General features: G+C 63.4%; 43 protein-coding genes and 1 pseudogene. 20 read left to right on the forward strand and 24 right to left on the reverse strand.

The features are described from left to right. Window positions 1–173 precede the first annotated feature (173 nt). The 11 genes from YY7_RS0135800 to YY7_RS0135850 form a co-directional block, all read right to left on the reverse strand. On the reverse strand, window positions 174–1142 hold the full coding sequence (locus YY7_RS0135800) for a zinc-binding dehydrogenase (protein ID WP_028167395.1): 969 nt from the start codon (window positions 1140–1142) through the stop codon (window positions 174–176). A 122-nt stretch (window positions 1143–1264) separates the two neighbouring features. Beyond that, window positions 1265–2260, reverse strand: a complete 996-nt coding sequence (locus YY7_RS0135805) for an NAD(P)H-dependent flavin oxidoreductase (RefSeq protein ID WP_028167396.1) — start codon at window positions 2258–2260, stop codon at window positions 1265–1267. A 327-nt stretch (window positions 2261–2587) separates the two neighbouring features. Then, window positions 2588–3376: a fumarylacetoacetate hydrolase family protein gene (locus tag YY7_RS0135810; RefSeq protein ID WP_028167397.1), complete on the reverse strand. Its 789-nt coding sequence runs from the start codon at window positions 3374–3376 to the stop codon at window positions 2588–2590. Continuing rightward, window positions 3376–4398: a 2-dehydropantoate 2-reductase gene (locus YY7_RS0135815; protein ID WP_028167398.1), complete on the reverse strand. Its 1023-nt coding sequence runs from the start codon at window positions 4396–4398 to the stop codon at window positions 3376–3378. Before YY7_RS0135815 ends, YY7_RS0135810 begins: the two co-directional genes overlap by 1 nt. A gap of 97 nt (window positions 4399–4495) precedes the next feature. Further along, window positions 4496–4927, reverse strand: a complete 432-nt coding sequence (locus tag YY7_RS0135820) for a CBS domain-containing protein (protein ID WP_028167399.1) — start codon at window positions 4925–4927, stop codon at window positions 4496–4498. Window positions 4928–5165: 238 nt separating this feature from the next. Then, window positions 5166–6482 (reverse strand): oxalate/formate MFS antiporter, encoded by a 1317-nt coding sequence (gene oxlT, locus YY7_RS0135825; protein ID WP_028167400.1) that lies wholly within the window; start codon window positions 6480–6482, stop codon window positions 5166–5168. 240 nt (window positions 6483–6722) lie between these two features. Continuing rightward, on the reverse strand, window positions 6723–8012 hold the full coding sequence (gene oxlT / locus YY7_RS0135830) for an oxalate/formate MFS antiporter (RefSeq protein WP_028167401.1): 1290 nt from the start codon (window positions 8010–8012) through the stop codon (window positions 6723–6725). 255 nt (window positions 8013–8267) lie between these two features. After that, entirely contained in the window at window positions 8268–8405 is a 138-nt protein-coding gene (locus tag YY7_RS62220) for a hypothetical protein (protein WP_196237378.1), read from the reverse strand. Window positions 8406–8610: 205 nt separating this feature from the next. Beyond that, window positions 8611–9888, reverse strand: coding sequence for a formyl-CoA transferase (frc, locus tag YY7_RS0135840; protein WP_028167402.1), 1278 nt, complete (start codon window positions 9886–9888; stop codon window positions 8611–8613). Window positions 9889–10046: 158 nt separating this feature from the next. Further along, entirely contained in the window at window positions 10047–11780 is a 1734-nt protein-coding gene (oxc, locus tag YY7_RS0135845; RefSeq protein ID WP_028167403.1) for an oxalyl-CoA decarboxylase, read from the reverse strand. 61 nt (window positions 11781–11841) lie between these two features. Beyond that, the gene (locus tag YY7_RS0135850) at window positions 11842–12537 is read right to left on the reverse strand and encodes a GntR family transcriptional regulator (RefSeq protein ID WP_210384870.1); all 696 of its coding nucleotides are present in this window, start codon (window positions 12535–12537) and stop codon (window positions 11842–11844) included. Between the two features lie 217 nt (window positions 12538–12754). On the opposite strand from YY7_RS0135850, the gene YY7_RS0135855 reads away from it, so the two are divergent. The 11 genes from YY7_RS0135855 (at window position 12755) to YY7_RS0135905 (ending at window position 26045) form a co-directional block, all read left to right on the forward strand. Further along, window positions 12755–14884 carry an acetate--CoA ligase family protein gene (locus YY7_RS0135855; protein ID WP_028167405.1) on the forward strand — a complete coding sequence of 710 codons (2130 nt, stop codon included), beginning with the start codon at window positions 12755–12757 and terminating at the stop codon, window positions 14882–14884. Window positions 14885–14999: 115 nt separating this feature from the next. Next, window positions 15000–15845: an IclR family transcriptional regulator gene (locus tag YY7_RS0135860; RefSeq protein ID WP_028167406.1), complete on the forward strand. Its 846-nt coding sequence runs from the start codon at window positions 15000–15002 to the stop codon at window positions 15843–15845. A gap of 141 nt (window positions 15846–15986) precedes the next feature. Beyond that, window positions 15987–17048, forward strand: coding sequence for a ketopantoate reductase family protein (locus tag YY7_RS0135865; RefSeq protein WP_028167407.1), 1062 nt, complete (start codon window positions 15987–15989; stop codon window positions 17046–17048). Window positions 17049–17368: 320 nt separating this feature from the next. Next, window positions 17369–18151 carry an ABC transporter ATP-binding protein gene (locus YY7_RS0135870; RefSeq protein ID WP_028167408.1) on the forward strand — a complete coding sequence of 261 codons (783 nt, stop codon included), beginning with the start codon at window positions 17369–17371 and terminating at the stop codon, window positions 18149–18151. After that, a complete protein-coding gene (locus YY7_RS0135875; protein ID WP_028167409.1) occupies window positions 18148–19002 on the forward strand; it encodes an ABC transporter permease in 855 nt (284 codons plus the stop codon). The genes YY7_RS0135870 and YY7_RS0135875 overlap by 4 nt, the downstream gene beginning before the upstream one ends. A 23-nt stretch (window positions 19003–19025) precedes the next feature. Next, a complete protein-coding gene (locus tag YY7_RS0135880; protein WP_028167410.1) occupies window positions 19026–20009 on the forward strand; it encodes an ABC transporter substrate-binding protein in 984 nt (327 codons plus the stop codon). Window positions 20010–20101: 92 nt separating this feature from the next. Beyond that, window positions 20102–21418: an amidase gene (locus YY7_RS0135885; RefSeq protein ID WP_028167411.1), complete on the forward strand. Its 1317-nt coding sequence runs from the start codon at window positions 20102–20104 to the stop codon at window positions 21416–21418. Between the two features lie 613 nt (window positions 21419–22031). Further along, the gene (gene gcl, locus YY7_RS0135890; protein ID WP_028167412.1) at window positions 22032–23834 is read left to right on the forward strand and encodes a glyoxylate carboligase; all 1803 of its coding nucleotides are present in this window, start codon (window positions 22032–22034) and stop codon (window positions 23832–23834) included. A gap of 11 nt (window positions 23835–23845) precedes the next feature. Then, on the forward strand, window positions 23846–24631 hold the full coding sequence (gene hyi / locus YY7_RS0135895; protein WP_028167413.1) for a hydroxypyruvate isomerase: 786 nt from the start codon (window positions 23846–23848) through the stop codon (window positions 24629–24631). Between the two features lie 20 nt (window positions 24632–24651). Further along, the gene (locus YY7_RS0135900; RefSeq protein WP_028167414.1) at window positions 24652–25539 is read left to right on the forward strand and encodes a 2-hydroxy-3-oxopropionate reductase; all 888 of its coding nucleotides are present in this window, start codon (window positions 24652–24654) and stop codon (window positions 25537–25539) included. A 119-nt stretch (window positions 25540–25658) separates the two neighbouring features. Beyond that, a complete protein-coding gene (locus tag YY7_RS0135905) occupies window positions 25659–26045 on the forward strand; it encodes a DUF1236 domain-containing protein (RefSeq protein WP_028167415.1) in 387 nt (128 codons plus the stop codon). A gap of 66 nt (window positions 26046–26111) precedes the next feature. On the opposite strand, the gene YY7_RS0135910 is transcribed toward YY7_RS0135905, so the two are convergent. After that, the gene (locus YY7_RS0135910) at window positions 26112–26726 is read right to left on the reverse strand and encodes a thiamine pyrophosphate-dependent enzyme (protein ID WP_028167416.1); all 615 of its coding nucleotides are present in this window, start codon (window positions 26724–26726) and stop codon (window positions 26112–26114) included. An 8-nt stretch (window positions 26727–26734) separates the two neighbouring features. Continuing rightward, the gene (locus YY7_RS0135915; protein ID WP_028167417.1) at window positions 26735–27292 is read right to left on the reverse strand and encodes a thiamine pyrophosphate-binding protein; all 558 of its coding nucleotides are present in this window, start codon (window positions 27290–27292) and stop codon (window positions 26735–26737) included. Window positions 27293–27587: 295 nt separating this feature from the next. Between YY7_RS0135915 and YY7_RS0135920 the strand changes: the two genes are divergently transcribed. Together YY7_RS0135920 and YY7_RS0135925 are read left to right on the forward strand one after the other, a co-directional pair. Continuing rightward, complete coding sequence (locus tag YY7_RS0135920) at window positions 27588–28637, forward strand: hydroxyacid dehydrogenase (RefSeq protein ID WP_028167418.1); 1050 nt, start codon at window positions 27588–27590, stop codon at window positions 28635–28637. A 187-nt stretch (window positions 28638–28824) separates the two neighbouring features. After that, window positions 28825–29037, forward strand: coding sequence for a hypothetical protein (locus YY7_RS0135925; RefSeq protein ID WP_028167419.1), 213 nt, complete (start codon window positions 28825–28827; stop codon window positions 29035–29037). An 18-nt stretch (window positions 29038–29055) separates the two neighbouring features. On the opposite strand, the gene YY7_RS0135930 is transcribed toward YY7_RS0135925, so the two are convergent. Then, on the reverse strand, window positions 29056–30060 hold the full coding sequence (locus YY7_RS0135930) for an AraC family transcriptional regulator (RefSeq protein ID WP_028167420.1): 1005 nt from the start codon (window positions 30058–30060) through the stop codon (window positions 29056–29058). 254 nt (window positions 30061–30314) lie between these two features. Here YY7_RS0135930 and YY7_RS0135935 point away from each other — a divergent pair, with 254 nt between their 5' ends. Both YY7_RS0135935 and YY7_RS0135940 read left to right on the forward strand, forming a co-directional pair. After that, window positions 30315–30764: a cupin domain-containing protein gene (locus YY7_RS0135935; protein WP_028167421.1), complete on the forward strand. Its 450-nt coding sequence runs from the start codon at window positions 30315–30317 to the stop codon at window positions 30762–30764. A gap of 116 nt (window positions 30765–30880) precedes the next feature. Beyond that, window positions 30881–32374 (forward strand): flavin-containing monooxygenase, encoded by a 1494-nt coding sequence (locus YY7_RS0135940; RefSeq protein WP_028167422.1) that lies wholly within the window; start codon window positions 30881–30883, stop codon window positions 32372–32374. On the opposite strand, the gene YY7_RS0135945 is transcribed toward YY7_RS0135940, so the two are convergent. The 3 genes from YY7_RS0135945 to YY7_RS0135955 are packed head-to-tail and all read right to left on the reverse strand — an operon-like array spanning window position 32359 to window position 35813. Beyond that, window positions 32359–34002 (reverse strand): ABC transporter ATP-binding protein, encoded by a 1644-nt coding sequence (locus YY7_RS0135945; protein ID WP_028167423.1) that lies wholly within the window; start codon window positions 34000–34002, stop codon window positions 32359–32361. The two genes, YY7_RS0135940 and YY7_RS0135945, sit on opposite strands and share 16 nt — an antisense overlap. Before the next feature lie 3 nt (window positions 34003–34005). Then, the gene (locus YY7_RS0135950) at window positions 34006–34845 is read right to left on the reverse strand and encodes an ABC transporter permease (protein ID WP_028167424.1); all 840 of its coding nucleotides are present in this window, start codon (window positions 34843–34845) and stop codon (window positions 34006–34008) included. After that, window positions 34842–35813 carry an ABC transporter permease gene (locus YY7_RS0135955; RefSeq protein ID WP_028167425.1) on the reverse strand — a complete coding sequence of 324 codons (972 nt, stop codon included), beginning with the start codon at window positions 35811–35813 and terminating at the stop codon, window positions 34842–34844. Before YY7_RS0135955 ends, YY7_RS0135950 begins: the two co-directional genes overlap by 4 nt. 225 nt (window positions 35814–36038) lie before the next feature. Between YY7_RS0135955 and YY7_RS0135960 the strand changes: the two genes are divergently transcribed. Then, the gene (locus YY7_RS0135960; RefSeq protein WP_028167426.1) at window positions 36039–37064 is read left to right on the forward strand and encodes a histone deacetylase family protein; all 1026 of its coding nucleotides are present in this window, start codon (window positions 36039–36041) and stop codon (window positions 37062–37064) included. A 363-nt stretch (window positions 37065–37427) separates the two neighbouring features. On the opposite strand, the gene YY7_RS0135965 is transcribed toward YY7_RS0135960, so the two are convergent. After that, window positions 37428–38063, reverse strand: a complete 636-nt coding sequence (locus YY7_RS0135965; protein WP_028167427.1) for a TetR/AcrR family transcriptional regulator — start codon at window positions 38061–38063, stop codon at window positions 37428–37430. Window positions 38064–38236: 173 nt separating this feature from the next. On the opposite strand from YY7_RS0135965, the gene YY7_RS0135970 reads away from it, so the two are divergent. Together YY7_RS0135970 and YY7_RS0135975 are read left to right on the forward strand one after the other, a co-directional pair. Beyond that, window positions 38237–38446, forward strand: a complete 210-nt coding sequence (locus YY7_RS0135970; protein ID WP_028167428.1) for a ferredoxin — start codon at window positions 38237–38239, stop codon at window positions 38444–38446. A gap of 68 nt (window positions 38447–38514) precedes the next feature. Continuing rightward, window positions 38515–39732 (forward strand): cytochrome P450, encoded by a 1218-nt coding sequence (locus tag YY7_RS0135975; protein WP_028167429.1) that lies wholly within the window; start codon window positions 38515–38517, stop codon window positions 39730–39732. Between the two features lie 111 nt (window positions 39733–39843). Here the strand turns inward: YY7_RS0135975 and YY7_RS0135980 are convergent, their stop codons facing one another. From YY7_RS0135980 to fixL, 4 genes are all read right to left on the reverse strand, one after another. Next, on the reverse strand, window positions 39844–40542 hold the full coding sequence (locus tag YY7_RS0135980; RefSeq protein ID WP_028167430.1) for a helix-turn-helix domain-containing protein: 699 nt from the start codon (window positions 40540–40542) through the stop codon (window positions 39844–39846). 212 nt (window positions 40543–40754) lie between these two features. Further along, a complete protein-coding gene (locus YY7_RS0135985; protein ID WP_028167431.1) occupies window positions 40755–41156 on the reverse strand; it encodes a response regulator in 402 nt (133 codons plus the stop codon). 87 nt (window positions 41157–41243) lie between these two features. Continuing rightward, window positions 41244–41861 carry a response regulator FixJ gene (gene fixJ / locus YY7_RS0135990; RefSeq protein ID WP_028167432.1) on the reverse strand — a complete coding sequence of 206 codons (618 nt, stop codon included), beginning with the start codon at window positions 41859–41861 and terminating at the stop codon, window positions 41244–41246. Continuing rightward, window positions 41851–43380, reverse strand: a complete 1530-nt coding sequence (gene fixL, locus YY7_RS0135995) for a sensor protein FixL (protein ID WP_028167433.1) — start codon at window positions 43378–43380, stop codon at window positions 41851–41853. The genes fixJ and fixL overlap by 11 nt, the downstream gene beginning before the upstream one ends. 200 nt (window positions 43381–43580) lie before the next feature. Between fixL and YY7_RS0136000 the strand changes: the two genes are divergently transcribed. Continuing rightward, entirely contained in the window at window positions 43581–44000 is a 420-nt protein-coding gene (locus tag YY7_RS0136000; protein ID WP_028167434.1) for a CBS domain-containing protein, read from the forward strand. Window positions 44001–44075: 75 nt separating this feature from the next. On the opposite strand, the gene YY7_RS0136005 is transcribed toward YY7_RS0136000, so the two are convergent. Next, window positions 44076–44801 carry a CBS domain-containing protein gene (locus tag YY7_RS0136005; protein ID WP_028167435.1) on the reverse strand — a complete coding sequence of 242 codons (726 nt, stop codon included), beginning with the start codon at window positions 44799–44801 and terminating at the stop codon, window positions 44076–44078. Window positions 44802–45037: 236 nt separating this feature from the next. Between YY7_RS0136005 and YY7_RS0136010 the strand changes: the two genes are divergently transcribed. Continuing rightward, window positions 45038–47746 (forward strand): bifunctional acetate--CoA ligase family protein/GNAT family N-acetyltransferase, encoded by a 2709-nt coding sequence (locus YY7_RS0136010; protein ID WP_028167436.1) that lies wholly within the window; start codon window positions 45038–45040, stop codon window positions 47744–47746. A gap of 59 nt (window positions 47747–47805) precedes the next feature. On the opposite strand, the pseudogene YY7_RS62225 reads toward YY7_RS0136010, so the two are convergent. Further along, window positions 47806–48050, reverse strand: a pseudogene (locus tag YY7_RS62225) (IS4 family transposase); the annotation flags it as partial.

The following is a 48050-nucleotide window of genomic DNA, read 5'->3' on the forward strand; positions in this document are numbered from 1 at the left end:
TGATGCTTGGTGCGAGGTCCATCCTCGACTCCGTCACACCATCAATGTGAGGGACGACCGCCCGCCCTCCAAGCAAGCCGCGCGCAGCGCGCCACCCATAGCGCCGTAGCAAGCGCGGCTTGCTTGGAGGGCAGACCGCGGCCCGTTACCCCATCTACGATCTACGACCGCACTTACAGCGTCACCACGATCTTGCCGAGGTGCTTGTTGGCTTCCATGTGCTCGAACGCCTTGCCGATTTCGTCGAACTTGTAGACGCGGTCGATCGGCAGTTGCAGCTTGCGGGATTCCACGGCGCCCCAGATGTCCTTGCGGACTTCGTCGAAGATCTCGCGGATCTCCTCGATGGTGCGGGTGCGGAAGGTGACGCCGATATAGTGGATGCGGCGCGCCGCGTGCAGGTCGAAGTTGAAATCGGCATGGGTGCCGCCGAGCCGGCCGACATTGACGATGCGGCCCTTGATCTTGGTCGCAGCGAGGTTCTGGTTGGCGACCTTGCCGGAGACCTGGTCGACGATGAGGTCGACGCCTTCGCCGCCGGTTGCCTTCAGCACCTGCTCGACCCAGGTGGGGTCGCTGGAATCGATCGCGAGATCGGCGCCGAAATCCTTCAGCCGGCCGCGCCGCATCGCGTCGGTCGATGAGCCGATCACGAGCTTCGCGCCCTTGAGCTTGGCGATCTGCATCGCCATCAACCCGACGCCGGAACTGGCACCCTGGATCAGCACAGTCTGTCCCGCCTGGAGCGCGCCATTGGTGACGACGGCGTTGTGCATGGTCGCGAGTGCGACGGGGAGGGTGGCGGCGTCCTCGAAATTCATGTTCGAGGGCGCGCGGAACAGCCGGCCGTGATCGGCAAGCGTGTATTCAGCAAAGGCGGCGCTGCCGGAACCCATGATCTTGTCCCCGACCTTGACGCCTTTGGCGTCAGGTCCGAGCTCGGCAACCTCGCCGGCCCACTCCATGCCGAGCACGGTGCCGACGCCGCCCGCGCTGCCATGGGCATGGCCCTTGGTCATACCGAGATCGGCGCGGTTGAGGCCGCAGGCGTGAACCTTGACCAGCACCTGCGTACCCTTCGGCATTGGCTTGGCGACGTCGGTGATCTCAGCGCCATTGGCGCCATAGACATAGGCTTTCATCGGCTCTTCTCTTTGGTTGGGCAGCAAGACCGCTCTAGATTCTTGTTTTGACGCGTTTTCTTCACGCGAACCGGTCTCCACCCTCGGATCAAGTCCGAGGGCATGCTTCGCTCGAAAACGCTCTATTCGGCGGCCTGGCGCTGCGCCCCCGAAATCATGCTCTCGAGACGGCCGCGGATGATCGCCTCCGCATCGCGTACGATGCGCGATACCAGTTCGGCGCAGCTCGGGATGTCGTGGATCAGGCCCTGCACCTGGCCGGCCGACCAGATGCCTTCGTCGGCATCGCCGCTAGCGTAGACCATCTTGCCGCGGGCGCCGGCGACGAGTTCGCGCACGTCCTCGAATTTCGCGCCTTCCTTCTCCATCGCGACCACCTTGGTCGAGATCGCGTTCCTGGCGACGCGGGAGGTGTTGCGCATGGTGCGGAAGATCAGCTCGGTCTCGCGCTCGTCATTGGCGACGATGCGCTCCTTGACGAGCTGATGGATCGGGCTCTCCTTGGTGCACATGAAGCGTGTGCCCATGTTGATGCCGTCGGCGCCGAGCGCCAGCGCAGCCGCCAAGCCGCGGCCGTCGCCGAAGCCGCCGGAGGCGATCATCGGGATCTTCACCTTGTCGGCCGCGCAGGGGATCAGGATCAGGCCGGGGGTGTCGTCCTCGCCGGGATGACCGGCGCATTCGAAGCCGTCGATCGAGATCGCGTCCACGCCCATGCGCTCCGCCGACAGCGCGTGGCGGACGCTGGTGCATTTGTGCACGACCTTGACGCCGTGCTTCCTGAACTCGTCGACATGTTCCTGTGGCTTGTTGCCCGCGGTCTCGACGATCTTGATGCCGCTCTCGATGATGACCTGGCGGTATTCTGCGTAAGGCGGCGGCTTGATCGCAGGCAGGATGGTCAGGTTCACGCCAAACGGCTTGTCGGTCATCTCGCGACAGCGCGCGATTTCCTTGCGGAGATCATCCGGTGTCGGCTGGGTCAGCGCCGTGATCATGCCGAGCGCGCCGGCATTGGCGACGGCAGCGACGAGTTCCGCGCGTCCGACCCATTGCATCCCGCCCTGCACGATCGGGTGCTCGACGCCGAAAAGCTCGGTGAAGCGTGTCTTGATCATTACTGCCCTCTGTTTCCCCGGCGCGGATCGCCGCGCGTTGTTTATCGAGAATTCATTCGGGCAGCAGGATGCCGTCGCCCCCTGCAAAAGTCCACGGCGGCGGGTGATGGTCAGGGCAATGCCATCATGCAAAAGCGCCCGCGTTGTTTCCGCAAGGCGGAACTAGAGCTTCGGTTCTGATTGAATCAGAACCGAAGCTCTAGATTCTTGTTTTGACGCGTTTTCTTCACGCGAACCGGTATCCACTTCGCTCGAAAACGCTCTAGCCGGATCGACCCAAAGTCCTCGAATGAAGGGGTTCACGCCATTGGCTTCAGGTGACGTTGCCTACTGCCTGAATTCGTTCGTGAGCTCGCCGATGCCGTCGATTGCCACCGTTACGGTGTTGACCGGCTCCTTCATGGCGCCGACGCCGACCGATGTGCCGCAGGCGATGAGATCGCCGGGCAAGAGCGTCATGTCGTGCGAGATCTTGCTGACGAGCTCCTGCGTGCTGAAGATCATGTCTGATATCGGGTAGTTCTGGCGCTCGGCGCCGTTGAGGATGGTGCGCACGACGAGGCTTGCCGGATCGATCCCTGCGGTGATGACGGGGCCAAACGGGCCGTAGCCGTCAAAGCCCTTGGCGCGGGCCCATTGCGCAAACGTTTTGTCGCGGTTGAGGATGTCGTTGGCGGTGACGTCGTTGACGCAGGTGTAGCCGAAGATGAAGTCGTCGGCCTCATCAGGAGAGACGTTGGTGCAGGGCTTTCCGATCACGATGCCGAGCTCGCCCTCATAGGTGGTCTTGCCGTCATAGGAGAGGGGGCGCTCGATCACGGCACCCGGCGCGGTGACGCTGGTGGTTGCTTTCAGCAGATAGAGCGGCTCGGCCGGCTCAGGTTGCCGCAGCTTGGCGGCGAGCGCGTGGAAATTATTCCAGAGCGCGACGATCTTGCTTGGCTCGGAGGGGGCGAGCAGCTCGACGTCCTCCAGCGCGAGTATTCGTCCGTTCGGCTTGGAGGTGCCGAACATCTCGCCGTCATGTACAGCGATGCCGGATGGCGTCAGCACGCCGAAGCCGGTCTCACCGTGGCGGCGGAAGCGAAGCCAATGGGTCACGTTACGCTGCAACATCACGTGACCGCCGCAACTTTTGCTTCCGGCGATGGAAGCACCCTTCCGTCGTAGAGCCCGGCGATCCGGGCGCGCTGGGCAGCGAGCGCCAGCATCGCATCCAGCGACGGCGTCGGAATGCCCGTCAGGCGTCCCATTTCCTGAACCACGGTGACCAGCGGATCGATCTCCATCGGGCGGCTGCGCTCGAGGTCCTGCAGCATCGAGGTCTTGTGGGCGCCGACCTTGCGCGCGCCTTCGATGCGGCGTTCGACGTCGACACGGAACTTGACGCCGAAGGTTTCGGCGATCGCCTGCGTCTCCAGCATGATCGCTTTCGATAGCGCGCGGGTCGGCGGATCGGAGCAGATCACGTCCAGGGTCGCATGGGTGAGGGCGCTGATCGGGTTGAAGCAGACATTGCCCCACAGCTTGAGCCAGATCTCGTCGCGGATGCGCTCGAGCACGGGCGCCTGCATGCCCGCCTTGGTGAAGACATCAGACAGACGCTGCACGTCCTCGGTGATTTCGCCGGAGGGCTCGCCGAGCGGAAAGCGGTCGCCATAGACGTGGCGGATGACACCGGGCGCCTCGATCTCGGTGGCGGGATAGACGATGCAGCCGATCGCGCGCTCGGGGCCAAGCTCGCGCCACTGCCGGCCACCGGGATCGATGCTCTCCAGCGTCGAGCCCTGATGATCGCCGCCGTGCTTGTGGAAGTACCAATAGGGGATGCCGTTGACTGCGGTGACGACGCGCGTGTGCGGCCCGAGCAGCGGCTGCATCCGTTCGAGCACGCCGGTGATCGAATGCGCCTTCAGGCAGATGATGACGAAATCCTGCGTGCCGAGTTCGGCCGGATCGTCGGTGCAGCGGGGATGCACGATGCGCTCTTCATCGCCGATCAGGAGCTTCAGCCCGTTCGCCTTCATGGCCGCGAGATGGGCGCCGCGTGCGACCAGGCTCACCTCCACGCCCGCGCGCGCAAGCTGCACGCCGAGATAGCCGCCGATCGCGCCGGCGCCGTAAATGCAAATCTTCATGGGATGTTTCGCAAAAGAGGCGGGGTTGATGTTTCAGCGCTGGTCGTGCGCCGGTGCCGAGGACGTCTCAGACCGGCGCGCTGACGCTGGGGTGCTTTCAAGCCGGAATGGCTTCCCGCGCGGCGATCGCCTGCTCGTCGAATGCGGCTGCGATGTCGCGGATGCTGATGACGCCGATCAGGCTGTAATCGTCGATGACCGGCACGTGGCGGATGTTGTGCCTGTTCATGAGGTGACGGATATGCTCGAGCGAGTCGCGCGAGGTGCAGGACACGAGCTGCTGCACCGAGATGAAGTGCGACACGCGCATGTTGGCTCCCGCTGCGCCATGCTCGGCGATGGCGCGCACCACGTCGTGCTCGGTGAACATGCCCACTGCCGTGTTGCCCTCGGTGCGGACGACATCCTTGACCACCAGCGCGCTGATATTGCCCGAACGCATCAGTTGGGCGGCGATCGCCACAGTCTCGTTCATGCGAACCGTCGCGACACGGGCGGCTTTCTTGCGCAGAATATCTCCGACTTGCATGGCAACCTCCTTGGGTTCGTTAATAGCTGCAAGTCTGGTATACAAAATGCCAATTGTCAACGCAGCTGAAGTAGATGCCTTCAGAAAAATATAGCAAAAACAGTAAGTAACGCTGACGCTTTCCGTCCGATGGACGCCGGTATCTCGCTGATCTATATCGTTGTATTTTGTATTCCTTTGACTTTTGGCAAAAGAAAAGGCGCACCGGAGTGCGCCTTCGCTGTCGCAGCGGCTGCGATCATGCTGTCGTGACACTGCGCGCGGTCGCCTCTGCCGCCGCCGTCTCGTTGCCCAGGATGAAGGCGCGTCGCATCGGCCTGATCACGAACAGCGCCATCAGCGCCGCCGTCGCGTTGAGCGCTACGCCCATCACGAACACGGCGTGCCAGCCAAAATTCTTGGCAACGATGCTGGCGAGCGGCACCAGCAGCGAGGCGGTGCCTTTCGCCGTGTACAGCATGCCGTTGTTGGTGGCGGCGTACTTCACACCGAAGGTGTCGCCGCTGGTGGCCGGAAACAGGCTGTAGATCTCGCCGAACACGCCGAAATAGACCGCGGTCGCGAGCACGAACACGATCGGATGAGCGCCATAGGTCGAGAGCGTCAGCAGCATCAGCGCGCCGGTGCCGAACGCGATGAACATCGTGTACTCGCGGCCGATATTGTCGGAGATCCAGCCGAACAGCGGCCGGCCGAATCCGTCGAAGACGCGATCGAGCGAGATCGCAAACGTCAGTGCCGCCATCTGGATGCCGGCGAGCGAGACCGGCGTCTTGGCAATCTGGAAGTCGTCGGCGATCGGCGCGATCTGTGCGGCGGTCATCAGGCCGCCAGAGGCGACCATCACGAACACCAGGTACATCACCCAGAAGATCGGGCTGCGCAGCACCTGCGGCGGGGTAAAATCAATCTTGGTCTGCGGCAGGTTGAGCTGCTTCTTTTTCGGAGGGATCGCGACAGATGGCGGCCGAATGAAGAAGGCGAGCACGCACACGATCAGGCCTTGCCCGATGCCGAAGTCGAAGAAGGCGGTCTGGTAGCCGCTGGCGGCGATCATGCTTGCGATCGGCACCACGGTGAGTGCGGCACCCGCGCCGAAGCCGGCGGCGGTCGCGCCGGCAGCGAGGCCCCGACGGTCCGGAAACCATTTCAGCGCATTGCCGACGCAGGTGCCGTAGACGGCACCGGCGCCCATGCCGCCGATCACGGCGGCGGTATAAAGCAGCGCCAGCGAATCCGCGTAGGAATTGAGGACCCAGGACAGCGCGATCATCACGCCGCCGAACATGATCACCATGCTCGGCCCGTATTTGTCGACGAACCAGGCTTCGACGGGGACGAGCCAGGTCTCGGTCACCACGAAGATCGTGAAGGCGAGCTGGATGCCCGCACGGCCCCAATGATGCTTCGCGTCGATCGGATCGACGAACAGCGTCCAGCCGTATTGCAGGTTGGCGATCATCGCCATGCAGACGATGCCCATGGCGAGCTGAAACCAGCGGAAGCCGCTGGACGCAGGTGCTGAAGGTGCGGCGGCGGCGTTGCTTAAAACCATCAAGTCCTCCCGAGCGCGTGCCTGCGGTTGCGGCCTTCTGTCGCGAGTTTGTGACTTATCGTCGCAAGCACTGGGCGGATGTTGGTATACTATATCCCACAATGCAAGCCGAACTTGTGCTGCAGTGCGGTATAGGGCATGCCGCAGCTCGGCGGTCACGGCGAATTCGGAAAATCGGAAGCGCAGCAAAAAAGCGCCCGGCTGTGGGCCGGGCGCTTCATACCAACTCTGTTGCGCGATCTACGATGCGCCCGATTTTTCCACCACGACCTTGCGCCATGGCTTCAGCACGAGGATGGCGAGCAGCGATGCCAGGATGTTGGCGCCCGCGGCGATGAGAAAGACATTGTCCCAATTGCCAGCGGACTGCTGCACGTAGTTCGCAAGCGGCACCAGCAGCGCGGCCGTGCCCTTGGCGGTGTAGAGCAGGCCGGCATTGGTGGTCGCGAATTTCGAGCCGAAGGTGTCGGTGCAGGTGGAGGGGAACAGCGAGTAGATCTCACCCCAGGCGAAGAACACGAAGCCCGACAGGATCACGAACCAGATCGGATCATGACCCCACATGTAGAGCGCCCAGATGCCGATGCCCTCCATGCCGAAGGCGATGAACATCGTGTTCTCGCGGCCGATCATGTCGGAGATCCAGCCGAAGAACGGACGTGTCAGGCCGTTGAGGACGCGATCGATGGTCGCGGCGAAGGTCACGGCGGTCATCGTCATGCCAATCAGGGTCACCGGGACACTGTCGATCTTCCAGTCCACAGCGATCGGCTTCAGGTTCGCCGTTACCATCAGGCCGCCGGCGCCGACGATCACGAACATGAAGTACATCAGCCAGAAGATCGGCTGCCGCAGCACTTCCGTCGGCTGATAGTTGCGCCGGCTCTGAACCAGATTGGCGTTCTGCGCGACCATCGGCACCTGTCCGGACTTCGGCGCGAGCAGGAAGAAGGAGAGCAGCACGATGATGATGCCCTGGCCGAGACCGAAATAGAGGAAGGTGGTCTGGAAGCCGGAGTCCTTGATCATCGCCTGGATCGGCGCGACCGTCAGCGCCGAGCCTGCACCGAAGCCGGCTGCGGTGATGCCGGCCGCCAGACCGCGCTTGTCGGGAAACCATTTCAGCGCGTTGCCGACGCAGGTGCCGTACACGCCGCCGGCGCCGATGCCCGCGATGATCATGCCGAGATAGTAGCCATTGAGCGAGGTCGCCTGGGCATTGATGGCCCAGCCGATGGCGCAGAGGATGCCGCCGACGAGAACCACGATGCGCGGGCCGTATTTGTCGACGAACCAGCCTTCGACCGGCACCAGCCATGTCTCAAATAAAACGAACAGGGTGAAGGCCCACTGGATCGAGGCGCGATCCCAACCGAATTTTTTCTGAATGTCGGGGACGAAGAATGTCCACCCGTATTGATAATTGGCGATCATCACCATCGCCGCGACGCCGATCGCAAGTTGTGTCCAGCGAAAGGTATCGCTGACACGGGCGGTTGGCGGCGCCGTAGCCTGTACCATCTCTGTCATAGGTCCTCCCAAGGCGCGTCTCTGTTTTGTTTTGTCCCAAACGTGCCGCGGCCATCTTGGTATTCCATATGCCAACATTCAAGCGGCAGCACACGGCCGCGTGAAAATGCCGCAGGATTGTCCGGCAGCAGAGCGCGCGGTTGCATGCCTGGGGTCGTTTAACGCGCAAGAAAAATGGCCCCGGAGACGGGGCCATTGGGGATGCAGGAAATCTGATTTCGCGGCGCCGGCGGGGCGTACCGGTGCGCTGCGAAATTACAGGCCGAAGCTCGGCACGTCGCCGTTGCGGATCGAGATCTCGGCGCTCTTCATCAGCAGCCGATCGATCGTGGCCAGCAAACGTCCCCACAGCGAAGTCGGGGCCGAAATTGCGATGGAAGCAGTCTTGGACATGATGTCCCCTTCTGAAGTTGCAGCGGAACTACCGCTTCGTGATCTGGGCACAATCTATGTATACCAGATGCCAGCAACAACGCATTTGTTTGCATAGCAGCATTCGTCTTTTGCAATGCAGCATAGATCAGTTATCAGGCATCCCAAATGGCAAAAAGACCGCCGGGGGTCCCCGGCGGCCTATGTTTCCAGCTTGATGGCCTTCTTACTCGGCCGCCTGCTTCTGCGGCGGGTCGAGTGCGCCGGAGTCGTGGATCTCGGCGACCTGGTGATCGCTGAAGCCCAGCACCTGGCGCAGAACCTCGTCGGTGTGCTCGCCGAGCAGCGGCGAGCGGAGCACCTCGCTCGGGCTGTCCGAGAGCTTGATCGGGTTGCCGACCGACAGATACTTGCCGCGGGTGGGGTGGTCGACCTCGACCACGGTGCCGGTCGCGCGCAGCGACTGGTCCTCGGCGAGTTCCTTCATCGACAGGATCGGGCCGCAGGGGATGTCGTATTGGTTGAGGATCTCCATCGCCTCGAACTTGGTCTTGGTCGTGGTCCACTGCTCGATGCGGGCGAAGATCTCGTTCAGCCGCGGCAGACGGGCCGGCGGCTTGGCATAGTTCGGATCGGTCTTCCAGGTGGGCTCGCCGATCACGTCGCAGATCTTCTCCCAGACCGGCGCCTGCGTGATGAAGTAGATGTAGGCGTTGGGATCGGTCTCCCAGCCCTTGCACTTCAGGATGCGCCCGGGCTGGCCGCCGCCGGAATCATTGCCGGCGCGCGGCACGGCGTCGCCGAACGGAATGCCTTCACCGAACTGGCTGTATTCCTTGAGCGGGCCATGGGCGAGGCGCTGCTGGTCGCGCAGCTTGACGCGGCAGAGGTTGAGCACGCCGTCCTGCATCGCCGCGGTGACGCGCTGGCCCTTGCCGCTCTTGGTGCGGTGGAACAGCGCGGTGACGATGCCGAGCGCAAGATGCAGCCCGGTGCCGCTGTCGCCGATCTGCGCGCCGGTGACGAGCGGCACGTCGTCGCGGAAGCCGGTGGTCGAGGCCGCGCCGCCGGTGCACTGCGCGACGTTCTCATAGACCTTGCAGTCCTCATACGGACCGGGGCCAAAGCCCTTGATCGAGGCCACGATCATCTGCGGGTTGATCTGCTGGATCTTCTCCCAGGGAAAGCCCATGCGGTCGAGCACGCCGGGGCCGAAATTCTCCACCAGCACGTCGCACTTCTTGATCAGCGCGGTCAGGACTTCCTTGCCCTTCGGGTTCTTGGTGTCGAGCGTGATCGAGCGCTTGTTGTGGTTGAGCATGGTGAAATACAGGCTGTCCACGTTCGGGACGTCCTGCAACTGGCCACGCGTGATGTCGCCGACGCCGGGGCGCTCGACCTTGATCACGTCGGCGCCGAACCAGGCCAGGAGCTGGGTGCAGGTCGGCCCCGACTGGACATGGGTGAAATCGAGAATGCGAACGCCCGTGAGCGCCTTAGTCATCTGTCCTCTCCTTGTTACTACCTGTTGCTGTCATGCCCGAGAAGGCGGGCATCCAGTAATCACCGTCGATTCAGTCGGGCTCAGTGTTCGCCTCACGATAGCTCGGCGGCTACTGGATTCCCCGCTTTAGCGGGGAATGACGCCGTTCAGTTGATCCGTTACTTCTTCTTCAGAACGCTCTGCGGATTGAGATTGCCGATGCGGCCGCTCTCCGAACCCGCCGCCGGATCGATCACCGCGTTGATCAGCGTCGGCTTGCCGGAGTCCATCGCCGCATTGACGGCACGCTTCAATTCATCCGGCGAGGTCGCGTTGACGCCGACGCCGCCGAAGGCCTCGATCATCTTGTCGTAACGCGCGCCCTTCACGAACACCGTGGTGGCGGGATCGGCGCCGGCCGAGTTGGTGTCGGTGCCGCGATAGATGCCGTCATTGTTGAAGACCACGACGCAGACCGGCAGGTTGTAGCGGCAGATGGTCTCGATCTCCATGCCCGAAAAACCAAACGCGCTGTCGCCTTCCACCGCGAGCACCGGCTTGCCGGTCTCGATGGCGGCTGCGATCGCATAGCCCATGCCGATGCCCATCACGCCCCAGGTGCCGACATCGAGCCGCTTGCGCGGCTGGTACATGTCGATGACGCCACGGGCGAGGTCGAGCGTGTTGGCGCCTTCGTTGACGAGGATGGCGTCGGGCCGCTCCTTGATGACGGTGCGGAGCACGCCGAGCGCGCCGTGATAATCCATCGGCGAGGCATTGCTCATCAGCTTCGGCGCCATTTTGGCGACGTTCTCGTCGCGCTTGGCGTTGACTTTTGTAGTCCAGTCGGCGGGCGCCACCGGCCAGTTGCCGCCCATGCCCTCGAGCAAAGCAGTGACGCAGGAGCCGACATCGCCGACCAGGGGAGCTGCGATCTCGACGTTGGAATCCATCTCCTTCGGCTCGATATCGACCTGGATGAATTTCTTCGGCGCGTCGCCCCAGGTCTTGCCCTTGCCATGCGAGAGCAGCCAGTTGAGGCGGGCGCCGATCAGCATCACCACGTCGGCATCCTTCAGCACTGTCGAGCGGGCGGCGCCGGCGGATTGCGGATGCGTGTCGGGCAGCAGGCCCTTGGCCATGCTCATCTGCAGGAACGGCGCGCCGCTCTTCTCGACGAAGCTGCGGATCGCGTCATCGGCCTGCGCGTAGGCTGCGCCCTTGCCGAGAATGATCAGCGGACGCTTGGCGCCCTTGAGCACGTCGAGCGCGCGCTTGACCGCCGACGGGGCAGGGATCTGCGCCGGCGCCGCATCAATCACCTTCACCAGCGACTTCTGGCCGGCTTCGGCGTTGATCACCTGCGAGAACAGTTTTGCCGGCAGGTCGAGATAGACGCCGCCGGGACGACCGGACACCGCGGCGCGGATCGCACGGGCAAAGCCGATGCCGATATCCTGCGCGTGCAGCACGCGGAACGCCGCCTTGCAGAGCGGCTTGGCGATCGCGAGCTGGTCCATTTCCTCATAGTCGCCCTGCTGCAGGTCGACTATCTCGCGCTCCGAGGAACCGGAGACCAGGATCATCGGGAAGCAGTTGGTGGTGGCGTGCGCGAGCGCGGTGAGGCCGTTGAGGAAGCCGGGCGCCGACACCGTCAGGCAGACGCCGGGCTTCTTGGTCAGGAAGCCCGCTATCGCCGCCGCGTAGCCCGCGTTCTGCTCATGGCGGAACGACAACACGCGAATGCCCGACGCCTGCGCCATGCGGCCGAGATCCGTGATCGGAATGCCCGGCACGCCGTAGACGGTGTCGATGCCATTCAGCTTCAGCGCGTCGATGACGAGATGGAATCCGTCCGTCAGCTCTTGTTCCGTGCCCGGTGCTTCAGTCGTCTTGGTGGCAGTATTTAGCATGGGCCTGGTCTCCCTCTGGCTTTTCTGGTTCGGACGAGTTCGTCGTCTTCTGAGTGACGCTTTAAGTGAAAAGTTCCTGGCCGTGCGCTTCGACGTAAGCAGCAAGGCCAAGCGTGTGGTCGCGCGCGCGCTTTTCCGCGAGCTCGGTGTCGCGCGCCTCGAGCGCCTCGATGATGCCGAGATGCTCGGGTAGCGATGTCGCGGTGCGATCCTTCCGCCCGATCGTGAGCTGCCGGTAGCCGCGCACATGCAACAGGATGTCGTTGGTCATATCGACCAGGACCTGATTCTCGGACAGCGAGATCAGGGCCTGATGGAAGGCGATGTTGGCCTTGGAATATTCCTCGATGTGATCTTCCGGCCGGCGGTCGCTGTTGAAATCCTTGAAGAAGTCGCGCAGCGCCGTGATGTCCTTCTTGCGCGCGGTGGTCGTGATCAACCGTGCGGCCATGCTCTCGAGCGCGGCCCAGGCGCGGATCATGTCGACGATCTCGGTCTTGGTGCGGCGGACCACGACGATGCCGCGGCGCGGCACGGTTTTGACGAAACCGTCCTGCTCGAGCATGGCGATCGCTTCGCGGATCGGGGTGCGGCTGACGCCGAGGCGCTCGGACAACGCGCGCTCGTCGAGCATCACCGGCTCGGGCGTCGTATAGATGTCCATCTTGAGAATAGCTTCCTTCAAGGCCTCATAAGCCTTGTTCTTGAAGCTCGTCTCTGGCGCGATCCTGACGATCGCAATATCTGCCTCAGCCATAGCAGGCGGTGCCTTGGTTTCCTTAGGTGTTGCCACGACTCGTCTCCTCCGTTTCGGAGACGTCTTCTTAGCAGAAGAAATACCATCAGGTTTTTGGCATGCCAAATACCAGAATGTCAAGTTGCCATTGTTTTCTGCATCAGGCGAGAGAAGACCGGCTTGACTTTTTGGCTTCTGGCATACCAAATGCCATCAAATTTGTCCTGGGAGGAAGCCGATGTCAAATTCAAAGGATGCAGTCCGCAAGGTTCTCGATGCGGTCAAAGCGGACAAGCGCACGAGCCTGACGGCGCCGGAGGGCAAATTGGTCTGCGATGCCTACGGGATCCCGGTCCCGAAGGAGGACGTCGCCAAGTCGGCGTCCGAGGCGGCGCGGATCGCGTCCGGGATGGGCTTCCCGGTGGTGATGAAGATCGTCTCGCCGGACATTCTCCACAAGACCGAGGCTGGCGGCGTGGTGGTCGGCGTCAAGACCGCGGCTGACGCCGAGAAAACCTTTGAGACGATTCTCGCCAACGCCAAGAAGTACAAGGCCGACGCCAAGATCGAGGGTGTGCAGGTCCAGCAGATGCTGGGCGGCGGCACCGAGGTGATCATCGGCTCGATCACCGATGGGTCGTTCGGCAAGCTGGTCGCCTTCGGCCTCGGCGGTGTGCTGGTCGAAGTGCTGAAGGACATCACCTTCCGCCTCGCGCCCGCGACCAAGGAAGACGCGCTGTCGATGCTCGACGGCATCCAGGCGCATGAGATGCTCAAGGGCGTGCGCGGCGGGGATCCCGTCAACCGCGAGGCGCTTGCTGACGTCATCGTCAAGGTGTCGCGGCTGGTGAGCGATTTCCCCGAAATCGTCGAGCTCGATCTCAATCCCGTATTCGCCACCAAGAAGGACGCGATCGCCGCCGACGTGCGCATCGTGGTCGATTTCGACTACAAGCCGCGCCCGGCGCCGCGACCCACCGAGGAAATCGTCGCCGCGATGAACCGCATCATGCAGCCGAAGGCGGTCGCCGTGATCGGCGCCTCCGCCGAGGACGGCAAGATCGGCAACTCCGTGATGAAGAACCTCATCAACGGCGGCTACAAGGGCGAGATCTATCCGATCCACCCGAAGGCGCCTGAGATCCTCGGCTACAAGGCCTACAAGAGCGTCAAGGATGTGCCCGGGGTGATCGATGTCGCCGTGTTCGCGATCCCCGCGAAATTCGTCGCCGGTGCGCTCGCCGAATGCGGCGAGAAGAAAATTCCCGGCGCCGTACTGATCCCGTCCGGCTTTGCCGAAGCCGGCGCGCCTGAATTGCAGGCCGAGATCGTCGAGGTCGGCAAGAAGTACGATATCCGCCTGATGGGGCCGAACATCTACGGCTTCTATTATACGCCGGCCAATCTGTGCGCGACCTTCTGCACGGCCTACGACGTCAAGGGCCATGCAGCATTGTCATCGCAGTCCGGCGGGATCGGCATGGCGATCATCGGCTTCTCGCGCTCGGCGAAGATGGGCGTCTCCGCGATCGTCGGCCTCGGCAACAAGTCCGATATCGACGAGGACGATCTGCTCGCCTTCTTCGAGCAGGACCCGAACACCAATCTGATCGCGCAGCACTGTGAAGACCTGAAGGACGGCCGCGCCTTTGCCGAAGCGGCCAAGCGGGTCTCAAAGAAGAAGCCGGTGATCGTGCTGAAGGCCGGCCGTACCTCGGCGGGCGCCAAGGCTGCGTCGTCGCACACCGGTGCGCTCGCCGGCAACGACAAGATCTATGAGGACGTGTTCAAGCAGTCCGGCGTGATCCGCGCCCGCAGCTTGAGACAACTGCTCGAATTCGCCCGTGGCGTGCCGGTGCTGCCGACGCCCAAGGGCGAGAACGTGCTGATCATCACCGGCGCCGGCGGCTCCGGCGTGCTGCTGTCCGACTCCGTGGTCGACAACGGCCTGTCGCTGATGCAGATGCCGCCGGACCTCGACGCTGCCTTCCGCAAGTTCATCCCGCCGTTCGGCGCCGCCGGCAATCCCGTCGACATCACCGGTGGCGAGCCGCCGATCACCTATGTCAACACGGTGAAGCTCGGTCTGTCCGATGATCGCATCCACGCGCTGATCCTCGGCTACTGGCACACTATCGTGACGCCGCCAATGGTGTTCGCGCGCAACATGGTCGAAGTGAAGAAGGAGATGGAGGCCAAGGGCTTCGTGAAGCCGATGGTGGCCTCGCTCGCCGGCGACGTCGAGGTCGAGGAGGCCGCCGAATATCTCTACCAGCACGGCATTCCGGCCTATGCCTATTCGACCGAGCTGCCGGTCGAGGTGTTAGGGGCCAAGTACAAATGGGCGCGTGGCGCGGGCCTGCTGTAACGAATGTGAAAATGCCGCTTTGGAGAAATCCGGAGCGGCATTTCGGTCCAGGGACCGAACAAACTGGCCAATCCGATAGCGAACGCGTCTTCCGCAACGGCTGAAGCAGGTCGCGATGAAGAGGGACGTGATCCGGCGCAAGGCGCTTGCGCCGAAATCCACCACCGACGATTACGAAAGCCGCGACGGCGGCGTACAATCCGTCGACCGCGCGCTCTCGATCATCGAGACGCTCGCCGAAGACGACGAGGGCTACCGCCTGAGCGATCTTGCGATCCGCACCGGGCTGTCGACCTCGACCGTGCACCGTCTGCTGGCAACGCTCGAAAGCCGCCGCTTCGTGCAATTCGACCGCACCGAATCGAAATGGCATGTCGGCGCCCGCAGCTTCACCGTCGGCGCCACCTTTGCGAGGCGCCGCAACTTCACCGCCCAGGCAGTTCCCTATTTGCGCAAACTGCGCGACCTCACGCGTGAGACCGCCAACCTCGCCGTAGTCGACGACGAGTTCATCGTCGTGCTCACCCGCATGGAGAGCCGCGAGATCATGCGTTCGCTGACCAAGGTCGGCGGTCGCGTGGCGATGGTGGCCTCCGGCGTCGGCAAGGCGGTGCTGGCGACATATTCGGATGAGGACGTCAGCGCGATCATCCGCCATCATGGCATGCCGCGCCTGACCGAGAAGACGATCACGCGGCCGAGCGACCTGTTCAGGGAACTCGAACGTGTCCGCCGCCAAGGCTACGCCGTCGACGACGAGGAGGCCTGCATGGGGCTGCGCTGCATCGCCGCCGTCGTCTACAACGATTGCAGCGAGCCGCTCGCGGCGATCTCGGTATCAGGCATGACCAGCCGCCTGACCGACGACAGGCTGGCCGCACTCGGCCAGACCGTGCGCGAGGTGGCCGCCGAGCTGACAGTTGCGCTCGGTGGCGTGATGCCTGCGACGAAGCCTGACTGATCGTTCAGCCGTCATGACGCCGACGCCGCCCTGCGGCGCGACGCGTGCATTTGGCGGAAGGCCCAAATCCATTAGAGTGGGCGGCAACGGGCCAGTGGATCGGCTGCTTCCCTGGTCGCGAGAAAATGCCGGGGAGAAAGCATGGGTCGGAAGATCGCGATCGTCGGGGCTGGTGCCGTCGGCGGGTATGTGGGTGCCCATATGGTGCAGGCGGGCGAGGACGTCACGTTCATCGATCCCTGGCCCGAGCATATCGATCACATGAGGAAGCACGGACTACGTGTCACCCATGCACGAGACGTCGCGGAATTCTCGGTGCCCGTGCGTGCGCTGCACATCACGGACGCGCAGCAGCTCGCCAAGGAGAAGCCGGTCGACATCGCCTTCGTCTGCATGAAATCCTACGACACGGCATGGGCGACCATGCTGATCCAGCAGTATCTGGCGCCGGACGGCTATGTCGTGTCGCTGCAGAACTGCATGAATGAAGAGACGATCGCCGGCATCGTCGGCTGGGGCAAGACGCTCGGATGCATTGCCAGCAGCATCACGGTCAACCTGCCTGAGCCCGGCCATATCCACCGAGGCGCCGGCAAGGGCGGGGCGGCGCACACCGTATTTCGCGCCGGTGAAGTGCACGGCCGTATCACGGTGCGGGCGGAAGAGATCTGCCGACTGGTGGGCTACTCCGACAGCGCCAAAGTCACCGGCAATCTGTGGGGCGAACGCTGGTCGAAACTGGTCGCCAATGTCATGGGCAATGGGCTCTCGGCCTGCACGGGTCTGCCGGGCGGAGACATGTTGCAGAGCGAACCGATCCGCCGTTTCTCCACCCGGCTCGGCAGCGAAGCGATCCGCGTCGGTCAGGCGCTCGGCTATCAATTGGAGGAGATCCTGCACCTGCCGCCCGAGACGATCGCGCGTGCCGGAGAAGGCGACGAGACGGCGATGCGCGCGTGTGACGAGCAGCGCTTCAAGGACGGCAAGCGCACTTCATCCGAGCAGCGTCCCTCGATGGGCCAGGACATGCAGAAAGGCCGGCGCACCGAGATCGAATTCCTCAACGGTTTTGTGGTGCGCGAGGGCGAGAAGATCGGAATTTCTTGTGCGGCTAATGCCGTGTTGACAGACCTCGTCAAGCGCGTGGAACGTAACGAGCTAAGCCCGGATCCGCGGCATATCACGGAGCTGCGATTGAACTGAGCCGATTTGTTCACCTAGATGTGCTCGTAAGAGCAGAACAGCGTTGACGTCTGAACTGGCGGGTGGAGCGGACAAACTCCGTTCCGCTGAATCGCACAATGGCTGTCTGGAGACACTGAGATACGGAATCTCAGCATCCGTGCGCGATAGCCTCAGAGAGAAAAATGCGCTGGCTGCAAAAAGGCAGCACGTGCTCGAATCGAAGGCAGCAAGAAGCTCATCCTGATGGAACGCACGCTCAACAGCGCAATTTCTTGCGCACTTATGCCGTCGCGTTTGGCACGGTGGTTGCTTGAAGTGCATGGTGGACAGGAGACACCATGTCATCGCCCAAAGTGCAACTTCGTTTGAACGGCGTCCGTAAGAGCTTTCCTGGAAAGGAAGCAGCGACGCAGGTTCTCGACGGCTTAACCTTCGATATCCATGAGCGTGATTTCGTCAGCATCATTGGCCCGAGCGGCTGTGGCAAGACGACGGTGTTCAATATTATCGCCGGCCTCGTGGATCCCGATGATGGCGTCATGCTCTATCGCGGCCAGGAAGTGGAAAGCTTGCGCGGTCGCGTGGGCTATATGATGCAAAAGGACTTGCTTTTTCCTTGGCGTACGGTGCTGGACAACGTTCTGCTCGGCCTTGAGACCAAGGGCGTCGATCCAAAACGGGCTCTGGATACCGCGAGAGAATATCTCAGCACGTTCGGTCTTTCCGGCTTTGAGAACTCATATCCCAAGATGCTGTCCGGCGGAATGCGTCAGCGCGTGGCCTTGATCCGCACTCTCGTGCTCGATCCCGACATCCTGCTCCTCGATGAGCCGTTCTCGGCGCTCGACTATCAGACGAGGCTGTATCTCGAAGGCATTCTGATGGAGGCGGTGGAAACCTTTCACAAGACCGTGATCCTCGTGACCCACGACATCGATGAGGCAGTGGCGCTTTCCAAACGCGTGGTGGTGCTCAGTCAACGTCCGGCGCGCGTGAAGGCCGTTCACGACATCGCGCTGAACGAACATTCGCCGATCGCGGCGCGAAGCGATCCGCGCTTCTCCGGTTATTTCCACACGCTCTGCGCGGAGCTCGATATCCAGACCAGGAAGAGTGCATGACGGAAACGGCTCAACTTGTAAAAACCGCGGCGCCCGCTCGCCGACGCGAGAAAAAGCGCCGCAACGTGTTCGATTCCCTTATCGGACGAAGCGCGCTTCAGATCCTTGCCGTCGTCGGTTTCTTCCTGCTGTGGGAAGCGGCGGTGCGATGGGGATGGTTGTCGGGCTTCCTCGTTGGTCAGCCGAGCGGCGTTCTGCGCAACCTCATCGGCTCCATCGCGAACGGCTCTCTTTTCACTGACACCGGTTACACAATATTCGAGGCAATCCTGGGATTTGCCTTCGGTACCGTGATCGGTTCGGTTATCGGCCTTGCGCTGTGGTACTCGGTGTTCGTGGCGCGGCTGGTGGAACCGTTCATCGCGGCCATCAACTCGGTGCCGAAAATCGCGCTGGCGCCGATCATCATCCTGTGGTTCGGCACCGGCTTGCTATCGAAGGTCGCGCTCGCGATCTCGCTCACCTCCATCGTCGCTCTCATCACCGCCTACCAGGCGGCAAAGGACGCGGACAAGGATCTCCAGGCGCTGCTTTTCTCTATGGGCGCGTCCAAGCAGCAGATCTTCAAGCGGGTGATCGCGCCCTCTACCTTGCCTGCGATCATCGCCACCTTCCGCATCAATATCGGCTTCGCCCTGGTGGGCGCGGTCGTGGGGGAATTCATCTCCTCCCAGCATGGTCTCGGCCACGTCATCTACGTGGCCTCGAGTCTTTACGATCTCAATACGGTGTGGGCTGGCCTGTTCACGCTGATGCTCGTTGGCTTTCTTTTCTACCACTTGGTCGAGGTCATCGAGAATTGGCTGCTTCCCTGGAAGCAACAGCAGGGCGGCACGCAGATCAACGTTTGATCTTCTTTCAGGAGACTTCTAAAATGAGACGGCGAATTTCGAAATTGAGCACTCTTTCCGTTGCCCTTGCTCTTGCGCTCGGCATAGCCGCAGCAGGGCCGGCTTCCGCCGAGATGAAGAAGGCGACCATTTCTCAGGCGTTTCAATCGCTGCTATACCTGCCGCTCTACGTCGGCATGAACGAGGGCTTTTTCGAGAAGCAGGGGCTTGATCTCAACAAGGAGAGCGCCGGCTCCGGAAGCGTTGCTCTCTCGGCCGTGATCTCCAAGAGTGCGCAATTCTCGCTGCATGGACCCGAATGGACAGCTATCGCTGCGTCCAAGGGCGCCCCGGTGAACACGATCGCCAACGTCGTGAATGGCGCCGCGGTATGGATCGCCGCCACGCCCGACTTCAAGTTCGACAGTGTGAAAGATCTCAAGGGACAGAAGATCGTGACTGGCCTGATGCCGACCACCAGCACCTCGCTGTTCATCAAGCTGCTGAAGGAAAACGGCATGGATGCCAGCAAGGACGTGGAGATGATCCAGGTTCCGCTCGGCACCGAGCCCGGCCCCTTCGTTGCCGGCCAGGCCAAAGTAGCGGTCATGTACGAGCCCGGCCTCGACCAGGTGGTAGCCAAGGGCATGAAGGTGGTGGTCGGCTTCCCGAAACTGTACGGCGCCTATGCCTTCTCTACCATCACCGCGCGCAACGATGTCGATCCGGACCTTGCCCAGCGGCTGACCAATGGCCTCGAAATGGCGGTGCGTTTCATGCACAAGAACGAGGCGCGCACGGTGGAAATCGCTCAGAAGGAATTCCCGAATCTTGAGCCTGCCGTGGTGGAAGCGGCGGTGAAGCGCATGCTTGCCGACAACGTTTACCCCACCAGTGTCGATATCACGCCCGACGCGCTGAAGCTTGCGCTCGAGACGCAGATCGCGCTCGGCAATCTCGCCGCCCAGCCTGACTACAAGACCTTCGTTCCAAGAACCTATATCGAAAAGGCGATATCCACGAACTGAGCTTTGCCGATCTTCGTCACCGCGGCTTCGGGCTGAACCCGGAGCCGTTTGCCTTTAGACCTTTCTCACCTCGGTTACAGGTCCATCCGGAAATGAACTTCGCGCAAGACCACTCTGGGGTCCTCGAAATCGTCCGCATGATCGCGGGGGGCTCGGCACAAGCGCAGAACCTGATTGCGGCCAGCCGCGCGCGCGCCGCGGCTGTCGAACCCGATCTTCGCGCCTTCGCTTATTTGCCGTCCAAACCGCCGATCGTTTCAGCGGGAAATGGACCACTTGCAGGCGTGGCAATAGGCGTGAAAGATCTCATAGACACGGCCGATATGCCGACCACCTATGGCTCGCCGGTGTATGCGGATCACCAGCCGAATGAGGATGCCTGGGTGGTCAGCCGCCTGAAAGATCTCTCGGCAACAGTTCTCGGCAAGACGGTCACCACCGAATTCGCGTGGCGCGAACCCGGCCCCACCCGCAACCCGTGGAATCCAAGGCATACGCCCGGCGGTTCATCGTCCGGCTCTGCGGCAGCCGTTGCAAGCGGCTCGGTGCAAGCGGCGCTGGGCACGCAGACGCTGGGTTCGATCCTGCGACCTGCCGCCTATTGTGGTGTGGTGGGATTAAAACCCAGCTTTGGCACCATCAGCCTGCAGGGCGTCCATCCGCTCTCTCAGTCCCTGGACCACCTCGGCCTGTTCGCCCGCAGTGTGGATGACGCCGCGTATCTGCTGGCGCTGCTGGCGGGCGGCCCCGGTGCGTCTCCGCAGGCGCCGTTCCAGATTTCTCCTGAAGGCGTCGATCCTTTTCCCGCGCCACGGATAGCGTGGCTTCGTCCGGCGGCAACGCCGCCCTTGGACGAAAGCCAAAGCACGTTGCTCGCGCAAGTCGCCATTCTCTTCGGAGATGCCGGGGCGATCGTCGAGCCGTTTGCGTTGCCTGCGGAGTTCGAGCAACTGCCGGCGCTCTCCGCTACGCTCTGCGGCGCGGACGGGGCGGCGAATTTCGGTGATCTGGTTACACGCTTCCCGGACAAGACCAGCGCCCGGCTTCACGCCCTTGTCGAACGCGGCGCGCCGATTTCCGCGACCGAGTATATTTCCGCCCGCGCCAAGCAGCTTGCGCTGCGCGCCGACTTTACCCGCGCGCTCGCAGGTTTTGACGCTGTTCTCACGACCGCAGCAACTGGCGAAGCGCCGGAAGGATTGTCTGATACCGGCGACCCTGGCCTGTGCGTGCCTTGGACAACTCTCGGGGTTCCGGCGATCGCATTGCCCGCTGGGATCGGGTCGAACGGCCTGCCCATGGGCATCCAGCTTGTCGCGCCATTCGGCGAAAACCTGAAGCTGCTGCGCATCGCCAAATGGTGCGAAGCCTCGCTCGCTATCAAGAACGGGGGCCAGCGAAGCGAATAGATGCGGTGGTTGGAAGGCGGTATTCGCTTTTGAGTTTGACTTCAGCGCTCTTAAATCACCGTCGTCGAACGAACGAGCTTCCGGCCGGGAGCAAGTAATCTGATGCTGGTCGGTTGCTACTTTTGCTGAATACGGCTCAGATAATCGATAACAGCGAGGATGCGTGTGCGCACGACGACATCCGGGCTTTGCTCCGGCCCGGCCATCTTCCAGTAAGATGGATCAACATAGTGAGGCAAGTTGACAATGGGATTGAATCGTTCCCCCAAATTGGCATTTCGCGAGTGCCGTGAGCGGGAACTGTTTTCGATCCATATATGGTTTCAACTGATGATCATATCATGCCCCCGCCTGCGGTCTTCGGGTAAATCTTACCAGCCTACTTGGGTTTGGTTGGGTTTGATCCAGCTCAAGTTTGGCTATCGTCATTGCGAGTGAAACGATCCGTCTTTCCGCTGCTGTCGCATGCTTTCATTCCATCGGCGATCCAATCGTTTGATCTGGCGCGGTTTTTCGCCGTTCATTCCGTATCGTGGGAAACAAAATCAGCGTCGTTGAGATCGTCGAGCGCTCCCGCGATCATCGCGCCGATGCAACATCAGCGAGGCGCGAGATGGCGAAGATGCGGGCGGTCGATGCGGCGGTGCGTATTCTGGAGAAGGAAGGGGTCAATTGCGCGTTCGGCGTTCCCGGCGCGGCGATCAATCCGCTCTATTCGGCGCTGAAGAAGCGCGGCTCGATCCGGCATATCCTCGCGCGCCACGTCGAAGGCGCCTCCCACATGGCGGAGGGTTATACCCGCGCCAAATGCGGCAATATCGGCGTCTGCATCGGCACGTCGGGGCCGGCGGGTACCGACATGATCACCGGGCTCTATTCGGCGATCGCCGACTCCATTCCGATCCTCTGCATCACCGGACAGGCGCCGCGGGCGCGGCTCTACAAGGAAGATTTCCAGGCCATCGATATCGAGTCGATTGCAAAGCCGGTGACGAAATGGGCGGTCACAGTGCGCGAGCCCGGCCTCGTGCCGCGCGTGTTCAGTCAGGCGTTTCACCTGATGCGCTCGGGGCGCCCAGGCCCGGTGTTGATCGACCTGCCGCTCGACGTACAGCTCGCCGAGATCGAGTTCGACGATGAGACCTATGCGCCGCTGCCGGTCTACAAGCCGACCGCGACGCGCGCGCAGGTCGAGCGCGCGCTGGAAATGCTGAACGTGGCCGAGCGGCCGCTGATCGTGGCCGGCGGTGGCGTCATCAACGCCGACGCGTCCGAACTGCTGGTGAACTTCGCCGAGACCGTCAACGTGCCGGTGGTACCGACGCTGATGGGCTGGGGCGCGATCCCCGACGACCACGTGCTGATGGCCGGAATGGTCGGATTGCAGACCAGCCACCGCTACGGCAATGCCACCATGCTGCAGTCGGATTTCGTGCTCGGCATCGGCAATCGCTGGGCCAATCGGCACACCGGCTCGATCGAGACCTACACCAAGGGCCGCACCTTCGTGCATGTCGACATCGAGCCGACGCAGATCGGCCGCGTGTTCAATCCGGACCTTGGCATCGCCTCCGACGCCAAGGCGGCGCTTGAACTGTTCGTCACTGTTGCGAAGGAATGGCGGAAGGCCGGAAAGCTCCGCGAGCGACAGGCGTGGCCGGCCTCATGCCAGGACCGCAAGCGCACGATGCTGCGCAGGAGCCATTTCGACGATATGCCGATCAAGCCGCAGCGCGTCTATCAGGAGATGAACCGCGCCTTCGGCCGCGATACCTGCTACGTCACCGTGATCGGACTGTCGCAGATCGCCGGTGCGCAATTCCTGCGCGTCTATCATCCGCGCAACTGGATCAACGCCGGGCAGGCGGGCCCCTTGGGCTGGACGCTTCCCGCCGCGCTCGGCGTGCGCGCCGCCGATCCGGACCGCGAGATCGTCGCGCTCTCGGGCGACTATGATTTCCAGTTCCTGATCGAGGAGCTCGCGGTCGGCGCGCAGTTCAAATTGCCGTACATCCATGTCGTCGTGAACAATTCCTATCTCGGCTTGATCCGCCAGGCGCAGCGCGGCTTCGAGATGGACTACCAGGTTCAATTGTCGTTCGAGAACATCAACGCGCCCGAGATCGGCTCTTACGGTGTCGACCATGTCGCGGTCGCCGAAGGCCTCGGCTGCAAGGCGATCCGCGTCACCGATCCGAATGATGCGCAGGCGGCGTTCGCGACCGCGCGCGAATGGATGGCGAAGTATCGGGTGCCGGTCGTGGTCGAGTTCATCCTCGAGCGCGTCACCAATATTTCGATGGGCACCGAGATCGACAACGTCATGGAGTTCGAGGAACTGCTCGATCTGCCGCTCGACGAGGTGCCGCCACGCGTTGACGCGCGTCAGCCCGGCAAATTGTTGCCCGCCGAGTAAGGAGTTTGATTGTGCCGAAATTTGCTGCCAATCTCACGATGTTGTTCGGGGAATTGCCGTTCCTGGAGCGCTTCGCCGCCGCCAAGGCCGCCGGTTTTAATGGCGTCGAATATCTGTTCCCCTATGACTTCGATAGAGCCGAGCTGCGCGAACAGCTTGATAAGCACGGCTTGATCCAGGCCCTGCACAATCTCCCCGCCGGCGATTGGGCGGCAGGCGAGCGCGGCATCGCGATCTTTTCCGATCGCGTCGAGGAGTTCCGCGACGGTGTCTTTCGCGCCATTGATTACGCCAAGGCGCTCGATTGCCGGCAATTGAACTGCCTTGTCGGTGTCGCACCGCGCGACGCCGATCCGCTCGAATTGAACGAGGTGCTGGTCAAAAATCTGCGCTTTGCCGCCAATGCGCTCGCAAAGGAGCAAATCAAGCTCCTGGTCGAGCCGATCAACACGCTCGATATTCCCGGCTTCTTCTTGAACCGCACCGAGCAGGCGGCGCAGCTCATCGCTGACGTGGGCTCGAGCAATCTCTTCATCCAGTATGACATCTACCACATGCAGGTGATGGAGGGTGACATCGGCCGTACCGTGCAAAAACACCTGGCGCGCATCGCGCATATTCAGCTCGCTGACAATCCCGGCCGCAACGAGCCGGGCACCGGTGAGATCAACTACCCCTTCCTGTTCCGTCATCTCGACGCGATTGGTTATCGCGGCTGGGTCGGATGCGAATACAAGCCGCGGACGACGACCGTTGACGGCCTCGGCTGGCACGCGGCGCTCACGCTCGTCACCTGATTTGGAGGGGAAATATCGCAATGGCAAAGATTGGATTCATCGGCCTCGGCACCATGGGACGTCCGATGGCGGGTCACCTTCAAGAAGCCGGCCATCGCCTGTTTCTGCATGACGTCGGGCCGATCCCGCCGGAGCTGGTCTCGGGCGGCGGTGTCGTCTGCAAATCGGGCAGGGACGTCGCCCAGGAAGCGGAAGCCGTCATCATCATGGTGCCGGATACGCCGCATGTGGAGGCGGTGCTGTTCGGCCCCGGCGGTGTCGCCGAAGGACTGTCGAAAGCCAAAATCGTCGTCGACATGAGCTCGATCTCGCCGCTTGCGACGAAGGAATTCGCGAAGAAGATCGAGGCGCTCGGCGCAGACTATCTCGATGCGCCGGTGTCCGGTGGCGAGGTCGGCGCCAAGGCGGCGAGCCTGACCATCATGGTGGGCGGGCCGGAGGCTGCGTTCAACACGATGAAGCCGGTGTTCGAGAAGATGGGCAAGAACATCACGCGGGTTGGCGGCAACGGCGACGGACAGACCACCAAGGTCGCCAACCAGATCATCGTTGCGCTGACGATCGGGGCAGTCGGTGAAGCGTTGCTGTTTGCTTCGAAAGCCGGTGCCGACCCCGCGCTGGTGCGGCAAGCGCTGATGGGCGGCTTCGCGTCGTCGCGGATTCTGGAAGTGCATGGTGATCGCATGGTGAAGCGCAATTTCGATCCGGGCTTTCGTATCGAATTGCATCAGAAGGATCTCAACCTTGCGCTCGAAGGCGCTCGCGCGCTTGGACTTTCGCTGCCGAGCACGGCGATTGCGCAGCAACTGTTCAGTTCCTGCACCGCGCACGGCGGCAAGGCGTGGGATCATTCGGCGATGGTGCGGGCGCTCGAGCTGATGGGAGATCACGAGATCGGCACGGCCTGATACGCAAGTTGGGAACCGCGGGAAATCCACACCGGTGTTCCGCGTTCGCCACCATGGAACCGGAACAACTATCGGGCAGGATGGTTGAAGCGCATCGTCAATTTCACTGGAGGAGAATGATGACGAAGCGTCTTGCCATCCCTGTCCTTGCCGCGTCGCTGCTTGCGTCCGGCGCAGCGTTCGCGCAATCCACCACGGTGGAAGGCGCGGCGAATGGCGCTCGCGCGGGCGGCCAGGTCCTGGGTCCTGTGGGCGAGATCGTCGGCGGCACCGTGGGTGCTGCGGTCGGCGCCGGATTGGAAATTCCGAATGCCGTGATCGGCTCGATCCCGCGCGACGAACCGTCGGTCGTGGTTCGCGAGCGCGTCGTAGTCGGCGAGCCGCTGCCGTCCACCGTTGAATTGCGTACGGTGCCGCGGCACACGGAATATCGCTATGCCATCGTCAATGACCGCCGGGTGATCGTCGAGCCGCGCACCCGCAGGGTGGTCAAGATCATCGATTAATGAAGACCGACACACACGCACCTTGATCCTCGCGGGCGCTTCGCCTGCGAGGATCGCGTTGTGCCTCTACAACGGCTGCCGCACGCCGAGGCCGAGCATGAAGCGTTCCCTGATCTGCACGGGATCGCGGCGGGTCGTTCCCGTGCCGGGCTTGTCGTCGATGCGCACGCCGATCAATGTCGGGCCCTCCGAGGCGAGCGACTGATCGATCAGGCGCTCGAAGTCATCCTCATCGGCTGCCCAGGAGCTGTTCGGAAGACCGCTCGCCACCGCGATGGCGACAAGATCGGAGGCCGCCGCTGCTGGCGTTGGCTGCGCGCCGGTGATCTGGTAGATGCCGTTGTCCATCACGACCATGGTGAGGTTCTTCGGCGCCAGCGTCGCGATCGTCGACAGCGAACCGAGCTGCATCAGGAGCGAGCCGTCACCCTCCAGCGCGAACACGCGCCGCTTCGGTTGCGCCAGAGCCACCCCGAGCGCGATCGGAAATGCGAGCCCCATGCTTCCCAGCATGTAAAAGTTCTGCGGGCGATGGCCGGCGGCCCAGAGGTCGAAATTGGTGTTGCCGATGCCGCCGACCACGGCCTCCTCGTCCTTCAGCCTTGCGACGAGACGCGAGGTGAGGTCGAACCGGTTCATCACCTTGGTGTTGCGGGTAGTCGTCTTGGTTGGCGTGTTCATGGGACCGCTCACTTGTCAAAGACCTTGCCGCCGGTGAGCAGCGGCGAGAGGATCAGCGCCACCGGCGCCTGCGTGGTGACGGCCTGCTTGATCGAGCGGTCGACGATGAACTCGAACTCGTCGAGCCGGGTTGCCGTGTGATGCTCCATCGCAAGCGAGTCGAGCACCGGCCGCATGGTGCGGCAGACCAGCGCCTGACCATAGTTGAATTCGCCGAGCGTGCCGCGCTCGGAGACGAACATGATCACCGGGATCTGGTAGGGGATCGCGAGCGAGGCGAGGACATTCGCAAGCGTCGCAAAACCGGAGGTCTGCATCAGCACCGCACCGCGCACGCCGCCCATCCAGGCACCGGAGACGATTCCGACCGCTTCCTCCTCGCGCGCGGTGGGAAACGTCGTGAAGAAGGGATCGGCGTGCAGGTTCTTGATCAGCGGCGTCAGCACGCGGTCCGGCACATAGGGCACGAGGCGAACCTCGTTTCGCTTGAGCGTCTGCAGCACGATGCCGTGCCAGCTCTTCTCCGCTGCGGTCTTGAGCGAGCTTTCATCCTCCGCGAGCGCCATCCTTGCTCTCCCTCACATCCCGCGACGCTGCGGCCGCTTTCTTGCGGCAAAACTTCACCCGACCGGCGCGATTGTCAACATGTCGCAGTCGCAACGTGACCTGCGGTTTCCGCTGGTGCGGACGCCGGTCCGCCATGCGATACAGGCGGCAACGACAATGAGGCGACAGCAGTGGGAGGAATGTCATGGACGATCGGTTCAGGCGAGCCGCCATTGCGGCGGTCATGTCCTCCACGGCCGTTTCCAGCCAGGCCCGTTCATATTCCAGGACACGAACTGAAAGTTGCAGAAGGACATGACCGTCAACAACAAGCGCGTCTTCTACGTCAAATACCTCGCCCACAACATCTATGCGGAAATCCTCAAGGGCCGCCCCGACGTGCGGCTGGACCGGCTGGAGAATGAGAGCCCCGATGAGGTCGCGGCACCCATCCTCGAAGCGGCGCATGCCTACCAGATCGGCGCGGCGCGCGACGAGCTGGCCAGGCACTTCCATGTTGACCAGGATCTGCTCCGCCGTACGCCGAACCTCCTGATCGTCTCCTCCAACGGGGCGGGTTTCGATCCCGTCGACGTCGATGCCTGCACCGCGGCGGGCGTGCTGGTGGTCAATCAATCCGGCGGCAACGCCAATTCCGTCGCCGAGCACGCGCTGGGGATGCTGCTCACTTTGTCGAAGCGCATCATCGAATCCGACCGCGTGCTGCGGCGCCAGCGGGACGTCAACCGCAATGCCCTGATCGGCAACGAGGCGCAGGGCAAGACCATCGGCATCATCGGTCTCGGCAATGTCGGTCGCCGGATCGCCGAGCTCTGCAGGGGGCTCCTGCACATGAAGGTGATCGCCTACGATCCCTATCTGACCGCCGAGGAGATGGGCAAGCGGGGAGGCGAGAAGGTCGAGCTGGACGAGCTCCTGCGCCGTGCCGACTATGTCTCGGTCAGTTGCCCGCTGACGAAGGAGAGCCGCGGCATGATCGGCGGGCGCGAATTCGCGCTGATGCAGCCGCACGCGTTCTTCATCACCACAGCGCGCGGCTTCATCCACGACGAGGACGCGCTGGAGGACGCGCTGCGCAACAAGCGCATCGCCGGCGCCGGCCTCGACGTCTGGGCCAAGGAACCACCGCCGCCGGAGCATCCGCTGCTGCAGTTCGACAATGTGCTTGCCAGTCCGCATACGGCCGGCGTCACCGTGGAGGCGCGCGAGAACATGGGTCGGATCGCCGCCGAACAGGTCCTGGACGCGCTCGACGGCAGGCGGCCCCCGCGGATCATCAATCCCGAAGTCTGGCCGGTTTACGCCAGGCGGTTTGAACGGACGTTCGGGTTTGCGCCGAACTAGGGACGTTGCTGATTGGTCAAATCCACTGCCGCATGCGCAGCCGAGCACGGTACGGAACCGGCGGCTGCCAGGCGACCGGTGTTTAGCAACTCGCGATTGGACCCATCATTTTTGATTTTCCTCAATTCACTTTTCCAGGATGCTATTATTCAAAAAACCGACGCTACCCGTCTAGCAGGAGGCTCCCATGTCACGATTTGTCGTTAGCTTCATGAAGGACGTGCTTGGTGACAATGGTCGCGAACGGGAAGTTTGCCAGAGTTCGCTCGAAATTAATGCCTTGAACGAAGGCGAGGCCGCGGAAATGGCCAAGCAGAAATTCTGCAAGGCGCAGGCGCTGTGTGATTGGTCGCTGCACGCCGACCGCATCCGGATCGACTCGGCAGATTTTCCCTCATAATCATTCGCTCGGTTGAGGTCAGCTCAGGCGCCGCAACGTCGCCGAAGGGCTCTCGCCGAACTTTGCGCGATAAGCACTTGCCATCCGGCTCAGATGGGTGAAGCCAAGATCGAAGGCGATGTCGACGACGCGCTCGTCCGGGCGCGCGTCTTTCAGCCGGCTATTGAGCCGGGCGAGCCGGATGTCCTGCAGCATCGCTGAAACGGTCGTCCCGAAATGACGGCGAAAGCCGAGCTGTAATGCGCGAATGCCGATGCCCGCGGCATCGGCAAGCTGCATGAGATCGAGCGGCTCATCGGCCTGGGCCTCGAGCCAGGCGCGCGCCCGCTTCAGCGGTATCGGCTGCGTCTCGACGCGGCCTTCGAAGACGGCGATCGCCCGGCTCAAACTATGATGCTGGCCATCGAGCAGCGCGCTCAGCAGTCGTTCCCGCCGATCGGCTGCTGCCAGCGGTGACAGGCGCTTTGTCGGACCAAGATGCTCGGCGAGATCGACGAGATCGCAGATTCCTGCCTGAAGCGCATGTCCAAACTGTGTGGTGAGGTCGACCGATGGATCGAACTCCACCGCTCTCGTGGACGTTCCCGCCAGCGCAGCCGCGCGATGTTCCACCAGCTTTCGGTCGAGCAGCAGGATGAGTTGGGCGCAATCCTGTCGCCACGTCATCTGCGTCGGCATGGTCGGCGACAGCAGCGATGCCGCAGCGCCACGCGCAGTCAACACCTCGCGCGCCGCTGTCCGTATCTCCGCGCAACCCTGCAGCGGGATCTGCAACAGGAAAAACCGATCGAGACAGCCGGGATCGATCGAGACCGATCCGCCATAGGCGACATAGTTCACCGAAAACCCGTCGAAGGCTGCGCAATTGTGCTGGGCGCTGAAGTCGTTCTCGAAATGGCCGATCGGCTTCAATTCATGCGGGCAGAAAATCCGTCCGATCGCCTCGGCGGCGTCATCGACACTGCCGGTCGAGACGCGGGCGAAATCCGCAAGCCGCATGTTGGTCAAGGCACCTGCATTCATCGCAACCGCCGTGGAGTTGCTTGAGGTTTAAAATATTGGGAGCCTAATGCATCTCTCGGCGCGGGGAAACGCGGTTTCGGCGCGCGGCGTGCCCGATCGTTATGCGGGCCCTTGCCGTGCGCTTGGGCAACGGCAGCTCTTCCTGCAGCGCAACATGAGCGTCGGGGCCGCGGGATTCGTTTATCGGCTAGACAAGCTGCCACTCCGACGACAGCCTCGCGGGCGCGGTGCAGTCCAGACAGGGAGGTGGCGGAATGGGTGCGCTCGAGAAAGGCATTACGCGGAACGGCACGGGTTACGGCGGCAAGACCTGGAATATCTTGGGCCAGGTCTATTTTCCCAAGGCGGTCACCGACTCGACCTTCGCATTCGAGACCAACAGCGATCCCGGCCAGTTCGTGCCGGTGCACATCCATCCGACCCAGGACGAGTTCATCCTGGTGCAGGAGGGCACGCTCGACCTCAAGCTCGACGGCGTCTGGGTGAAGGCCGAGGCCGGCGACCTCGTGCGCATGCCGCGCGGCATCCCCCACGGCTATTTCAACAAGTCGGACAAGCCGGCGCGCGCTCTGTTCTGGGTCTCGCCGATGCAGAAGCTCGAGGCGCTGTTCGACAAACTGGACAATCTGCAGGACCCGGCCGAGGTGGTGCGCATCTCCGCCGAGCACGAGGTGAATTTCCTGCCGCCGGAAGCCAACGACTGACCTTGACCCGGTAGCGGCTCAACATCGGAAGCAGTGGAATTGCCGGGATCGTGTCCGGCGATGACAATGGCGTGCGCGTACACTCGAACGGGATGGTGATTTTCCGGAGCATCCACATGGTCAAGCAGAAGCATGTTTGCATCATCGGCGCCGGCGTTTCCGGGCTTGCCGCAGCCAAGGCGTTTTCCGAACGAGGACACAGGGTGACCATCGTCGAGCGCAGCGGCGATCTCGGCGGCGTCTGGGAGCCGGCGCGGTCCTATCCCGAGGTCCAGACCCAGAGCCCGAAGGATCTCTATCGCTACACCGACAAGGCGATGCCGGGCTCCTATCCGGAATGGCCGAAGGGGCCGCAGGTCTACGCATATTTGCGCGACTACGCGCACGAGCACGGGCTGGACGATGCCATGCGCTTCAGCACCGCTGTCGTGGCAATGGATCGCCGCGCCGATGGCAAGCCGGGCTGGACCCTCACGCTTCGCACCAGGGACGGCAGCGTGAGCAATGAGGGTTTTGACTTCGTCGCAGTCTGCACCGGCCAGTTCAACGAGCCGCAAACCCTCAGCCTTCCCGGCGAGGATGCGTTCAAGGCGCAGGGCGGCAAGGTCCTGCACTCTTCGCAATATAACGACGCGGCAATGGCCAAGGGGCGTAGGGTGGTGGTGCTCGGCGGCTCGAAATCGGCGACCGACATTGCTGTCAACGCTGTCAACTCGGGCGCTGCCGAAGTCACCATCGTCTATCGCGAGCCGGTGTGGCGCATTCCCTATTTCGTCGGCGGCTTGGTCAACTTCAAGCGCATCCTCTATATCCGCGCCCAGGAAGAGATGTTCCCGGGCTGGGGCATCGGCCCGCTGTCGCGGCTCGCGCATGTGCTGGCCAGGCCGCTGGTGTGGGCGAACTGGCGCGGGTTGGAGAGCCTTCTAAAGGTCCAGCTCAAGCTGAAGCAATGCGACATGGTGCCGAAGCAGCCGATCGAGGACGGCGTCAATTGTTCGGTGCCGATTGCAACGCCCGGATTCTATCCGATGGTGGCCGATGGCCGCATCAAGGCGATCCGCGGCACCTTCGATCATTATGATGGCGACAGCATCGTGATGAGCGGGGGCGAGCGGGTGGCGGCGGATGTGGCGGTGCTTGCGATCGGCTACAAGCTTGGCGTTCCGTTCCTTGCCGAAAGCCATCGCAGCAAGCTGGTCGAGCCCGACGGGCAGTATCGGCTCTATCGCCTGATCGCCAATCCGGATCTGCCGGATATGGGGTTCGTCGGATTCAATTCCAGCTTCGCCACGGTGCTTTGCGCCGAGCTGGCCGCCAATTGGCTGGTGCGCTACGCCGACGGCCAGCTTGCGCGCCAGCCGACTGCCGCGGAGATGAAGGAGAACATCGCGATGATGCTTCACTTCAAACGCGTCGAACGGCCGGCGGCGGGCGTCTATGGCGGGCTTTGCGTTGCGCCCTATCATTACCGTCACTTCGACGAGCTGCTGGCGGATATCGGTACGACCGTCCGCCGGCGCAATCCGCTCGCCGAAAAATTCACGCCGCCGGATGCCGATGCCTATGCGCGCTTCCTTGCTTCAGCACCGGACTATCACGCGGTGGCATAAGGACGGGCAGGCTCCTCGCTCGGTGATGTCCGGCCGGGCACGGCGGCGAGCAGCTCGCGCGTGTAGGGATGCTCGGGCGCCGCGAACAGCGCGGCCGCAGGCCTGAGCTCCACGATCTCGCCACGTTGCATCACCGCGATGCGGTCGCAGATTTGCGCGGCGACGCGCAGATCGTGGGTGATGAACAGCATTGATAGCCCGAGCCGCGCCTTGAGGTCTTCGAGCAGATTGAGAACCTGAGCCTGTACGGAGACGTCGAGCGCGGAGACCGCTTCGTCCGCGACCAGGATCTCCGGCTCGAGCGCCAGCGCGCGGGCGATTCCGATGCGCTGGCGCTGGCCGCCGGAGAATTCGTGCGGAAAACGGTCCATCGCATTGGCGTTGAGGCCGACCATGCCGAGCAGGTCGCGAGCGCGCTGCCGCGCCGCATCGGGATCGGTGCCATGCGCGATCGGCCCGTCCGCGATGATGTTGCCGACCTTGCGGCGCGGATTGAGCGAGGCAAAGGGATCCTGGAAGATCATCTGGATGCGGCTGCGCTCCTTGCGCAGCTCCTTGCCGCCGATCGCGGTGAAGTCGGTGTCGCCGAGGCGGACCGTGCCCTGGTCCGGCTCGATCAGGCGCATGACGAGGCGCGCGACCGAGGATTTGCCCGAACCGGATTCGCCGACGAGGCCGAGCGTCTCGCCCTGCAGGATGTTGAAGTTGACGGCCTTCGCCGCCTGCACGCGGCGCTCCGGCTGGAACCAGCCGCCACCGGAGACATAGGTCTTGTCGAGGCCGATCACCTCGACCGCTTTGGGACGGTCCACAAGCGGAGCGCGCTGTGGCGGCTCCATCGAGGGGACGGCGGCGAGCAAGGCACGTGTGTAGGGATGTTGCGGACGTTGCAGCACATCATCGGCCGCGCCTTGTTCGACCACCTTGCCGTGCTGAAGCACGACCACGCGGTCGGCGATATCTGCGACGACGCCGAAATCATGGGTGATGAACATCACCGCCATGTTGCGGCGGCGCTGCAGGTCGCGGATCAGTTTCAAAATCTGCGCCTGCGTGGTGACGTCGAGTGCGGTGGTCGGCTCGTCCGCGACCAGCACCGCCGGCTCGAGCGCGAGCGCCATCGCGATCATCGCGCGCTGGCGCTGGCCGCCGGACAATTGGTGCGGATAGGCGCGCACGGTGCGTTCGGGGTCGGGCAGGCCGACCTCGCGCAAAAGGTTGAGCGCCTTCTGCCGGCGCTGCTTCGGCGTCAGCAGATTGTGCGCCTCGAACATCTCGGCGATCTGGTCGCCGATCCGCATCAAGGGATTGAGCGCCGTCATCGGCTCCTGGAACACCATGGCGATGTGCCGGCCGCGCAGGCCGAGCCATTGGTCGTCGTCGAGCCGCAGCAGGTTCTGCCTCTCGAACAGGATCTCGCCGGCCTCGCGGCCGATCGTGTCGGGAAGGAGGCCCATCAACGCGTGGGCGCACATCGATTTGCCGGAGCCGGACTCGCCGACCACGCAAAGGATCTTGCCGGGGACGAGATCAAGCGACACGCCGTCGACAGCGTAGGCGCGGTCGGCGCCGGGCGGCAGTGCCAGCTTGAGGTCCTTAATGACGACGACGGCTTTGCTCTCGGACATTGCTCAGCGCCCATCCTTGTTGAGGCGCGGATTGAGCGCGTCGTTGAGGCCTTCGCCGATCAGGTTCAGCGCCAGCACCGAAACCAGGATCGCGATGCCGGGAAACACCGTGATCCACCAGGCCTGCCGGATCACGGTGCGGCCGGCGCCGACCATGTAGCCCCACGACATCAGGTTGGGATCGCCGAGGCCGAGGAACGAGAGCGAGGACTCCAGCAGGATTGCGGTCGCCACCATCAGCGAGGCCAGCACGATGACGGGCGAAAGCGCGTTCGGCAGGATCTCGCGCCAGATGATCCAGCTATGGGTCTGGCCGGTGACGATCGCGGCCTGCACATATTCGCGGGTGCGCAGCGACAGCACTTCGCCGCGCACCAGCCGCGCCACCGGCGGCCAGCTCACGATCGCGATCGCCAGCACGATCGAGACGATCGATGGTTGCATGATCGCCACCAGCACGATCGCGAGCGCAAAGCTCGGCACGGTCTGGAAGAACTCGGTGAAGCGCATCAGGGCATCGCCGATCCGGCCGCCGAAATAGCCGGCGAGGGCGCCGACGGGAATACCGACGGCAAGCGCAGCGAGCGTCGAGACCAGACCGACCAAAAGCGAGACACGGGCGCCATAGATGATGCCCGCGAACACATCGCGGCCGAGCGCGTCGGTACCGAGCGGCAGGCCTGATATCGTGAACGGCGGCAGGAACGGCCGCTGCACCATGCGCCAGGGTGAATTCGGGAAGATCATCGGCCCGAACAGCGCGACCGCGATCGCGATCAGGAGAATGATCGAGCCGATCAATCCGCCGGGATTGCGCAGCAATAGCTTCCAGAACCGCTTCATGCCGCAACCTCGATGCGCGGATCGACCGAGCGGTAGATCAGATCGGTGATCAGGTTGAACGCCAGCACCATCGCCGAGCAGACGACGAAGACGCCGAGCAAGAGGTTATAGTCGCGCTGCAGCAGCGCCTCGTACATCAGCCGGCCGATGCCGGGCCAGGCAAACACGGTCTCGGTCAGCACGGCGCCACCGACCAGCGTGCCCGCCTGCAGGCCCGCAAGTGTCACCACCGGCAGCAACGCGTTGCGCAGGACGTGGCGGCGCTGGATCACCGCGTCACGCAAGCCCTTGGCGCGCGCGGTCTTGACGAAATCGAGCCGCTTCACCTCCAGCATCGAGGCGCGCGTCATGCGGGTGTATGTGGCCATGAAGAACAGGCCGATCGTCATCGCTGGCAGGATCAGGTGCGCACCGACGTCGAGCACATGAGCGAAACCGGTGTAGTTGGCGCCCACCGTCTCGTAGCCGAAGCTCGGCAGCCAATCCATCGCAACCGAGAACAATAGGATCGCCATCAGCGCCACCCAGAACAGCGGCGTGGCATAGAAGATCAGCGCCATTATCGTGATCGCGGTATCGGCCCAACTGCCTGCGCGGCGCGCTGCCAAGGTTCCGAACAGCACGCCTGATAGCAGCGAGATCGCAAACGCCGTGCCGGTCAGCAGCAGCGTTGCCGGTAGTCGCTCCAGGATCAATTGCGACACCGGCGCTTGCTGGCGGAAGGAGAAACCGAGGTCCAGGGTGGCGATGCCCTTCACATATCGATAGAGCTGCACGGGCAATGGCTGATCAAGCCCGAATTTCTCGCGGAGCTGCGCGACGAAGAGTTGATCGCTGGCGCCGGCTTCGCCGGCCATCACCACCGCGGGGTCGCCGGGCGCCAGGCGGATCAGGAAGAAGTTCAAGACGACGATCGCAAGCAGCACGACGATCGCCTTCATAATTCGTTGCGCGATGAATCCGAGCATCGGAACCTTTCAGCTCGTTCGGGAGATGACACAGCCGTGTGCCAAGGAGGCGGTCATCGCTGTCGATTCAACGGGTCTGACCTGGAGGGGCAAGGTTAAACTCTCGGCAGTCGGCGCTTAAGGAATGAACAGCAGCATGGAGATCCTTTTCGCAACCGGGGCGCTTTGCGATTCCAGCGGTTCTATGCAAGGGATGTTCCTGTCGCCAATGATGGGAGCCTGTTCGTGAAGGCCGTCTATACCGAACTGCATCGCAGCCATGATCCGCAATTCTTCCTGGTCCGCGGCGTCGTCAAGCGCACCACCGAACAGCCCGAGCGCGCCGACCGTCTGCTGGCGGGATTGAAGGCGGGCAAGCATCAACTGGTCGAGCCGACCGTGTTCGGGCAGGGGCCGCGGGCGCGGGTGCATAGCGCCGAATATCTGAGTTTCCTCGCGGAAGCCTGGGACGCGTGGTCGGCGCTCGGCGATTCCGGTTCCGAGATGATTGCCAACATCCATCCGGTGCGCAACGCCGCCACCTATCCGACCCATATCGTCGGCCGGCTCGGCTGGCATACGGCGGACACCGCTGCGCCGATCGGGCCGGGCACCTGGGCCGCCGCTTGTGCTGCGACCGACGTCGCAGCGACCGCCGCGCAGATGGTGATGGAGGGCGAAGACGCCGTCTACGCGCTGTGCCGTCCGCCCGGTCATCACGCCTATCGCGATATCGCCGGTGGCTTCTGCTTCCTCAACAACAGCGCGGTTGCGGCCGCGCATCTGCGGCTGATGCATGAGCGCGTCGCGATCCTCGATGTCGATGTCCATCACGGCAATGGCACGCAGGGCATCTTCTACGAGCGAGGTGATGTGCTGACGGTGTCGATCCATGCCGATCCGGCCGCCTTCTATCCGTTCGTTTGGGGCTATGCGCATGAACGCGGTGCCGGTCCCGGGCTCGGCACCAATCTCAACATCCCGCTGCCGATCGGAACCGGCGACGACGGCTACCTCGCGGCACTTGCGACGGCGCAGAAGACGATCGAGGCCTTCGCGCCCGGCGCGCTTGTCATTGCCCTCGGTCTCGATGCCTCCGAGCACGATCCGCTGGCCGGGCTTGCCGTCACCACGGAAGGATTCCGCCGCATCGGCGCCGCGATCGCGCGGATCGGCCTGCCCACCGTGTTCGTGCAGGAAGGCGGCTATCTCTCCGACATCCTCGCCGACAATCTGACCGCGGTGCTCGGCGGGTTTGAAGCGGCGAGGTGAGGGAAGTGCCGTAGGGTGGGCAAAGCGAAGCGTGCCCACCCTCAAGCATCGCGCTCGTGACGGTGGGCACGCTTGCGCCTGTGCTTGTTCGAGCACCGGTGAATGTGGTCCGCTTTGCCCACCCTACGGCACCTGCGCGCTCGGCATGCTCTCTCGACGTCATTGCGAGCGAAGCGAAGCAATCCATAGCGCGGCAAGCGGAGGCATGGATTGCTTCGGCGCGCTCGCATGACGGAGGCCGTCATTCCGGGGCGATGCGTTAGCATCGAGCCCGGAATCGATCCAACCGCAGAGTACGCCGCCTAATGGATTCCGGGTTCGCGCTTTGCGCGCGCCGGAATGACGAGGAGAGATATCTCTAAACTAGCGGCCTCTTTCCGCCGCCTTGATCGCGAGCGTGAGGCTCAGTTTGATCTGCGCGACCATGTCGTCGAGCAGTTCTTCGCGCGTGGTTTCGGCGAGCTGGCCGGTGAGCAGGCCTTGCTCGGCGAGCATGACGACGCCGTGCAGCGCGGCCCAGATCTGCAGCGCGTGGCGCTCGCGCAGGAGGGCGACCGCCGGCGACTCCAGCGCTTCGAGAAGCAGGCCGAATGTCTCCATCGCAGCGCTGTGCAGCTCGCTGTCCTTTGGCGAGCAGGCCATCACGCGCGAAGCGAACATCAGGCGATAGATGCCGTGGCGGCGCTGGCCGAAGGCGAGGGCGGCTTGCGCGAAGCGCGAGATTTTTGTCCGCTTCGACGGTCCGTCGATGGCGTCGCGCAGCATCGTGTTGAATTGGCGAAACGCTTCCGCCGCGACGGCCGTCAGCAGCGCCTCGCGGTCGGCGAAATGCCGGTAGGGTGCGGGCTGCGAGACGCGGAGCTTCTTGGCAAGGGCGCTGATGCTGATGGCTTCGGGGCCGCCGAGTTCCGCTTCCCGCAGTGCAGCGTGCACCAGGGCGTCGCGGAGATCGCCATGGTGATAGGCATTCTGCGGCTTGCGGGCAAGGCGTGTTCCCATCCTAATGTGATAGGCTATAACTTTTCGCTTGACAGCACAACCGGACCGCGAATGTAATAGCTCTAATTTGAGACGTGGCCGAAGCAAGCCGCGTCCGCCGAGAAGCCGAGGAAACGCCAGTCCGCGCATCGAGCCACGGGCATCGATGCTGCGCGCGGCAGAGGGAAGCGCCCATGTCCGGAAAGCTGAAGATTCACGTCGACCAGGACAGGTGCCAGGGACACGCGCGCTGCAAGGCCCTCGCGCCCGAACTGTTCGACCTCGACGACTACGGCAATGCGCATGAGCACGGCGAAGGCCGTGTGCCTGAAGGCCTCGAGGACAAGGCCTATCTCGCCCAGACCAACTGCCCCGAATTCGCGATCGAAGTCATCGAGGAGTGAGGCGCGCGGTCGAACCGCCACCTTCATCCACACTTGATCTGAACGAACACAGCGGAAGGAAACTGCCGATGTCCGATTCCGTCAGCATGATGCCCGAACACCCGCCGGTGACCGACTGGATCCGTGATTTCGACCACACCGATCCGGCCTGGACCGAGAATCCATTTCCGATCTGGGAGCAGTTGCGTGCAGCCTCGCCGGTCGTTCACACCGAGCGCTTCCTCGGCTGCTATATGCCGACCACCTATGAGGCGGTAAAGCAGGTCGCCTACGACACCGAGCATTTTTCGTCTCGTCGCATCATCGTGCGCGACGTGCGGCCGGAGGTCACGCAGCCGGCGCCGCCGATCACCTCCGATCCACCCGAACATAAGCCGGCCAAGCAGTTGCTGCTGCCGCCGTTCACGCCCGACGCGATGAAGAAGCTCGAGCCCCGGGTCCGCGCGATTTGCAACGAGCTGATCGACGAGTTCATCGACGACGGAAAATGCGACGCCGCCGAGCGCTACACGAAGCATATTCCGGTGCGCGCCATCGCCCATATGCTGGGTATACCCGAGAAGGATGGCGACCTCTTCATCAAGTGGATCCACGAAATCCTCGAGCTCGGCATCAAGGATCAGGACATCTTGATGCGCGCGCTCCACGAGATGAGTGCGTATTTCGCGGGCCATATCGCCGAACGCAAGGGCAAGCCGACCGACGATCTGATCACGACGCTGATGAACGCGCGCGACAAGGACGGCAAGCCGTTGTCGGACGCCCATGTGCTTGGCTCGCTGCGACTGCTCCTGGTCGCCGGCATCGATACCACCTGGAGCGCGATCGGCTCCTCGCTCTGGCACCTCGCGAAGACGCCCGCGGATCGCGAGCGGCTGGTTGCTCAGCCGGAATTGTTGCCGACTGCGATCGAGGAGTTCCTGCGCGCCTATTCCCCGGTGACGATGGCGCGCGAAGTGGTGAAGGAGACCACGGTCAGCGGCTGCCCCGTCAAGCCCGGCAACATGGTGTTGTTGTCCTTCCCCGCCGCCAATCGCGATCCTGCGATGTTCGCGGACGCCGACAAGGTCGTGATCGATCGCAAGGAGAATCGTCACGCCGCCTTCGGCCTCGGCATCCATCGCTGCGTCGGCTCGAACCTCGCGCGCATGGAGATGATGGTCGCGATCGAGGAATGGCTGAAGCGGATTCCCGACTTCCGGCTCGATCCGGCCGGCAAGGTGGCGTGGTCGCAAGGCACCGTCCGCGGCCCCCGCGCGCTGCCGATTTTGTTCGGTGCGGGCTGAAGACTGCGTGGCCCGGGTGGAGCGACAGCGTAACCCGGGACACCTCCATCCACGTCTACCAGCGACCCCGGGTTGCGCTTCGCTTCACCCGGGCTACGGACCTGCGCCGGATCAGACGTCCATGTTGCGCAGGCGCTGGCGGTTGCGCAGCACGATCTGGCGCGCGCCGGAGAAGCCGAGAACGCCTTCGTCGTTCAGTTGCGACAGCGCGCGGGAGACCGTCTCCAGTGTCAGTCCGAGATAATCCCCGATGTCGCGGCGACACATCGGCAGCGCCAGCATGCCCATGCCGGCGACAGCAAGGCGGCGATCCATTTCCAGCAGGAAATTGGCGACCCGCTCCATGGCGCTCTTGCGCCCGAGCAGAAGCATGTGCTCTTCGGCGTGCTTGAGATCACCAGCCGTCATGGTCCAGAGCTTGTGGGCGACCTGGACGTCGGTGCCGGCGGCCTGTTCCAGGCTGCGGCGCTTCACCAGACGCACCGTGGTGTCGATGATGGCCTCCGCCGCCAGCCGGTGCTTGGCGCCGGACTCGAGCCCGAAGACGTCGCCGGGCAGGTGAAACGCGCCGATCTGGCGCCGTCCGTCGGAGAGCAGCTTGTAGGTGCGGACCGCGCCGCGGACCACTTGGTAAACGTATTCCGCTGGCTCATCCTCGCCGTAGATTTCCTCATCCTTCCGGTAGGTGAATTCGGTCGCGATCAGGCCGGCATGTCCGGCCAGGCCGCAAAATGGCTCGGTAGGCGCAGGGCCGCCCGGGACAGGCCGGTTGATATTGAGGGAAGCGGTGGCGGGCGACTGGGTGAGCATTGAGCCATCTCCTGTGCAGCGGATGGCTTTTGGTACGCGGAACAAGCGAACTCGGAAATTTCGCTCCATGCCTTAAGGGCTGGCCCCTAAGTAAAGTTACGTAGGTGGGCCGGACCGTAGCCCGGGTGGAGCGCCAGCGTAACCCGGGGGCCGCTGGTAGACGTGGATGGAGGTGTCCCGGGTTTGCGCTGCGCTTCACCCGGGCTGCGAGGCTAGGGGGCGTGAGCGGTCGATCGGTCCGTCTTGATCACGTCCCAGATGCGGGTGGACAGACTGTCCTCGACATGCGGCTTGTGCAGCACATGGCGGATGCCGGCGGCCGCGGCCTTGGCCGGAATGGTCGCATCGGGGTAGCCGGTGATCAGAATGATCGGCGTGTCCACGTCGCGCTGGCGCAAAATCCCGGCGAGGTCGATGCCGCTCATGTTCGGCATCTTGTAGTCGATGACGAAACAGTCGGCGCCGCCCATGGTCATGGCATTCAGCAATGCCTCGGCGCTGCGGAAGGTGCGGACATAGAAGCCGTCGGTTTCCAGAAGGAAACGCAGCGAGCCGAGCACGTCGGTATCGTCGTCCACGACGTAGACAAGAGGGGGTCTGGTGGGTGCGGGCATCACGGCTTTTATCCGCCTTCCGGGCCGGCCATCCGGTCCATCAACCTCCGTTTATAAGCCTCTCGATGCCGGCCGGCTTGATTCAGCTCAATCCTTGAGCGCCCCGGCCCGCATGGCCAGGCGGACCAATTCCGAAAGGCTGCTCGCCTGCATCTTGGTCATCACGTTGGCCCGGTAAACCTCGATGGTGCGGGGGCTGATATTGTAGTCGCGGGCGATCATCTTGTTGGAAAGCCCGGCCACCAGCCCGTCCATGACCTGCCGCTCGCGCGGGCTGAGCGAGGCGATGCGGGCGGCGACGTCCTGGGTCGCGGCCTCGTCGCGGGCGCCGGCCTCGGCTTGGCGGAGCGCGACGTCAATCATCGCGATCAGCCGGTCGTCCTCGAACGGCTTTTCCATGAAGTCGACCGCGCCGAGCTTCATCGCCTCGACGGCGAGCGGGACATCGCCATGGCCGGTCATGATGATGACCGGGAAAGCTCCGCGGCTTTCCTTGACGCGCTTCAAGAGCTCGATGCCGTCGACGCCGGGCATGCGGATATCTGAGACCACGCAGCCGAACTCGATGGTGGGGAGCGTGTCCAGGAAGGCTTGCGCCGATTCGAACAGGCGCACGTCGAAGTCGGCCGAATCAAGCAGGAATTGCAGCGAATCCCGCATCGCGTCGTCATCGTCAATGACGTAGACATTTCCCCTACGCGCCATCTGTCAAACTCTCGTTCGGTACCGCCGGCAGCGTGAAACGAAAGGTCGCGCCGCCCGCGTCATTGGACTCGGCCCACATCCGCCCGCCATGCGCCTCGATGATCGAGCGGCTGATCGACAGCCCGACGCCCATGCCGGTTTCCTTGGTGGTGAAGAAGGTCTGGAACAGGTTTTTCTCCACGTCGTCAGGAAATCCATGGCCGGTGTCGAACACCGACACTTCGATCATGTCCTCGTCGACCGGCCGGTTCGAGGCGATCAGCTCGCGCCGCTCGGACTGCGCCATCGCCTCCAGCGCATTGCGGAACAGATTGACCAGCACCTGCTGGACCTGGACGCGGTCGACCAGCACCAGATCATATCGCGGATCGAGGTTGAAGCGGATCCGCACGTCCTGCTCGCGCGCGCCAGCAAGGCCCAAGGCGCCGGCTTCCTCGACCATCTTCGAGAGACGTTCGACGCGCTTTTCCGACTCGCCGCGGGCAACGAAGTCGCGCAGCCGGCGGATGATCTGCCCGGCGCGGATCGCCTGTTCGGCGGCGCGGTCCAACGCGTTCTCGATCTTGGCGCGGTTCGGGTCATCGCTCGCGCCGAGCAGGCGGCGCGAGCCTTTCATGTAGTTGCTGATGGCGGCGAGCGGCTGGTTGAGCTCGTGGGCGAGCGCGGACGCCATCTCGCCCATTGCGCTGAGGCGCGAGACGTGGACGAGCTCCGACTGCAATTCCTGCAGCCGCGCCTGGGTCTGCTGGTGCTCGGTGAGATCGCGGACAAAGCCGGTGAAATAGGGCACACCGCCGGACTGCATCTCGCCGATCGACAGATGCATCGGGAAGGTGGTGCCGTCCTTGCGCTGGCCGGTCACGATGCGGCCGATGCCGATGATGTGGCGCTCGCCGGTCGTAAGGTAGCGTGCCATGTAGCTGTCATGGCGAGAGCGGTCGGGCTCCGGCATCAAGATGCTGACATTCTGTCCGATCGCCTCCTGCTCGGCATATCCGAACTGCCGTTCCGCCGCGCTCGAGAAGAATTGCATGGTGCCGCGGCCATCGATGACGATCATCGCGTCGGGGATCGTCTCCAGGATCGACCGCAGGTGCCCTTCGCGCGTGCGCAGGGCTTCCTCATGCCGCTTTTCCTCATCGATGTCGAGCACGATGCCGGAAAGGTGCGCGGACGTCTTGTCCCGCGTCAGGCTGCCGCGGAGCCGCACCCAGCGGTCGCCGTCATCATTCCGGCTCAGCCGGTAGGCGAGGTCGAAGGGCTCGCCGCTTTCGGCCGCGCGTGACATCGCCTGTTCGGTGCGTTCGCGGTCATCGGGCCCGAGCAGCGAGAGGAAGAACTCGTAGCTGATCGGCGCGTTATCGGGAACGCCGAACAGCCTGCGCGCGGTGGTCGACCAGGCGAGCTCCTTGGTCGACAGATCAATATCCCAGCCGCCGATCCCGGCTCCCTCGGCGCCGAGCCGAAAGCGCCGATCGGGGGCGCAGTCATCGGAAGGGGAAGGGTCGAGGCCAGTCAAACGCTTTTCCGGTTCTTCGCCGCCGCGGGGCGGATTCGTACAGTGGTCTGGCAGATTATGGTCCGATTGGCCAGTCCTGCTCAAGGGGAGGAGGGACTTCGTCCCGCAGTCGCCGCAACCCGGCAGGTTCGGTGATTGACTTCGGTCAATATGCCAGCGGGGCAGCTGGCTTAAATGAAGAAGCTGACAGAGGATTCGCCTTGTACAAATTTCTCGAGCTGACCGCCGCCGACTACATGACGCGCGAGCCGAAGACGGTCTCACGCGAGATGACGATGGCCAAACTGTGCGAACGTTTCGAGAAGGAGGACTTCAACACCTATCCCGTCGTCGACGGGACGCAGGTGGTGGGGATGGTCTCCAAATTCGACCTCTTGTCCTGCTTCGTCTTCACGCCGGCGCGCATCCTGCCGCGCTATGAGGATCTGATGCAGAAAACGACCGCGGACGTGATGACGTCGGAATTCATCTATGTGGTGCCGGAGACGCGGTTGACGCGGGTGCTCGAACTGATGGTCAATCACCGGCTGCGGAGCATACCGGTGCTCGAGGGCGAACGGCTCGCCGGCATCATTTCTCGCGAAGACGTGATGCGCGCCCTGCGCGACTGCGCCGGCTGATTCCGATTTCAATTTTGACGAAGGAATTGCCGCGTGACGACCGCCCGTCGTCACGCTGCGAAGGGCCGGCGCTTTTTAGCCCGTCTTCGCCCATTCCCTGTCGTCGGGCGAAGCCAGATAGAATCCCGACATCGGCTCGACCCAGCAGAGATGGTCGTGGACCTTCTTCACCCCGGCGACGTTTTCGGTGGCGACCACCACGGCTTGGCGGCTGCGCTCGTCGGTGATGACGCCGCTCAAGTGCACGATACCGTCGCGGACGACGACGCTGAGGCCGAACGGGCACCAATCCGCTTTCTCCAGCGCAGCGATGACGCGGTCGCGGATGTGGTCGTCGTCGGCAGTCGGATCGGGGATATCGCGGGCAAGGCTTGCCACCGCCTGCAGCAGGTTGGACCGCGACACGATGCCGACGATCTCGTCACCGCGAACGACCGGCAGGCGCTTGATGTGATGCTTCTCCATCAGCGCGACGATCGTCTCGACCGGCGTCTCCTCGGTGACCGTGATCGGATCCGAGGTCATGATCTCGGCGACCCTGCGGCCCTGCTCGCGAACGAACTCGGTCGCGGCCGGGCCGGGGCCGAGCAGGAATTTCAGGAACCGACCGTATTTGCGCTGGGTTCCGATCTCGCCGCGGCGCAGGAAGTCGCCCTCGGAGATGACGCCGACCAGCTTGCCGGCGGCGACGACTGGTAGTCCACTGATATGCCGCTGCAGCATCAGGTTGGCTGCATCGACGATGGTTGTTTCAGGCGTGACTGAGATGACCGGGCGGGTCATGATCTGATGGGCGCGCATGGGTTTGTTCCATTTGATGCGGTTGATAGTCGCAGCCTAGCCGTACCGTAGGCCCGGCGTTTGAGGCAGGTCAACGCGTTCGGGCCCGTCGGAATTGAGCAAACGCAAGGCCGACTCCGGAACAGGAACTATTCGTCATGGGCCGGCCACCATGGCTGGTTACGGTGTCGCATCGCAGCGCCATCGCCTCGCAACCTCGATACGGCCAGTGCTGGCCGAAGGTCCGGAAGCAGAGCATGTCCACTTACAGATTGAATCACCTGCTGTCGCCGCGCTCGGTCGCGCTCGTCGGAGCCAGCCCGCGCGAGGGTTCGGTCGGCCGCGCCATCGTGCAGAATATTTCCGGCGGCAAGTTCAAGGGCCAGTTCGGTGTGGTCAATTCGCGCCATGCCGAGATTGCCGGCGTTGCGACGGTCGGCAGTATCGCCGAATTGCCATTCGTGCCCGAGCTCGTCGTGATCACGGCGCCGGCCGCCGCCGTGCCCGGGATCGTCGACGATGCCGGCCAGCGCGGCGCGACCGGCGCCGTCATCATCACCGCCGGACTGGGCCACGGCCCGGGGTCGCTCGCGGAGGCCACCGAACGGGCGGCGCGCAAGCATCGCATGCGGCTGATCGGCCCCAACTGCATCGGCATCATGGCGCCCAGCGTCGGTCTCAATGCCAGCTTCTCGACGCATCTGCCGGCGGCGGGCAACCTCGCGCTGATCTCGCAATCGGGCGCGATCGCGGCCGGCATGGTGGACTGGGCCGCGCAGCGCGTGGTCGGATTTTCCGGCATCGTCTCGATCGGCGATCAGCTCGACGTCGATATCGCCGATCTCCTGGATTATTTCGCGCTCGACGGCGCAACGCACGCGATCCTGCTCTATGTCGAGTCGATCAAGGACGCGCGCAAATTCATGTCGGCGGCGCGCGCCGCGGCGAGGATCAAGCCGGTGGTCGTGGTCAAGTCCGGCCGCATGGCGCAGGGCGCGAAGGCGGCCGCGACGCATACCGGCGCGCTTGCCGGTTCGGACGCAGTCTATGATGCCGCGTTTCGCCGCGCCGGCATGCTCAGGGTCTCCGATCTGCGCGAATTGTTCGACTGCGCCGAGACGCTGGCGCGCGTGGCCTCGCCGCCGGGCAAGCGGCTGGCGCTGCTCACCAATGGCGGCGGCCTCGGCGTGCTCGCGATCGACCGATTGGTCGAGCTCGGCGGAATTCCGGCGACGATCACGCCAAACACTCACGCGCAGCTCGATGCGGCCCTGCCGCCCACCTGGTCCGGCTCGAACCCTGTCGACATCGTCGGCGATGCCGGGGCTTCACGTTATGCCGTGGCACTCGAGGCGCTGCTCGCCGATCCCGGCAATGACGCGGTCCTGGTCATGAATGTGCAGACCGCGATTGCCGCGCCGGACGAGATTGCCTCGACCGTGACCAAGATCGTGACCGAGCACCGCAAGAAGCGGGGCAGGGCGGCCAAGCCAGTGCTTGCGGTGTGGGTCGGCGCCAACGGCGCGATCAGCGACCTCTTCAGCGGCAACAGGATTCCGAACTACATCACCGAGGACGACGCGGTGCGCGGCTTCATGCACCTGGTGCGGCATCGCGAGGTCGTGGAGGAACTGACGCAGGTGCCGCCGGCGATGCCGGAGAGCTTTACGCCTGACGCTCCGGCGGCGCGCAAGATCGTCACCGCCGCGATCTCGGACGGACGCCAGTGGCTCAACCCGATCGAGATCAAAGGGCTGTTCGAAGCCTATGACATCCCGATGGTCGAGACCTATCTCGCGGCCGATGCGGAGGAGGCGGTCAAGTATGCCAACACCCTGTTCGCGCAAGGCATGACGGTCGCGCTGAAGATCATGTCGCGCGACATCGTGCACAAGTCTGATATCGGCGGCGTCATCCTCAATCTGACCACGCCTGATGCCGTGCGCGTGGCCACCGCCGAGATCCTGGGCCGCGCCACGGCGCTGCGGCCGGATGCGCGGGTTTCCGGCGTCATCGTGCAGGCGATGATCGTGCGGCCGAAGGTGCGCGAGCTCATTCTCGGCCTCGCCGACGATCCGACCTTCGGCACCGTGGTTGTGTTCGGCCGCGGCGGCGTCGCGGTCGAGATCATCAACGACAAGGCATTGGCGCTGCCGCCGCTCGACATGCGGCTGGCGCGCGAATTGATCGAGCGCACGCGGGTGTCGCGGCTGCTGCGCGCCTATCGCGACGTGCCGGCGGTGAAGCCGGATGCGGTGGCGACCGTGCTGGTCAAGCTCGCGCAGATGGCGGCGGATCTCCCCGAGATCAGGGAGCTCGACATCAATCCCCTGCTGGCGGACGAGGCCGGCGTGCTCGTGGTCGATGCGCGCGTTGCGGTCGGCATCGTGCCGCGCAAATTTGCGGGGCCCGGGCTCAGCAACTTTGCGGTCAGGCCCTATCCGTCACGATGGCAGCGGCAGCTTGCGGACCGTGACGGGCAGCCGATCGACGGGCGACGTATCTTCGCGCGGCCGATCCGACCCGAAGACGAGCCCCAGATCCACGACTTGCTGCGGCACGTCACGGCTGAGGACCTGCGGCTGCGCTTCTTCGCGCCGATCAAGGAATTCTCCCACGAGTTCATCGCCCGGCTCACCCAGCTCGACTACGCACGCGCGATGGCCTTCGTGGCGGTCGACGAAAGCACCCAGGAAATCCTGGGCGTGGTGCGGATTCATTCCGACTCGATTTATGAAAGCGGCGAATATGCGATCCTGCTGCGCACGGATCTGAAGGGAAAGGGGCTCGGCTGGGCGCTGATGCAGCTCCTGATCGAATACGCGAGATCGGAAGGGCTGAAGGCGATTTCGGGCCAGGTGCTGACCGAGAACATCGTGATGCTCGATATGTGCCGGAAATTCGGCTTCGAGGTGAAGGCCGATCCTCTCGAGCACGGCCTCTGTGACGTCAAGCTGGCGCTGTGAAGCGGAGGAGGCGGTGCTGGTTCTCCCTCTCCCGCAAGCGCAGGGCTGTCCGGGGAAAATCAGCCATAGCAAAATGCCAATTGGTTCGGGGAAGTTCGCGATTTGGGCTTACTGGGATTGATAGGTGGCGGCTCGTTGATCGCGGCCAGGGATCGACGGGTGAACAGAAACTGGCGGATCAGTTCGGCCAGCCTGAGAGGGAGCATCTTGACGCAGTTGGCGCGCGCGGCGATGCGCAACAACAGGTAGGCAATCATCGCAGCGAGCACCTGCAGGCGGATAGCATTGTCGTTGGTGCCGAGGA

The organism is Bradyrhizobium elkanii WSM2783, from assembly GCF_000472865.1.
Classification (GTDB): Bacteria; Pseudomonadota; Alphaproteobacteria; order Rhizobiales; family Xanthobacteraceae; genus Bradyrhizobium; species Bradyrhizobium elkanii_A.

Bases quoted from the DNA above. Each gene is read 5' to 3' on its own strand.
- YY7_RS0135800 (WP_028167395.1), bottom strand. From the start codon at position 1,142: ATGAAAGCCTATGTCTATGGCGCCAATGGCGCTGAGATCACCGACGTC.
- YY7_RS0135805 (WP_028167396.1), bottom strand. From the start codon at position 2,260: ATGATCAAGACACGCTTCACCGAGCTTTTCGGCGTCGAGCACCCGATC.
- YY7_RS0135810 (WP_028167397.1), bottom strand. From the start codon at position 3,376: ATGTTGCAGCGTAACGTGACCCATTGGCTTCGCTTCCGCCGCCACGGT.
- YY7_RS0135815 (WP_028167398.1), bottom strand. From the start codon at position 4,398: ATGAAGATTTGCATTTACGGCGCCGGCGCGATCGGCGGCTATCTCGGC.
- YY7_RS0135820 (WP_028167399.1), bottom strand. From the start codon at position 4,927: ATGCAAGTCGGAGATATTCTGCGCAAGAAAGCCGCCCGTGTCGCGACG.
- oxlT (WP_028167400.1), bottom strand. From the start codon at position 6,482: ATGGTTTTAAGCAACGCCGCCGCCGCACCTTCAGCACCTGCGTCCAGC.
- oxlT (WP_028167401.1), bottom strand. From the start codon at position 8,012: ATGACAGAGATGGTACAGGCTACGGCGCCGCCAACCGCCCGTGTCAGC.
- YY7_RS62220 (WP_196237378.1), bottom strand. From the start codon at position 8,405: ATGTCCAAGACTGCTTCCATCGCAATTTCGGCCCCGACTTCGCTGTGG.
- frc (WP_028167402.1), bottom strand. From the start codon at position 9,888: ATGACTAAGGCGCTCACGGGCGTTCGCATTCTCGATTTCACCCATGTC.
- oxc (WP_028167403.1), bottom strand. From the start codon at position 11,780: ATGCTAAATACTGCCACCAAGACGACTGAAGCACCGGGCACGGAACAA.
- YY7_RS0135850 (WP_210384870.1), bottom strand. From the start codon at position 12,537: ATGGCTGAGGCAGATATTGCGATCGTCAGGATCGCGCCAGAGACGAGC.
- YY7_RS0135855 (WP_028167405.1), top strand. From the start codon at position 12,755: ATGTCAAATTCAAAGGATGCAGTCCGCAAGGTTCTCGATGCGGTCAAA.
- YY7_RS0135860 (WP_028167406.1), top strand. From the start codon at position 15,000: ATGAAGAGGGACGTGATCCGGCGCAAGGCGCTTGCGCCGAAATCCACC.
- YY7_RS0135865 (WP_028167407.1), top strand. From the start codon at position 15,987: ATGGGTCGGAAGATCGCGATCGTCGGGGCTGGTGCCGTCGGCGGGTAT.
- YY7_RS0135870 (WP_028167408.1), top strand. From the start codon at position 17,369: ATGTCATCGCCCAAAGTGCAACTTCGTTTGAACGGCGTCCGTAAGAGC.
- YY7_RS0135875 (WP_028167409.1), top strand. From the start codon at position 18,148: ATGACGGAAACGGCTCAACTTGTAAAAACCGCGGCGCCCGCTCGCCGA.
- YY7_RS0135880 (WP_028167410.1), top strand. From the start codon at position 19,026: ATGAGACGGCGAATTTCGAAATTGAGCACTCTTTCCGTTGCCCTTGCT.
- YY7_RS0135885 (WP_028167411.1), top strand. From the start codon at position 20,102: ATGAACTTCGCGCAAGACCACTCTGGGGTCCTCGAAATCGTCCGCATG.
- gcl (WP_028167412.1), top strand. From the start codon at position 22,032: ATGGCGAAGATGCGGGCGGTCGATGCGGCGGTGCGTATTCTGGAGAAG.
- YY7_RS0135900 (WP_028167414.1), top strand. From the start codon at position 24,652: ATGGCAAAGATTGGATTCATCGGCCTCGGCACCATGGGACGTCCGATG.
- YY7_RS0135905 (WP_028167415.1), top strand. From the start codon at position 25,659: ATGACGAAGCGTCTTGCCATCCCTGTCCTTGCCGCGTCGCTGCTTGCG.
- YY7_RS0135910 (WP_028167416.1), bottom strand. From the start codon at position 26,726: ATGAACACGCCAACCAAGACGACTACCCGCAACACCAAGGTGATGAAC.
- YY7_RS0135915 (WP_028167417.1), bottom strand. From the start codon at position 27,292: ATGGCGCTCGCGGAGGATGAAAGCTCGCTCAAGACCGCAGCGGAGAAG.
- YY7_RS0135920 (WP_028167418.1), top strand. From the start codon at position 27,588: ATGACCGTCAACAACAAGCGCGTCTTCTACGTCAAATACCTCGCCCAC.
- YY7_RS0135925 (WP_028167419.1), top strand. From the start codon at position 28,825: ATGTCACGATTTGTCGTTAGCTTCATGAAGGACGTGCTTGGTGACAAT.
- YY7_RS0135930 (WP_028167420.1), bottom strand. From the start codon at position 30,060: ATGAATGCAGGTGCCTTGACCAACATGCGGCTTGCGGATTTCGCCCGC.
- YY7_RS0135935 (WP_028167421.1), top strand. From the start codon at position 30,315: ATGGGTGCGCTCGAGAAAGGCATTACGCGGAACGGCACGGGTTACGGC.
- YY7_RS0135940 (WP_028167422.1), top strand. From the start codon at position 30,881: ATGGTCAAGCAGAAGCATGTTTGCATCATCGGCGCCGGCGTTTCCGGG.
- YY7_RS0135945 (WP_028167423.1), bottom strand. From the start codon at position 34,002: ATGTCCGAGAGCAAAGCCGTCGTCGTCATTAAGGACCTCAAGCTGGCA.
- YY7_RS0135950 (WP_028167424.1), bottom strand. From the start codon at position 34,845: ATGAAGCGGTTCTGGAAGCTATTGCTGCGCAATCCCGGCGGATTGATC.
- YY7_RS0135955 (WP_028167425.1), bottom strand. From the start codon at position 35,813: ATGCTCGGATTCATCGCGCAACGAATTATGAAGGCGATCGTCGTGCTG.
- YY7_RS0135965 (WP_028167427.1), bottom strand. From the start codon at position 38,063: ATGGGAACACGCCTTGCCCGCAAGCCGCAGAATGCCTATCACCATGGC.
- YY7_RS0135970 (WP_028167428.1), top strand. From the start codon at position 38,237: ATGTCCGGAAAGCTGAAGATTCACGTCGACCAGGACAGGTGCCAGGGA.
- YY7_RS0135975 (WP_028167429.1), top strand. From the start codon at position 38,515: ATGTCCGATTCCGTCAGCATGATGCCCGAACACCCGCCGGTGACCGAC.
- YY7_RS0135980 (WP_028167430.1), bottom strand. From the start codon at position 40,542: ATGCTCACCCAGTCGCCCGCCACCGCTTCCCTCAATATCAACCGGCCT.
- YY7_RS0135985 (WP_028167431.1), bottom strand. From the start codon at position 41,156: ATGCCCGCACCCACCAGACCCCCTCTTGTCTACGTCGTGGACGACGAT.
- fixJ (WP_028167432.1), bottom strand. From the start codon at position 41,861: ATGGCGCGTAGGGGAAATGTCTACGTCATTGACGATGACGACGCGATG.
- YY7_RS0136005 (WP_028167435.1), bottom strand. From the start codon at position 44,801: ATGCGCGCCCATCAGATCATGACCCGCCCGGTCATCTCAGTCACGCCT.
- YY7_RS0136010 (WP_028167436.1), top strand. From the start codon at position 45,038: ATGTCCACTTACAGATTGAATCACCTGCTGTCGCCGCGCTCGGTCGCG.